The 57,671-nt window shown below is 45.5% G+C and carries 53 protein-coding genes (1 of these 53 running past the window's edge); 22 read left to right on the top strand and 31 right to left on the bottom strand.

Going from position 1 to position 57,671, the window contains the following annotated elements:
• Positions 1-114 carry the final stretch of a polymer-forming cytoskeletal protein gene (locus M2134_RS12105; RefSeq protein ID WP_280751743.1) on the top strand. The gene continues 291 nt to the left of window position 1, outside the view, so only the last 114 of its 405 coding nucleotides appear in the window; the start codon falls outside the window, past its left edge; it ends in the stop codon at positions 112-114.
• Between the two features lie 75 nt (positions 115-189).
• Positions 190-2,964, top strand: a complete 2,775-nt coding sequence (locus M2134_RS12100; RefSeq protein ID WP_280751744.1) for an ATP-binding protein — start codon at positions 190-192, stop codon at positions 2,962-2,964.
• A gap of 23 nt (positions 2,965-2,987) precedes the next feature.
• Here M2134_RS12100 and M2134_RS12095 read toward each other — a convergent pair whose 3' ends face one another.
• From M2134_RS12095 to M2134_RS12025, 15 genes are all read right to left on the bottom strand, one after another.
• Entirely contained in the window at positions 2,988-3,611 is a 624-nt protein-coding gene (locus M2134_RS12095; protein ID WP_280751745.1) for a hypothetical protein, read from the bottom strand.
• Positions 3,589-4,221, bottom strand: a complete 633-nt coding sequence (locus M2134_RS12090) for an outer membrane lipoprotein carrier protein LolA (protein WP_280751746.1) — start codon at positions 4,219-4,221, stop codon at positions 3,589-3,591. Before M2134_RS12090 ends, M2134_RS12095 begins: the two co-directional genes overlap by 23 nt.
• The gene (locus M2134_RS12085) at positions 4,218-4,910 is read right to left on the bottom strand and encodes a polysaccharide deacetylase family protein (protein WP_280751747.1); all 693 of its coding nucleotides are present in this window, start codon (positions 4,908-4,910) and stop codon (positions 4,218-4,220) included. Before M2134_RS12085 ends, M2134_RS12090 begins: the two co-directional genes overlap by 4 nt.
• A 1-nt stretch (position 4,911) precedes the next feature.
• Complete coding sequence (locus tag M2134_RS12080) at positions 4,912-5,793, bottom strand: beta-ketoacyl synthase chain length factor (protein ID WP_280751748.1); 882 nt, start codon at positions 5,791-5,793, stop codon at positions 4,912-4,914.
• Between the two features lie 3 nt (positions 5,794-5,796).
• Complete coding sequence (locus M2134_RS12075; RefSeq protein WP_280751749.1) at positions 5,797-6,987, bottom strand: beta-ketoacyl-[acyl-carrier-protein] synthase family protein; 1,191 nt, start codon at positions 6,985-6,987, stop codon at positions 5,797-5,799.
• Complete coding sequence (locus M2134_RS12070; protein ID WP_280751750.1) at positions 6,984-7,244, bottom strand: phosphopantetheine-binding protein; 261 nt, start codon at positions 7,242-7,244, stop codon at positions 6,984-6,986. The genes M2134_RS12075 and M2134_RS12070 overlap by 4 nt, the downstream gene beginning before the upstream one ends.
• 9 nt (positions 7,245-7,253) lie before the next feature.
• Positions 7,254-9,005, bottom strand: a complete 1,752-nt coding sequence (locus M2134_RS12065; RefSeq protein WP_280751751.1) for a beta-ketoacyl synthase N-terminal-like domain-containing protein — start codon at positions 9,003-9,005, stop codon at positions 7,254-7,256.
• The gene (locus M2134_RS12060) at positions 8,990-9,433 is read right to left on the bottom strand and encodes an acyl-CoA thioesterase (RefSeq protein WP_280751752.1); all 444 of its coding nucleotides are present in this window, start codon (positions 9,431-9,433) and stop codon (positions 8,990-8,992) included. The genes M2134_RS12065 and M2134_RS12060 overlap by 16 nt, the downstream gene beginning before the upstream one ends.
• 3 nt (positions 9,434-9,436) lie before the next feature.
• Positions 9,437-10,528, bottom strand: coding sequence for a methyltransferase (locus M2134_RS12055; protein ID WP_280751753.1), 1,092 nt, complete (start codon positions 10,526-10,528; stop codon positions 9,437-9,439).
• A gap of 13 nt (positions 10,529-10,541) precedes the next feature.
• Positions 10,542-11,447, bottom strand: a complete 906-nt coding sequence (locus M2134_RS12050; RefSeq protein WP_280751754.1) for an acyltransferase — start codon at positions 11,445-11,447, stop codon at positions 10,542-10,544.
• Positions 11,431-11,685, bottom strand: coding sequence for a phosphopantetheine-binding protein (locus M2134_RS12045; RefSeq protein WP_280751755.1), 255 nt, complete (start codon positions 11,683-11,685; stop codon positions 11,431-11,433). Before M2134_RS12045 ends, M2134_RS12050 begins: the two co-directional genes overlap by 17 nt.
• A gap of 27 nt (positions 11,686-11,712) precedes the next feature.
• Entirely contained in the window at positions 11,713-12,936 is a 1,224-nt protein-coding gene (locus M2134_RS12040) for a beta-ketoacyl-[acyl-carrier-protein] synthase family protein (protein WP_280751756.1), read from the bottom strand.
• 9 nt (positions 12,937-12,945) lie between these two features.
• Entirely contained in the window at positions 12,946-13,674 is a 729-nt protein-coding gene (gene fabG, locus M2134_RS12035; protein WP_280751757.1) for a 3-oxoacyl-ACP reductase FabG, read from the bottom strand.
• Entirely contained in the window at positions 13,671-15,221 is a 1,551-nt protein-coding gene (locus M2134_RS12030) for an aromatic amino acid ammonia-lyase (RefSeq protein ID WP_280751758.1), read from the bottom strand. The genes fabG and M2134_RS12030 overlap by 4 nt, the downstream gene beginning before the upstream one ends.
• Positions 15,222-15,710: 489 nt before the next feature.
• Positions 15,711-16,349, bottom strand: a complete 639-nt coding sequence (locus M2134_RS12025) for a porin family protein (protein WP_280751759.1) — start codon at positions 16,347-16,349, stop codon at positions 15,711-15,713.
• Between the two features lie 205 nt (positions 16,350-16,554).
• On the opposite strand from M2134_RS12025, the gene dnaE reads away from it, so the two are divergent.
• The gene (gene dnaE, locus M2134_RS12020; RefSeq protein ID WP_280751760.1) at positions 16,555-20,106 is read left to right on the top strand and encodes a DNA polymerase III subunit alpha; all 3,552 of its coding nucleotides are present in this window, start codon (positions 16,555-16,557) and stop codon (positions 20,104-20,106) included.
• Between the two features lie 82 nt (positions 20,107-20,188).
• The gene (trxA, locus tag M2134_RS12015) at positions 20,189-20,503 is read left to right on the top strand and encodes a thioredoxin (protein ID WP_280751761.1); all 315 of its coding nucleotides are present in this window, start codon (positions 20,189-20,191) and stop codon (positions 20,501-20,503) included.
• A gap of 141 nt (positions 20,504-20,644) precedes the next feature.
• Here the strand turns inward: trxA and M2134_RS12010 are convergent, their stop codons facing one another.
• The 4 genes from M2134_RS12010 to M2134_RS11995 all read right to left on the bottom strand — a co-directional run bounded on the left by M2134_RS12010 (position 20,645) and on the right by M2134_RS11995 (position 24,862).
• Positions 20,645-22,624, bottom strand: a complete 1,980-nt coding sequence (locus M2134_RS12010; protein WP_280751786.1) for an NAD(P)(+) transhydrogenase (Re/Si-specific) subunit beta — start codon at positions 22,622-22,624, stop codon at positions 20,645-20,647.
• On the bottom strand, positions 22,624-22,935 hold the full coding sequence (locus M2134_RS12005) for an NAD(P) transhydrogenase subunit alpha (protein WP_280751762.1): 312 nt from the start codon (positions 22,933-22,935) through the stop codon (positions 22,624-22,626). The genes M2134_RS12010 and M2134_RS12005 overlap by 1 nt, the downstream gene beginning before the upstream one ends.
• Positions 22,936-22,939: 4 nt before the next feature.
• Entirely contained in the window at positions 22,940-24,100 is a 1,161-nt protein-coding gene (locus M2134_RS12000; RefSeq protein ID WP_280751763.1) for an NAD(P) transhydrogenase subunit alpha, read from the bottom strand.
• A gap of 276 nt (positions 24,101-24,376) precedes the next feature.
• Entirely contained in the window at positions 24,377-24,862 is a 486-nt protein-coding gene (locus tag M2134_RS11995; protein ID WP_280751764.1) for an SPOR domain-containing protein, read from the bottom strand.
• 84 nt (positions 24,863-24,946) lie between these two features.
• On the opposite strand from M2134_RS11995, the gene M2134_RS11990 reads away from it, so the two are divergent.
• The 15 genes from M2134_RS11990 to M2134_RS11920 all read left to right on the top strand — a co-directional run bounded on the left by M2134_RS11990 (position 24,947) and on the right by M2134_RS11920 (position 43,106).
• Positions 24,947-27,031, top strand: coding sequence for a S9 family peptidase (locus tag M2134_RS11990; RefSeq protein WP_280751765.1), 2,085 nt, complete (start codon positions 24,947-24,949; stop codon positions 27,029-27,031).
• Positions 27,032-27,112: 81 nt separating this feature from the next.
• Positions 27,113-27,970 (top strand): SDR family oxidoreductase, encoded by an 858-nt coding sequence (locus tag M2134_RS11985; RefSeq protein ID WP_280751766.1) that lies wholly within the window; start codon positions 27,113-27,115, stop codon positions 27,968-27,970.
• A 107-nt stretch (positions 27,971-28,077) separates the two neighbouring features.
• Complete coding sequence (locus tag M2134_RS11980; RefSeq protein WP_280751767.1) at positions 28,078-28,686, top strand: L-threonylcarbamoyladenylate synthase; 609 nt, start codon at positions 28,078-28,080, stop codon at positions 28,684-28,686.
• A 5-nt stretch (positions 28,687-28,691) separates the two neighbouring features.
• Positions 28,692-30,020: a deoxyguanosinetriphosphate triphosphohydrolase gene (locus M2134_RS11975; RefSeq protein ID WP_280751768.1), complete on the top strand. Its 1,329-nt coding sequence runs from the start codon at positions 28,692-28,694 to the stop codon at positions 30,018-30,020.
• A gap of 213 nt (positions 30,021-30,233) precedes the next feature.
• Positions 30,234-31,259 (top strand): WYL domain-containing protein, encoded by a 1,026-nt coding sequence (locus M2134_RS11970; RefSeq protein ID WP_280751769.1) that lies wholly within the window; start codon positions 30,234-30,236, stop codon positions 31,257-31,259.
• A 37-nt stretch (positions 31,260-31,296) separates the two neighbouring features.
• Positions 31,297-34,257 (top strand): N-6 DNA methylase, encoded by a 2,961-nt coding sequence (locus M2134_RS11965; protein WP_280751770.1) that lies wholly within the window; start codon positions 31,297-31,299, stop codon positions 34,255-34,257.
• 11 nt (positions 34,258-34,268) lie between these two features.
• On the top strand, positions 34,269-35,393 hold the full coding sequence (locus M2134_RS11960; RefSeq protein ID WP_280751771.1) for a hypothetical protein: 1,125 nt from the start codon (positions 34,269-34,271) through the stop codon (positions 35,391-35,393).
• 70 nt (positions 35,394-35,463) lie between these two features.
• Positions 35,464-36,168: a helix-hairpin-helix domain-containing protein gene (locus tag M2134_RS11955; RefSeq protein ID WP_280751772.1), complete on the top strand. Its 705-nt coding sequence runs from the start codon at positions 35,464-35,466 to the stop codon at positions 36,166-36,168.
• A 66-nt stretch (positions 36,169-36,234) separates the two neighbouring features.
• The gene (rfbA, locus tag M2134_RS11950; protein WP_280751773.1) at positions 36,235-37,107 is read left to right on the top strand and encodes a glucose-1-phosphate thymidylyltransferase RfbA; all 873 of its coding nucleotides are present in this window, start codon (positions 36,235-36,237) and stop codon (positions 37,105-37,107) included.
• Positions 37,108-37,432: 325 nt separating this feature from the next.
• Positions 37,433-38,572 (top strand): OmpA family protein, encoded by a 1,140-nt coding sequence (locus M2134_RS11945; protein ID WP_280751774.1) that lies wholly within the window; start codon positions 37,433-37,435, stop codon positions 38,570-38,572.
• 105 nt (positions 38,573-38,677) lie between these two features.
• Positions 38,678-40,075: an undecaprenyl-phosphate glucose phosphotransferase gene (locus tag M2134_RS11940; RefSeq protein ID WP_280751775.1), complete on the top strand. Its 1,398-nt coding sequence runs from the start codon at positions 38,678-38,680 to the stop codon at positions 40,073-40,075.
• Between the two features lie 126 nt (positions 40,076-40,201).
• Positions 40,202-40,615, top strand: a complete 414-nt coding sequence (ruvX, locus tag M2134_RS11935; RefSeq protein WP_280751776.1) for a Holliday junction resolvase RuvX — start codon at positions 40,202-40,204, stop codon at positions 40,613-40,615.
• Positions 40,616-40,629: 14 nt separating this feature from the next.
• Positions 40,630-41,187 (top strand): peptide deformylase, encoded by a 558-nt coding sequence (gene def, locus M2134_RS11930; protein WP_280751777.1) that lies wholly within the window; start codon positions 40,630-40,632, stop codon positions 41,185-41,187.
• A gap of 18 nt (positions 41,188-41,205) precedes the next feature.
• Positions 41,206-42,753 (top strand): acyl-CoA carboxylase subunit beta, encoded by a 1,548-nt coding sequence (locus M2134_RS11925; protein WP_280758207.1) that lies wholly within the window; start codon positions 41,206-41,208, stop codon positions 42,751-42,753.
• 20 nt (positions 42,754-42,773) lie between these two features.
• Complete coding sequence (locus M2134_RS11920) at positions 42,774-43,106, top strand: acetyl-CoA carboxylase biotin carboxyl carrier protein subunit (protein ID WP_280758206.1); 333 nt, start codon at positions 42,774-42,776, stop codon at positions 43,104-43,106.
• A 76-nt stretch (positions 43,107-43,182) separates the two neighbouring features.
• Here M2134_RS11920 and M2134_RS11915 read toward each other — a convergent pair whose 3' ends face one another.
• The 5 genes from M2134_RS11915 to M2134_RS11895 form a co-directional block, all read right to left on the bottom strand.
• Positions 43,183-44,286 carry a hypothetical protein gene (locus M2134_RS11915; protein WP_280758205.1) on the bottom strand — a complete coding sequence of 368 codons (1,104 nt, stop codon included), beginning with the start codon at positions 44,284-44,286 and terminating at the stop codon, positions 43,183-43,185.
• Between the two features lie 193 nt (positions 44,287-44,479).
• Entirely contained in the window at positions 44,480-44,815 is a 336-nt protein-coding gene (locus tag M2134_RS11910; RefSeq protein WP_280758204.1) for a hypothetical protein, read from the bottom strand.
• A gap of 68 nt (positions 44,816-44,883) precedes the next feature.
• Complete coding sequence (locus tag M2134_RS11905) at positions 44,884-45,558, bottom strand: hypothetical protein (protein WP_280758203.1); 675 nt, start codon at positions 45,556-45,558, stop codon at positions 44,884-44,886.
• Positions 45,555-46,337, bottom strand: a complete 783-nt coding sequence (locus M2134_RS11900; RefSeq protein WP_280758202.1) for a class I SAM-dependent methyltransferase — start codon at positions 46,335-46,337, stop codon at positions 45,555-45,557. The genes M2134_RS11905 and M2134_RS11900 overlap by 4 nt, the downstream gene beginning before the upstream one ends.
• A gap of 36 nt (positions 46,338-46,373) precedes the next feature.
• Positions 46,374-47,192 (bottom strand): DUF3658 domain-containing protein, encoded by an 819-nt coding sequence (locus M2134_RS11895; RefSeq protein ID WP_280758201.1) that lies wholly within the window; start codon positions 47,190-47,192, stop codon positions 46,374-46,376.
• A 351-nt stretch (positions 47,193-47,543) separates the two neighbouring features.
• On the opposite strand from M2134_RS11895, the gene M2134_RS11890 reads away from it, so the two are divergent.
• Genes M2134_RS11890 through M2134_RS11880 form a run of 3 tightly spaced genes read left to right on the top strand, consistent with a single transcriptional unit; the run spans position 47,544 to position 50,785 of the window.
• Positions 47,544-48,596, top strand: a complete 1,053-nt coding sequence (locus M2134_RS11890) for a hypothetical protein (RefSeq protein ID WP_280758200.1) — start codon at positions 47,544-47,546, stop codon at positions 48,594-48,596.
• Between the two features lie 12 nt (positions 48,597-48,608).
• Complete coding sequence (locus tag M2134_RS11885) at positions 48,609-49,499, top strand: radical SAM protein (protein WP_280758199.1); 891 nt, start codon at positions 48,609-48,611, stop codon at positions 49,497-49,499.
• A 2-nt stretch (positions 49,500-49,501) separates the two neighbouring features.
• Positions 49,502-50,785 carry a radical SAM protein gene (locus M2134_RS11880; protein ID WP_280758198.1) on the top strand — a complete coding sequence of 428 codons (1,284 nt, stop codon included), beginning with the start codon at positions 49,502-49,504 and terminating at the stop codon, positions 50,783-50,785.
• On the opposite strand, the gene M2134_RS11875 is transcribed toward M2134_RS11880, so the two are convergent.
• The 7 genes from M2134_RS11875 to M2134_RS11845 form a co-directional block, all read right to left on the bottom strand.
• Positions 50,752-52,266, bottom strand: a complete 1,515-nt coding sequence (locus M2134_RS11875; protein ID WP_280758197.1) for a PAS domain-containing sensor histidine kinase — start codon at positions 52,264-52,266, stop codon at positions 50,752-50,754. The two genes, M2134_RS11880 and M2134_RS11875, sit on opposite strands and share 34 nt — an antisense overlap.
• A 97-nt stretch (positions 52,267-52,363) precedes the next feature.
• Entirely contained in the window at positions 52,364-52,780 is a 417-nt protein-coding gene (locus M2134_RS11870) for a hypothetical protein (RefSeq protein ID WP_280758196.1), read from the bottom strand.
• 22 nt (positions 52,781-52,802) lie between these two features.
• Complete coding sequence (locus tag M2134_RS11865) at positions 52,803-53,531, bottom strand: hypothetical protein (protein ID WP_280752506.1); 729 nt, start codon at positions 53,529-53,531, stop codon at positions 52,803-52,805.
• Positions 53,532-53,572: 41 nt separating this feature from the next.
• A complete protein-coding gene (locus M2134_RS11860; protein WP_280752507.1) occupies positions 53,573-54,046 on the bottom strand; it encodes a PH domain-containing protein in 474 nt (157 codons plus the stop codon).
• A gap of 258 nt (positions 54,047-54,304) precedes the next feature.
• A complete protein-coding gene (locus M2134_RS11855; protein ID WP_280752508.1) occupies positions 54,305-55,696 on the bottom strand; it encodes a DUF4932 domain-containing protein in 1,392 nt (463 codons plus the stop codon).
• 110 nt (positions 55,697-55,806) lie between these two features.
• The gene (locus M2134_RS11850) at positions 55,807-56,238 is read right to left on the bottom strand and encodes a DUF3276 family protein (protein ID WP_280752509.1); all 432 of its coding nucleotides are present in this window, start codon (positions 56,236-56,238) and stop codon (positions 55,807-55,809) included.
• A 394-nt stretch (positions 56,239-56,632) separates the two neighbouring features.
• Positions 56,633-57,493, bottom strand: coding sequence for a GIY-YIG nuclease family protein (locus tag M2134_RS11845; protein ID WP_280752510.1), 861 nt, complete (start codon positions 57,491-57,493; stop codon positions 56,633-56,635).
• Positions 57,494-57,671: the final 178 nt, after the last annotated feature.

Raw genomic sequence — 57,671 nt, 5'->3', positions numbered from 1 at the left:
GGAGACATTTCAGCCCAGTCGTTGGAAATGGAACCGGATGCTTTGTTTGATGGTACATGCAGCATGTTGAAAAAGAAAAATGCTGACAGACCGTCCTATTTCTTATCAGAGTAAATTAGTAGCGTTTGTTTTTCTTCCGATAGGATTCTTTGTGGTTATCTTTAGCGCTTTTATGTAAGGAGAAAGAATATGAAAGAAGAGCAGAACCGTGTACTGCCGATAGATTGGCAGACCGAGAGTGACAGGTATTTAGAAGTCTCAACACTCTTCGACTTGGGTTGGTGGGAGTTGGATATACAAAAAAGCCAACTGACCTGTTCTGCCTCCGTGGCCAATCTCTTAGGCCTGGGTATTACCACCATAGACGCGCCGCTTTTTTTTAAGATGATTCGCGAGGATTATCGATCCCGAATCGTAGAGGCTATTCTTGCTGCTTCCGGCACGCATACGCACCAATATTTCTTTCCGATCTATATCTCCGACAAGGTGGAATGGATCACTATTCGTTTCAAAAAAACGGGAGAGCATAGGTTGCTGGGCGTGATGATCACGTTTGACGAACCGGAAGAAAAAATCACACAGGAGACAGCCCGTGAAACGGTGAAGAACCTGATACACCAATTGAATGGTATCACTAAGTCTTTATTCTCTTTCCTGCAACGGGAGAATTTCGATGATATGGTGAACCATATTCTTTCCACCTTAGTGACACATTTCAGTGCCGAGCGAGCCTATATCTTCGAGTATAACTGGAAAGATATGAACCAAAGCTGCACCTATGAAGCTGTCAGCCGCCCCGGCCTGGAAGAGATAGAGAATCTGACTGAGATGTTCTTTGAACCCGATACCTGGTGGAACCAGCAGATATTGACTCAACAACCCATTATCCTTTCATCTTTAGACGATCTGCCTACATGGGATCTCGTGGATCGCGATGTCCTGGAATCGCAGAACATAAAATCATTGATGGTCGTGCCTTTCGTGTCGAAGGATAATCAGATCTGGGGCTATGCCGGTATCGATGTCGTAGACAAGCAGCGTAATTGGTCGGAAGAAGATTTCCAATGGTTCTCTTCTCTGATGCATATTATCAATATCTGCGTGGAGTTACAGAAGTCGAAGGGACAGATCCTGGACGACAAAGAATACCTGCAGAAACTCTACAAACGCATGCCGATCGGTTATTTGGCGGTACGGATACTTTATGACGAGGATCAACCGGTCGACTTCACCTATACGGAGGCAAATGACGAGCTGGGACGTATCATCGATATCGCCCCGGAGAATATCATAGGCATGAAAGGGTCGGATCTTTTCATGATAGACGATTTGTCATCTATGCTCGAGGTGGTCAATACGGATAAGCATGTTGAGTTTGATTTCCCCCTGCCTTCACTTGACAGGCATTGCCGGGTAATCCGCTTTTCTCTGCATAAAGACGAAGTGATCTCGTTGGTGTTGGATGTGACCGATGTACACAATGCCCATAAGGCTGTAGCCGAGAGCGAGAAGCTATTGCGTACCATTTATGAAAACCTGCCGGTAGGGCTTGAGCTCTACGATGAGAAGGGAGGATTATTGTACCGGAACGATAAGAACCTGGAGATATTGGAACTCGATGCGGAGGATAATGTGATCGGGTTAAACCTGTTCGATCACCCTTGTCTGCCCCAAGAGGTGAAAAAGAAGATCCGGAAAGGCGAAAAGGCTGACTTTAATCTTATTTATGACTTCAGTCTGGTAGGCGATTATTATAAGAAGGAGTTTCCGCCTATGGAGGTGAAAAACCTCACGATTAAAATAGTCCCCATCTTCGATGAAAACAGGAAAATACAGAATTACCTGTTCATCAATATAAACAATACGGAGACTACCAATGCCTATCAGCGGATTCAAGAGTTTGAAGCCTACTTCTCGATGATTGCCAACCTGGCGAAAGTGGGCTATTTCAAATGGAACCTGACCACGAAGGAGGGCTTTGGCATCAGCCAGTGGTTTACCAGCTTGGGCAAACCGGCAAATAGTCTGATGACCGATGACCTGGCGGATATGTATAGCCAGCTGCATCCGGAGGATTTTGAAGCTATCAAACATTTCTACGACAAGGCAGCGTCGGGTCGCACCCAAAGCTTTGAAAAGGAGATACGGGTGATAGAGAAAAACAAGGTGAGATGGCTCCGTTGCACCTTGACCTCTAAGAAAGATCCGGTCAATGGCCATATCGAACTCATCGGAGTGAGTTATGATATTACCGAATTGAAAGAGATGATCCTCGCCAAGGATAAAGCGGAGGCATTAGACCGGCTTAAGTCGGCCTTCCTGGCCAATATGAGTCATGAGATTCGCACACCGCTCAATTCTATTATCGGTTTTTCCGACCTATTAGTTGAAACACAAGACGAAGATGAGAAGCGGGAATATATCTCTATTATCCGCCATAACAATGATTTGCTTCTCAAAATTGTTTCAGACGTATTGGATCTTTCTAATATAGAGTCGGGAACGATGGTGTTTGAGAAACGCGAAGTATCTGTCCGCAAGCTGTGTGGAGAGGTGGTACGACTGTTCAATGCCAAAGAGATTCCACCGGGTATTGAGATGAAGATGGAACCTTTGTATGAGGATCATGTGATCTATACGGATGCGGACAGGGTGAAGCAGGTATTGGAAAACTTTGTCACCAATTCGCTTAAGTTCACGAAACGTGGTTCTATCACCTTAGGCTGCGAGCATCAGGAGGATGACACCCTGTTGTTCTACGTGAAAGATACCGGTATCGGTATTTCACCGGAGGATATCGACAGTATCTTTGAGCGTTTTGTAAAAATCGATTCGTTTGCTCAGGGTACAGGCGTAGGCCTTTCCATCTGCAAAAGCCTGATCGAAGGCATGGGCGGAACCATCGGTGTCGACTCCGAACCGGGCAAAGGCTCCTGCTTTTGGTTTACACTTCCTATTGCTTGATTTCTTTATAAACCTTGAAGTCCTTAAAGTCTTATCTCTTCCAATCGTATCTGTAAGTTGGGAAAACGATGACAAATCACAACCGTTCCGGGCGTAGCACACAGGGTGCGTTTCGTGATGCCGCGGCCTGTTTGAATCTTTTCAAAAGGGGTGGAGGGCGAAAGGGTACGGTAATACCCTTTGGAAGGCTTTTGGGTGAGGCGGTAGACCTGCGTGGAGTCCGTAGGCGACCGGTAAAGAATGGCAGGGTTCACTTCTTCAAAATGCAAACCCAAAAGAAGGGCGAAGTCATTATATAGGAGATCCAGTAATTGTTGCTTGTTCAGGGGCTCCATACAATGGTGGACCGTTAGTTCTTCTTCGCTGATTTCAAAATCGAATACCGTGAGTCCGAAATGGGTGGTGAAGAGGGTTCGATGGCGCTCTTCCCCCGTCTTTTTGATCAGGAATATACCGCTGAAGTGATGTTTCCCCAGGTCGAAGGTCATGTGATAGCGTTGCAATTGCCCGTTGGTCTGCAGAGGGGGGATCAACTCTTCCCTTTCGATCATGCGATCTCCTTCCTTATGCAATCCCCGAATGATGGAGGGTGCACAGGAGGTAGCCAATAATAACAGGCAAAGGCTAAGGTATCGCAAACAATTCATCCGAGTTGATCGTGTTATACCGGCGGTTGGTAAAATGATATTCCGTATAATCCTCTCCCGCCTCTGCCAGGCGCAGGGTGGTGACCGACATATCCGTTTTACTGAATGTGATCGTAATCTCCCGGATATATTGGCGGGTGGTGGCCGATTTGGGTTCGATCCGCGCAATGTAAGAGGAGGCATTTTCCGAAAAATGGGTCGTATAACCGGCGGATAGGCTGCCCAGGTCACCGATCATACTGGCGGCAATCAGGGTTTTCATCTCTTGCATCATGGGGTTGGTGCCTAAAGAGACGATATTCGTTTTGCCATCCGACAGGATTTTCAGCTGGCTACCGTTGATCACCATCAGGTAGGCGAGGGGATCGGTGTATTCCAGCCGGATCTTATCCTCTTTGCGGTAGGCGAAGCGGCCTTTGGAAACAATCGTTTCGGCAAAGACATCGAGGTATTTATCCTGACGGAAGTCGGCTTCAATGGATTGAATCTTGCCGGATGCCTCTTTCAGACGCTCCTGAAAAGCCTCTAAGGAGACGAGGGGTGTAGCCGCTTCCTGCGCGAAGGCTTGCCCGGTAAAAAGGAAGAAAAGTACTATACAGAATTGTTTCATAAGGCGTAATTATTTATTAGTTCATCAACACGTTTCACCTTGTATTCGTTAGCCTGAAGGTATTCAAACAGTGCCGTCAACAGTTCGACACTATCCGGCAGGCGGTCGTGTAAGAGTATAACGGCGCCCGGACGGATTTGTTTTGTGATTCGTTTCATGATTCGGTCGACCGGCTCTCCCCGGGTGTCGAGCGAACGGACGCTCCAGCCGATGGTGGTATACCCCAATGTGCGGACGGCTTTTCCAACGGTTGGATTGGTCACCCCGAAGGGCGGGCGGAAAAAAGTGACGGGTGCTTCGATGATTCCCTCCAATATCTCTTGGGTTTGCGTGAGATCAGCAAGCATCTCCCGGTAGGGTGTGAGGGGGAAACTGTTTTTATGTTGCAGCGAATGGTTGCCGACCAGGTGGCCTTCGCGGTACATCCGCCGGACAATTTCCGGATATTGCGCGGCTTTTTCCCCGATGCAGAAGAAGGAAGCCTTGGCCTGATAGCGTGAAAGCAGATCAAGTACAAAGGGTGACTGTATGGGATCAGGCCCGTCGTCGAAGGTCAATGCCACTACTTTTTCCCGGGTATTTGCCCGGCAAAAGGCTTTCAGGTAAACACCTGAAGCGATACTGTAGGAGGCGTAGAACAGGAAAGATCCTATTGCCAGGATACATACTATGAGTAGTCCCCACACCATATTATGCCTGTTTTAGGAGGATCAATGAATGATTGTCCAGAAATGAATTACAGAGCAGGATGGCCGGTAGGCCTTTCTCTTTCATCTGATGGCAGGCATACCAGAGCCCGAAGCCCATAGCTGTAGGGTATTCGCCACTATATTGTTTGTACTCCTCCGGATAGAGGATGGTTGCCTCTTCCGCGTGATATCGTTTCAGAAACGCATGGAGATACGCCTCTCCGGGTTTTTCCGGAGAAGAGATCATATCGATCGCCTGTAGTTGAACCGCCGAAGCGGCGGAGGGTTGATCGGAAAGTAGGAAGAATGCGGCTCCCTCGCCGGCCATGGCGTTTTTCCAACAGCCGAAACGTGCCAGGATAGCGTATAAGGTGTCGGTCAGTTCGTCGATCGATCCGGCCAATACCCGGCTGGCCTTGCCTTCTGCCAATAAAAGTGCTGCATCCAAGAGGGCGCTTTCCAACGAGAAGCCCCGGTGCACGTAGGTATTGTTGTAGCCATGATTCCCCAACAACAGGGCGATTTGCCCGCCAATGGTGTTGAAGGTCGACTGGATAAAGGCCGTAGGGGCGAGCAATCCTTCATCGTTATCCAGGAAGCTATTCATAAACTTCTCCGTATCTTCCAGGCAGCCCAGCCCGGTAGCCGTCAGGATGGCATCGGGTTGCCATGCCTCTCCGGCCTCTTGCAGGCAGCGCGTAGCGGCAGCGACACCCATCCGGATGATGCGACTCATGCGGCGACGCGCACCGGCGTTCGGAATCAACTGCTTGTAGTCGGGCTCTTCGGCTTTCAGTCGTGTGCCGGGGATCCGGTCTGCCGGTTCCGATACAGGCGGGTGTATGGAGGCGATGGAGTTGATATAGACAGCCTTTTCAAACATAATTTATCGGTTTATCTGACGAAAGACTAAAGAGGTATTGTTGCCTCCGAACCCAAACGAGTTGGACACCACCGTGCGGATGGGGTTCTGTTCGCTATAGGAGGTTACAGGCATCAGGCCGGTCTCTTCGATAGGGGTGGTGAAGTTCAGGTTGGGGTAGTAGATGCCCCGCTGAATAGCCAATACACTAAACACCGCTTCCAATCCACCGGCAGCGCCTAAGGTATGGCCGGTGAAAGCTTTGGTGGAGCTAAACGGAGGGATCCTGTCTCCAAAAAGACGATAGATCGCCTGGCTTTCCGACGCGTCGTTGTTGGGCGTGCCTGTGCCGTGGGCATTGATATAGTCCACCTCTTCCGGGCTGATCCCGGCGATCTCCAAGGCGTTCTTCATCGCCAGCCAGGCACCCGTTCCATCCGGTGAGGAGGCGGTTTGATGGTAAGCATCGTTGCTGTTGGCAAAACCGCATAACTCCGCGTAGGGCGACTTGTGTAGACTCTTTTCGGATTGCAATACCACATATCCGGCGCCCTCCCCCAGGTTCAGACCCGCCCGTGAGGCATCAAACGGACGACAGGGCTCCCGGTCGACAATCATCAGGGAGGAAAACCCATTCAGGGTGAATTTACAAAGGGCATCCGTGCCACCGGCAATCACCACGTCCAATAGGCCCTGTCGGATCATGCGCGCCCCCAACATCAAGGCGTTGGCGGCCGACGAACAGGCGGTACTGATGGTGGTGCGAAAACCGGTCAAGCCTAAGTAGGATGCAATCCGTTCGGTGCTGTCTGCGGCATCGTGCGAAGCAACATGATGCAGCCTTCCCCGGCTGTTGTCTTCCCGAAAAAGGGGATAAAACTGCTCGGAGAGATCCATTCCTCCGGTGGAGTTGGCTGAAATAAGCCCGACGCGCAGGCCGTTTGTCGTGGCAATTGCTGCATCCTGCCAGGCCTCCTGGGCGGCAGTGATGCCTAAAAGAGCCGTTCTCGACAGGGTTTGTTGCCGTGGTATACCTAACCGCTCCTTTAGGTTGTCGTTTGTTGCTTTTACCTCAGAAACAGGTACATCATGGCGTGTCGGGAAAAGAGTGATCTTTCCCAGGCCATGCTGTCCGGAACGAAAGGAGGCGAGATGCTCTTCACCCCCTTGTCCAATGCCGGAAATAGCTCCTATTCCTGTGATAAAGACTTTCATTTCGTGCGGTTAGCCGTGATGAATTGAGCCAGGGTGTCGACCGAATAGAAGATTTCTTTACCTTCCGATGGCTTTTCGATACGGATTCCGTAGTTGCGCTCCAGGATCAGAATGATCTCCAGGGCGTCGATGGAGTCGAGTCCTAACCCCTCGTCTCCGAATAGTGGCGCAGCATTATCGATCTCCTCCGGAGTCATATCCTCCAGGTTCAATGTTTCGATCAATGCTTCTTTGAGTTCTTGTTTTAATTGTTCCATATGTTTTACTTATTTACGTTCTATCCATTCAAAGCGGGCTTCGTAGGCTGAGCCCAATAGTTCGCACCATCCTACAACGCAAGCCCGCATCTGTTGGCTTTGCATTGCCAGGCTCGCGTAGTGGCGCAGGAAGGCTTCCGGGTCGTTCCCGGATACAAAGAAAGTGTTTTCTCCCTTTATTTTATAACGAATAGCCAATTCTCCCATGACAACGTTTGGCAGGGTGTACACAAAAATGGCCGGGCTGGCTCCCAGATCTCCTTTCGTGTCGATCTCCTGTTGATGCTTCAGGTCGGTATCTAACGAGGCAGCTTTGTTCGATAAGATAAGGCCAATCTCTTCCGGTTGGTACTGGTCGGACAGCTCTTTGCCTTCCAGTAAGTAGGCAGTAGCTATATATCCCAGCTTGCAGAGGTCATCCATTTTGTAGAATTTCCGATCGTCCAGTGCTAAGTCTTTGTAGGCTTTGCGGATAAATGCAGGGAAATCATCGCCCTCATCTGCCGAAAAGCGCAATTGGTTGTCCACCCAAATCTCCCCTTGACGGATAAGACAGTGTTTAACCACCTCTGTCTCTGCCGGGACAAGGCCGTCGGTATCTTCTATTTCTTCGGCGACAGACAATACAAGCGCCGCGTTGGATCCTCCGAATCCGGAGGCTGTTTTCAGGCAATGCCTCATCGGAGCGACTGCCTGGTGTTGGGCGCTGACTTGCAAAGGGTAGGAAACATTGGTCGATTCGTACCCCAACGTGCTGTACACTTCCCCTTCGCGCAACTGATACATACAGGCAATAGTCTCCAACAGCCCCGATGCACCCAAGGTATGTCCCCAATAGGGTTTCAGGCTGTTCAGGGGAGTGTGGTCGAGATGGCTGAGGTGAATCGCCTTCGACTCCATCTCGTCATTATAGGGTGTTGCCGTGCCATGGGCATTTACGAAAGAGATCTCTTCCGCTTCCAGATGGCTTTCACGCAACGCCTGCTCCATAGCCAGGTGGAGTCCGTCGCCGGTGCGCGAAGGTCCGGAGATATGATTGGCATCATTGCTGATGCCGCCTCCTGTTAATAGGATGGGTATAGTTTCTTTTACGCGGGAACGATCGGAGGTAACCAACAATGCCGCACAGGCTTCTCCGAGCGAGAGTCCGTCGCGCCGCTCGTCGTAAGGGAGGCAAACAGCCGGACTTACCGACTTAAACGACTGGAAACCCGTTGTGACAAAGCGGGTCAATAGATCGCCACCGGCTACGATAATATGTTTGTAGTCGCCACTTCGGATCAGGCGCGAAGCCACAATCAGCGAGGATACGCCCGATATACAAGCGGTAGATAGAACCAACGGGGTATGCGTCATGCGGAAATAATTACCAATCCGCTCCGCCATCACCGATAGATAGGCTTCTTCCGCCAGCCCTTCCGCTTCGAGACAATCGATATTCCCTTTCGTTGTCGAGAGGATCAATAGGCAGTTCGGATCCGCCGGGTCTATATCGCTTTGGCGTATCACATCGGAGATGGCAAGGATAAACAATTGTTCGAGCGTAGTATATTGCTCTAATCCGGCTTCTTCGATTTGCTCTTGCAGGCGTTTCCGGTCTATTCTTGCTCCGATAAACGGCTGGTCGTATATCGTCGTGTCGTTGATCAGCCCAAGTCCTGTCCGGTAGGTACGCACGGCTTCCAGGTTTTCCTCCGTAGAAAAACCCAAAGCACTCAGGATGGTATCTGCCGTGAGGTATGTCTTTACCCGATGTTCCATTTCTCTTTCCAGGCCTTATAAAAAGCCGGGGTATTCAGTTCCAGTTGATTGGTTTCGCGAGAGACAAACACCTGGGTGCTGCTTCCCGTAGCGGCAATCGTCTCGCCGTCTTCCTTATAGATGATATATTCAAAGAGGATCTTTGCCGCGGAGCTTGGGATATAACGCGTCTCGATGGTGATCGTCTCCCCGTATAATACGGAATGTTTGTATTGCACGTTCAGGTCGACGATCGGAACCACATAGCCCTCTTTCATAATATCGAAGTAACCGATCGCGTACTCCCTGCCGAAGGCTTCCCGCCCATCTTCCAGGTAGCGCACATACGAACCATGCCAGACTACGTTCATCGCGTCCACTTCGCTGAAGCGTACGCGTGTCGTCGTGCGATGGATCAATGCCGGTTCCTGTTTTTTATGTCGTTTCATATCTTAACTTCTCTTCTTTTTACATTGCATAATCGTATGCCCCAAGCCCAGTCCGTCGTGCATTTGTTCGACCTCCAGTCCGGCTTCGGCTACCAACCGCTCCATATCGGCGGAGTAATACATCTTGCTGTTGCCGTTTGCCAATGCTGTGAAGTAGAGACTGGTCTGCGCCAGGCAATAGGAGGCCGTTTCGAACTTCTGTCTGTCCCAGAACGTCTCCATAATATAAAGACGACTATCGGCTTCCATCGAAACGGCCGCCCGGGAAAGAATACTCAATACCTCTTCTTCAGCGAAGCAATCGAGGAACTGGCTCATCCAGATAGCATCAAAGCCTTTGGGAAACACCTGCGCCGGATCCAATAGATTGGCCGGGAATCCTCCGACACGGTCTGCCCCTTCCTGTTCTTTGGTCGCTTCACGCATCATCTCCAACTGCTGCGGAAGATCCATAATGGTCACCTTCACATTGGGTGAATAGGCCACACATTGCATTGCCCATCGTCCGGTATTGCCACCGACATCGAGCAAGGTGCGCGTCGGACGCGAGAAGACAATCTCCAATGCTTGCTGGAACGAGTTGTCCGAATAGAAATGATCGAAAGCAAACCAGCTCTTTTGTACCTGTTCGGGCAGGCGCGACAGTCCTTCATAGATTGTCGGCCATTCGCCGAATACCTGTAGTCCCGCCGGTTTTCCTTCCTTCAACGCCTCCTCCAGATGGAAGAGTCCGAGGTAATTGACATCCTGATTGAAGTCCATATTCACGCGTGCCATCTCATCGGTCAACAGAAACCAACCGGCTTTGCCCAAATAGAAACGCTCCTCTTTCAATAGGATCGTTCCGATGGTCAGCGAGGATTCCAATAATACCTGCACGGCATAACGCGAAAGTTGGGTCTTTTCCGTAATCTCCTCCAGGCTTAATCCGTCGGAGGCATTCCGCAACATCTCGAAGATGCCGAAAGAACGCATCAGGCGCGATACCTGAAAGACAACCGGGCCGAAGGCAATCTCCTGCGCAAGCCGTTGCGCTTCGGCTGCCGTGAACCGGTCTTTACTATATATTTCCTTTTGAGGAGACGATAGTTTCATATGTTTTCTTTGTTTATACTTTCCAGAAGTCGTAATAATTGAACCATTGCTCGGGATGCTTTTCCAGTATGGTTTCCAATGCTTCGATATATTGTGTTAATAAAGCCGTTTCACGTTCCCCGCGTTTATTTTCGGCAGGCGGCGCATCTGCCAATACAAAGTTAAAGGAATATCTCATTCCCTTTTCACGCAGGGCGAAATAAAAGACCACGGGCACCCGCAGTCGGGAGGCCAATAGGTAAGGCCCGGCCGGGAAAGAGGCGTTTGCGCCCAGGAAAGGAGCCTGCAGGGTTTGCGCCCCTTGCGTGAACCGGTCGCCCTGAAAGCAAACATATTCTTTCCGGTTGAGCGCGTCGCTGATGCGGAACACATGCGTCAGGTTGTCTTCATTGACCGGAATCACTTGGTAACCGCCGCCTTTCATGTTTTGTTCCAGTATCTCTTTGATCTTTTGATACTCCGCATCATACATCACGATATGCATTCGTTTGCCGTAATCGTCGAAGAAGGGGGCGCCGATCTCCCAGTTGCCCACGTGCGCACCGATGAGGATGACTCCCTGCTCGCTGTTCAATAGTTGCAGGAACTCCTCATAATGTGTACCGAAATCGAAGTGATAATCATCTGTCTTTCCGGAGCGGATCGCTACCTTGTCGATCAATGTCTGTCCGAACCGGTAGTAATTGCGAAAAAGAAAACCGATGGAACGTAGACGGTTATAATGTAAGCGGCGGCGCGCATATTGCCAACTTGCCTTCGTTGCTTTGGGTGCGAACGGTATGAAGTAGACGACCACCAGACAGAGAAATGCATAGGCGGCTCGTATCCCCAGCCCTTTGATCAAGAGAATAAAAAAGCGATACCCGAAGGATCCTCCCCGGGTTTTCCCTTTCCATTCGCTTTCATTCGTTTGCGCCATTCAGTCTCGCGTCGATAAAATCGTAAAAATCCTGGAATGTTTGTATGCCAACGAAGTCCTGTGCCTTCAATACCAATCCGAAGTCCTGCTCCACCAGCACCACCATATCGACCAGATCCAGGCTGTCGAGCTCCAGGGTCTGCATCATAGGTGCGTCGGGTTGCATTCGTTCGATATCGACCTCAAATTCGTCGGCCAGTCTCTCGTTTATTTTTGCAATTAATTCTGCGTTTGCCATTTTTGTATAGCGTATATATAAATGTTTTTATTCAGTAAATTTCCGGACAATCAGTGTCGAATTGGTTCCTCCGAAGCCAAATGAATTCGATAGGAACGCATCAAACTCCGTCTCCACCCTTTCTGTTGGGATCAGCAGTTTGGAAGATACCTCGTCGGGTTCTTCCAGATTCAGATGCGGAGCGATGAAACCGTTTTGCATCATCAACATGGAATAAACCACTTCACTGGCTCCCGCCATCCACATCTCATGTCCCGTTTGCGACTTGGTGGAGGTGACATATGGGCGATAATCGCCCAGGAGTTCCAGGATCGCTTTCGCTTCGTTCTGGTCGCCTACCGGGGTAGAGGTCGCGTGTGCATTGATATATGGTATGTCCTGTATGGATAACCGGGCGCTTTCCAACGCTCTCTTTAAGGAGCGTGCCGGCCCTTCCACATTGGGCACGGAGAGATGGTCGCCATTCGAAGAGAAGCCATAACCGGCCACTTCCGCCAGGATCGTTGCCCCGCGGCGCATTGCCGATTCGTAGCTTTCGAGAATAAGGGTGGCTGCTCCTCCGCTGGGTACCAATCCGTCCCGGTTCTTGTCGAATGGGCGCGAGGCTTTCGTTGGCTCCTCTTCCCTGCGGGAGAAGGCTTCGAGTCCGTCGAAGCTGCCTACCGAATAGATATTCATCTCCTGGGCTCCTCCGCAAACGATACACTCCTGCATGCCGGTACGGATCAGGGTGTGTGCCATGCCAATGGCGTGTGACCCGCTGGCGCAGGCACCGGAGATCGTAAAGTTGATTCCTTTGAGTTTGAATATCACCGCCAGGTTCATCGTTACGGTCGAGTTCATACTCTGAAAAACCGATCCCGATCCTACCAGTGTTGTATTATGTTTTTCGCGGATGATATCGATCGCCTGGATCACCGGCTCCGCGCTGCTGTCGTTGCCATACAGGATGCCTACCTCGTTGTTTTGCAGGTAGTCCTCGTCGATGCCTGCTTGGCGGAGCGCTTCCAAAGTTGCCACATAGGCATATTGTCCCTGTTCGCAAAGTCCATTGCGTTTCTTTCTGTCCAATATGCCTTTCAGGTCAGGGCGTTCCAGTATCCCGGTCAGGGCTGAGCGGTAGCCATATTCCTTGCGTGCCGGATCGATGCCGATGCCGGAAACCCCGTTGTATAAGGAATGCAATACCTCTTCTTGGTTCTTCCCTATACAGGAATAAATACCCATGCCTGTGATAACAACTCTGTTCATCGCACTTTTTTATGTATATAAACCTCCGTTAATGGAGATAACTTCTCCTGTAATATAAGCCGCCGCCGGCGAAACCAGGAAGCCTACCAACGCAGCCACCTCTTCGGGCGTGCCAAAACGGCCTGCCGGCACCTGTTTTTTCAGTTCGTTTTCGTCCAGATCCTGTGTCATGTCCGTGCGGATAAAACCGGGGGCTACGGCGTTTACCGTCACATTCTTTTTGGCTGTTTCCTGCGCCAATGCCTTGGTCGCCGCAATCATGCCGCCTTTAGCAGCCGAATAGTTCACCTGCCCCGGCATGCCTTTGAGGCCGGAAAGCGAAACCATATTGACGATACGCCCCAGCTTCTTGACCAACATATTTTTCAGTAATGGTTGGGTCACGTTATAGAACCCGTTCAGGCTGATATCGATCACACGATTCCATTCGTCGCCGCCCATCCACAACATCAGGTTGTCCTTGCGGATGCCGGCATTGTTGATCAATACTTCGATGTATTCACCCGGATGTGCTTCCATCCATTTGTTCAGGACAGATTCCGCCTCTTCCCGGTTGGTTACGTCGAAGGGCATCAATTCGCCATCGGAACCCTTCTCGCGCACCAAGCGCAAGGTCTCCAAGGCTTCCGCTTGATTGCTCTGGTAATTAACCAATACATAATAACCCATCTCGGCCAGTTGCACACTGACTGCCCGTCCGATACCGCGGCTTCCGCCTGTAACCAATGCGTATTTCATATTTCTTTCTCTATGCGTTTTTCTTTCAGGTAGGCCATAACAGCCTCTATCTCTTTGTATTTTGGCGTGTCTTCCACAAAAACAGGGAAGATAGCCCGTACTTCATCATATATGTTCCGCGTGCGCGGCGATAGTTTTTCTTTCATCTCCAGGCAGTCGACCGCCTGCACGATGGCCATGAAATGAATGGACATCACCTGGAAAGCGTTTTCCACAACGGTTTTAGCGATCAGAGCCGAATTGGTTCCCATGCTGACAATATCCTGATTGTCGTTGTTGTTGGGAATGCTATGCACATACATCGGGTTCGACAGGGTCTGACATTCAGCCGTTGTCGAAGTAGCCGTAAACTGCGAAGCCTGCAATCCGTAATTCAATCCCAATACACCCATATTCACAAACGGCGGCAATATCTCGTTGATACGGTCATGACAAAGATAGTTTAATTGTCGTTCCGCCAGCATGGTCAATTTGGTCAGGGCGATTTTTAACTTATCCATCTCGAACGAAACATAGTCGCCGTGGAAGTTTCCGCCATGATATACATATTGTGATTCGGGGTCGACAATCGGGTTGTCGTTGGCCGAATTGATTTCGTTAAGTAGTACCTTCTCGGCATTATCCAGTTCATCCCACACCGGCCCCAACACCTGCGGAACGCAGCGGAGGGAGTAGTAGGGCTGCACCTTGTGGTTGAATATCTTTTCATCGTTCTGCCCGAAGAGTTCATGCTCCCGCTTGCGCATCGACTGGCTTCCTTCGATCCAGCGACGCATGGCGGCAGCCGTTTTCTGCTGTCCTTCGTGTGCTTTTACGCCGTTGAGTATTGGCGACATAAAATCATCGTACGAGGAGGCGATCTCGTTCACCATAACCGATGCCACGATGCCCCAATGCAATAGGCGACGCGCATAGATGAGGTTGACCAGGCCGATGCCGGTCATCACCGCCGTGCCGTTGGTCACCGAAAGCCCTTCCCGAATATGCACTTCGATAGGCTGTAGTCCGGTCTCTTTTAATACCTCCGCGGTAGGGCGCAAGGCTCCTTCGTAGAAAACTTCCCCTTCGCCGATCAGTGTCAGGGCGATATGCGCCAGTTGCACCAGGTCGCCGCTGGCACCAACGCTTCCATGTTCGGGAATAAAGGGGTAGATGCCCCGGTTGATATATTGGCGCAATAGTTCGACCAGTTCGGTATGCACGCCCGAATAGCCCTGCAGGAAGGTCGCCAGGCGGGCGATCATCGCCGCTTTCACATAGACCGGTGGCAACGGACGGCCTGCTCCGGTGGCATGACTGCGGATGATATTATATTGTAATTGGCGAAGTACATCATCTTCCACCCGGTATTGAGCCATCGGGCCAAATCCGGTGTTAATGCCGTAGATCACCTTTTCTTTCGCAAAAGTCTGTAGGAAAGAGTAACATGTTTCCACTTTAGCCAACGCTTCCGTGGCAATTTCCAATTCCTTGTCTTCAAATAATAGTGCTTCTATCTGGCCGATCGTGAATTTCTCGTCCGGCTGATAGATGGTAGTTCCCTTCATTCTCAATTTTTTCAAATGGTGCAAAATTACTTTTTTTGGTCTACATAGCCAAAAATGTGCTGAGAAAAGGGGGTAGAGAGGGTTTCAAAGTCTATCAAATTCCTTAAAATCCTCAAATGACAAAATGTAAGCAAAATCGCCGTTTTGCTTTACAATATGATACGTTAAAAAGTGTTACTCCTGCGGGTAGTTTAAAATACCCCTACGTTTTTGGAAATTTTCTCAGGCGTTTTTGACAATTTGTAAAATTGTCTGAACCGGGATTACGTTTTAGAAAGCGTCGAAGACGCTTGACGTTGATAAACCCCATGTGTAGCGTAGCGGAGCATGGGGTGCCAGCTATAGGTGTCTTCCTCAGCCTCGAAGAGGTGGTACATGTATTCCTTTGCGCCCGACCTCTTCGAGGCCGAAGGAGGATGAGGTGATCTCGGCCCCATGTTCCGCTACGCTGCACATGGGGTTTATCAACGTCAAGCGTCTTCGACGCTATCAGTTACATTCGAAATAATACCCCAAGGAGAAGGTGATATTATTTTGGTAGACGGGTGACTCGCCTTGGCGACGGGTAGCGCGGCGGTCGAGGGTGCCGGCGTTGAGGTTGACGGCGAGGAAGTAGGCGTGGTAGGCGACGGAGAAACCGGTGTTGACGCCCAGGTCGAAAGGCTTCAGGTCTTTTTCGTCCGTATGCCCGAAATGTAAATGTTGGTTTTCCTTCCGGCTGGTCATATCTCCAAAGAGAGAGAAGTCGAAGGAGGGACCGGCATAGAGGCTGATCCGCATGTCATAAAAGGGGAAGGTCCAAGCGAGGTTGACCGGAATATGGAGTGAGTTATATCGACATCGGTTGTAGAAAGCCATGCCGTCGAGGTCTTGTCCGGAGTACCAGGCACCGCCCTGGTTCATCAGTCCTAATTCGGTTCGTATAGAGAGCCGTTTATAGATAGCGTTTAGCGGGATATTCGCCAGGGCTGCTACGCTGAATCCCATGCGGGAGCCTGCCTCGTTTTTGTCGCCAATCTTTTGCACCAGCGCGGAGTAGGAACCTCCGGCACGCACGCCCCAGGTGACTTGTCCCCAAACGGGAAAAGCCAATACAAATAGTAGGGCGACTATGGCTGCTTTCTTCATTGTTTCTCCTTTGTTCCGGACTTGAAGACAAAGATAAACACATCCGTAGATTTCGTGTCATTCTTTCGTTATAAAATGCAAGATTGCCTTCCGGCATGATAATCAGGCATGACGCATATTTTAACACAAAGTTATCAACAATAGGCGGGGTCGCCTATCTTCTTTTTGTAACTTTGAGGGAATTTTTCAGGAAAAAAAGATAGATATGGAACCTTTTGTTCATTTACACGTACATACGCAATACTCCATGCTTGACGGGCAGGCATCGATCGATGCCCTTTTGGATAAAGCGCAAAATGACGGCATGCGGGCGATTGCGATTACCGATCATGGTAATATGTTTGGTGTCAAAGAATTTTTTAATAAGGTAAACAAACGAAACGCCAAGTATAAAGGGAAACCGGAGGACGAGGATAAGCTATTTAAGCCGATCCTTGGCTGTGAGTGTTACTGTGCCCGAAACGGACGACACAATAAGAACGGGAAGGAGGACCTGGGTGGTTGGCACTTGATTGTATTGGCCAAGACGCTGAAAGGCTATAAGAACTTGATTAAGATGGTTTCTTATGCCTGGACGGAGGGTTCTTACGGGCGTCCGCGTATCGACAAGGAATTGTTGGAGAAATACCACGAAGACCTGATCGTCACCTCGGCCTGTCTGGGGGGGGAGATTCCTCAACAGATCAAGAACAGGAATATAGACAAAGCGGAAGAGGCTGTTCTCTGGTTCAAAAATCTTTTTGGAGAAGATTTCTATATCGAATTGCAACGGCATCCGACAAACGATCCGAATGCTAATTGCGAAACCTATCCATTACAAAAGGAGGTCAACAAGGTGCTTATCGAACTGGCGCGCAAGCATGATGTCAAATTGATTGCCTCCAACGATGTGCATTTTGTGAACGCGGAAGATGCCGAAGCGCACGACCGTCTGATCTGTCTCAGCACGGGGAAAGACCTGGACGATCCCTCCCGTATGCGTTATAGCAAGCAGGAATGGATGAAAACGACCGCGGAGATGAACGCCTTGTTCCAGGATGTGCCGGAGGCCTTACGCAATACGCTCGAGATTGCCGAGAAGGTCGAGTTCTATTCGATCGACAGTGGGCCGTTGATGCCCGACTTCCCGATCCCTCCTGAGTTTAACAATGACGACGAATACCTGCGCCACCTGACCTATCTGGGGGCGGAAAAGAAATATGGCGATCAGCTTAACGATGAAATACGGGAACGCATCGACTTTGAGTTGGATACAATCAAAGGCATGGGATTCCCGGGATACTTCTTGATTGTGCAGGATTTTATCGCGGCGGCGCGTGCGATGGGCGTGGCTGTCGGGCCGGGACGTGGTTCGGCGGCAGGTTCCGCTGTGGCCTATTGTCTGGGGATTACCGATATCGACCCGGTCAAATATGACTTGCTGTTCGAGCGTTTCCTGAATCCCGACCGTATCTCGATGCCTGATATCGATGTCGATTTCGACGATGACGGCCGTGGTAGGGTATTGGAATGGGTGACTGATAAGTATGGCAAAGAGAAGGTGGCTCATATCATCACCTACGGTACCATGGCGACCAAGTCGGCTATCAAGGATGTGGCGCGTGTGCAAAAACTGCCGCTGGCGGATTCCAACCGACTGGCGAAGCTGGTGCCGGATAAATTGCCCGATGGGAAAAAGGTGAACCTTCGAACAGCGATCGAGCATGTGCCTGAACTCAGGGAGGCGGCTGCTTCGCCGGATCCGGTGATGCGCGATACGCTGAAGTATGCGCAGATGCTTGAAGGAAATGTGCGCAACACGGGCGTGCATGCCTGCGGGGTGATCATCGGGAAGACTGATATCTCGGATGTGGTGCCCGTCAGTACGGCTAAAGACAAAGAGACGGGCGAAGAGATGCTGGTGACTCAGTATGAAGGATCGGTCATTGAAGATACGGGACTGATCAAGATGGACTTCCTGGGACTGAAGACCCTGTCGATTATCAAGGAGGCGATCGAAAATATTGAGCAGACCACCGGTGTAAAGATCGACATCGACAAGATCGATATTGAGGATGCGAAAACCTATGAATTATATAGCGCGGGAAAGACCACCGGTACGTTCCAGTTTGAATCGGCCGGGATGCAGAAGTACCTGCGCGAATTGCAGCCGACGAAGTTCGAGGACCTGATCGCGATGAATGCCCTCTACCGGCCGGGGCCGATGGAGTATATCCCGCAGTTTATTGCCCGTAAACATGGCAGGGAAGAGATCGCGTATGATATCCCCATCATGGAACGCTACCTGAAAGATACCTATGGCATCACGGTGTATCAGGAACAGGTCATGCTTCTGTCGCGCTTATTGGCCAACTTCACCCGGGGACAGTCGGATGAGTTGCGTAAAGCGATGGGGAAAAAGCTTATCGATAAGATGAACGCGCTGAAGGAGAAATTCCTCAGTGGCGGGAAAGCGAACGGACATGAAGAGAAGACCCTATTAAAAATATGGGGCGACTGGGAGAAGTTTGCCTCCTACGCCTTCAATAAGAGCCATGCCACCTGCTATTCCTGGGTGTCATATCAGACGGCATACCTGAAAGCGCACTATCCCTCCGAATACATGGCAGCGGTGTTGAGCCGGAATATATCGAATATTACGGAAATTACCAAGTTTATGGACGAGTGCAAGGCGATGGATATCCAGGTGCTTGGACCGGATGTCAATGAGTCGAGCCTGAAATTCTCCGTCAACAAAAAAGGGGATATCCGCTTCGGACTGGGCGCGGTGAAAGGAGTAGGGGAGAGTGCTGTGCGCAATATCATCGAGGAGCGCAAGAAAGAGCCTTTCAAGAGCGTGTTCGATTTTGTGGAACGTGTTTCGCTTACTACGTGTAATAAGAAGAATATAGAATCCCTGGCATTGGCAGGTGCTTTCGATAATTTCGGTATCCGTCGCGAGCAGTTCTTTGCTGCCGGCGAAAAGGATGGGGAGATGTTTTTGGATACGCTTATTCGCTACGGTAATAAATTCCAGATCGATAAGGCGTCGGCCGCCAATTCCCTGTTCGGTATGGACAATGTGGTGGAGATATCGAAACCGGCGATTCCGACCTGTGAGTCGTGGAGCGATCTGGAACGGTTGAACCGCGAGAAAGAGTTGGTGGGTATCTACCTGTCGGCGCATCCGCTTGACGAATACCAGGTGATCCTTACCTACGCTTGTAATACCGGTGTGGCTGAGTTGAATGATAAAGATCTGTTGAAAGGCCGGGATATCATGCTGGGAGGGATTGTGACCGACTTCCGCGAGGGGACCACCAAAACGGGTAATCAGTATGGTATTCTGAAGATAGAAGACTTTACGGGAAGTGCTGAGATTCCGCTGTTTGGGAAAGATTATATTGAATATGGAAAATATGGACGTCCGGGCATGTATCTGTTGATTCGTGGCAAAATGGAACCTCGTCGTTGGCGCGAAGAAGAGGTGGAGTTTAAGATCGGAACAATCGGATTATTACAGGATGTGAAAGAGTCGCTGATTGAAACATTAAGGATCACACTCCCGATACATTGTCTAAACGACAAAATAATAAATGAACTCTCTGTGTTGATCAAGAACAATCCGGGAAACAGTTTGTTATACTTCAAAATGATCGATAAGGAGTATAATGTGATGCTCGATTTTACTTCCAAAACGATTAAGTTGGAAGTAACCCTTGAACTGATCAATTTTCTGAAAAACAATGAGGAAATCGAGTTTAAAATAAACGGATAGCTATTGTCTGGGGGCAAAAGAATGACTACTTTTGGCCTCGCAAAACGCATGATCAACTTACAAAATTTAAATATAAACAAGTATGGCACTACAAATTACAGATGCGAATTTCGAAGAATTAGTAAACTCAGGCAAGCCGATGGTGCTTGACTTCTGGGCAGAATGGTGTGGCCCCTGCCGCATGGTGGCTCCTATTATTGATGAACTGGCAGAAGCCTATGAAGGACGTGTGACGATAGGTAAAATGGATGTGGATGAGAACAATGACGTAGTAGGTCAGTTCGGTATTCGCAATATCCCTACCGTATTGTTTTTCAAAGATGGTAAAATGGTCGACAAACTGGTTGGCGCTACGACGAAAGATAAATTTGTTGAGAAGATTGAAGCACTGCTGTAAGAAGCGGATTTATGATAAAAAGAAAGAGGCTGTCTGTGATATCAGACAGCCTCTTTTCTTTTTTTGGCGCAGATTACGCAGATTACACAGTTTTATGCAACACAAGACCGTGAAATCTGTGTAATCTGTGCCAAAAATATGTCAGGAATTATGCAACATACTCAATAGTTGGGATAATGACTCTTTGGCATCCCCCAGCATCATGGTGACTTTCTCCTCCATATCATACAGCGGGTTCGGCACGCCGGCATAACCCGGTTTGCGGTCGAAGTTGCAGATGATGATATGTTTTGCCTGCTCTACATTTAATACGGGCATCCCGTAAATAGGGGTGTCTTTCGCATCATGAGCGGCCGGGTTCAATACATCGTTGGCTCCGATCACCACGACCAGATCCGTATCCTTGAAGTCATCGTTGATATTATCCATTTCATACAGTTGGTCGTAGGCCACATCGGCTTCCGCCAGCAGCACATTCATATGTCCCGGCATACGTCCCGCCACCGGATGAATGGCGTATCTGACCTCTGTGCCCTGCATTTCCAACGCGTTGGCAAGCTGGCGAACCTGATGTTGCGCCTGTGCCAGTGCCATGCCGTAGCCCGGAACGATAATCGCTCGTTTGGCCGATTTCAGTACCTCTCCGGTGTTGGCGCCTGTCGTTTGCTGTGGCTCGGCAGCGGGGGCATCGCTCTTCTGCGTGTTCATCTCCCGCATCACCTGTGCCAATGACTCTTTGGCATCACCCAGCATCAAGGCCACCTTCTCCATTTCATACAGCGGATTGGGAACGCCGGCATAGCCCGGTTTGCGGTCGAAGTTGCAGATGATGATGTATTTGGCCTCGTCAACATTCAATACCGGCATGCCATAGATCGGAGTCCCTTCGGCGTCGCGGGCCGCCGGGTTCAGTACATCATTGGCTCCGATCACCACGACAACATCTGTCTCTTTGAAGTCGTCGTTGATATTATCCATCTCATACAGTTGGTCGTAGGCCACATCGGCTTCCGCCAGTAACACATTCATGTGACCCGGCATACGTCCGGCCACCGGATGGATGGCGTATCTGACCTCTGTACCCTGTGCTTCCAGGGCATCGGCCAACTGGCGAACCTGGTGTTGCGCCTGTGCCAAGGCCATACCATAACCCGGAACAATGATCACCCGCTTAGCAGATCTCAGTCGTTCGCCGGGCGAGTTCTCTTGAGGTTGTGGCTTCGGCATTTCCTTTTCGGCTACCGGTTCAATAGGCTTCTCGCTGTTTCCGGGAGCAGGATCTACCGATGTTTTCCCCATCAGGATAACCGCCAGGCTCCGGTTCATGGCCCGGCACATGATCTGTGTCAGGAGCAGTCCCGATGAACCGACGATACCTCCGATAGAAACAACCAATAGGTCACCGATCGCCATACCGGCAATCGCGGCTGCTATCCCGGCAAGGGATGTCAACAGGGAGATGGTGATCGGCATATCAGCGCCACCTACCCGGATGGCAAATGCCAGTCCGAAAAACGAACCGAACACCACAGCTGCCGCCATGATGAAATAGATATTCGACAGGATGCCCATGTCTTTGCCGATGAAGAAGGCAAAAACAACCGAAGCGATGGAACCGATCATCAACAGAATGGTGATCAACTGATGGTTTTTCCAGATAATAGGCTTCTGGGAAAGCAACCGGTGCAATTTACCCGCCGCCACCATACTGCCGACAAAGGTTACCATGCCGACCACAATAGCCAGGGTGGCTGTTACGTTGACAAACAACGGATAGTCGGAAGGTTTTACGCCAATGTTGATAAGCGTCAAAGCGCCCACCACAGCACCGGCCAGTCCGCCCAATCCGTTCAGCATGGCCACGGTCTGTGGCATCTGTATCATCTGCACCTTATAGGCCAGGACAGCCCCGATAAGGCTACCGATCAGTATAAACGCGTAGATTGTCCCGACTTCGAAGATCTGGTAATACCACAGGGTCACCACCGTTCCCGCCAACAGACAGAACGATAATAACAGGTTACCACGAACCGAAGAGGAGACTTTGCTCATCATGGATATCCCGAGCAATGAGAGGAGCGAGAGAACTACACAAACAATATAATAGAATGTTTCCGTCATCATTTGTCAGTCGTTTTTTTCTTGGGATTAAACATCTTGAGCATACGATGGGTCACACCAAAGCCGGCTACCACATTCACGGTTGCCAGAACAACCGCTATTCCACCGAAGATCTGCCCGATCACGAGCCCTGTTCCTCCCGCCTGATACGAATATCCGACAGTGATCACCGCGCCCAACAGGCAGACACCGGCCAGCGCATTCATCCCTGTCATCAGGGGTGTATGTAGTAAGCTCGGCACATTCTTGATAATGAAATAACCAACGATGGAGGATACCAAAAATATCAGTACCAGAAATATCGGATTCATTGTCTTACTTTTTATTCATGGCTTCCAAAGCCCCTGTATGTACTACTTTACCGTCGATAGTCACTAAGATAGAGTCTACGATTTCGTCTGATCTGTCTAATTCGATCTTTCCGTCTTTTACCAGGTATTTCACCAGATTGTACACATTGTTGGAGAACATCCAGGTTGAGCTGGTCGGCAGCATACCCGGTATATTCTTAATACCTATCAGTGTGACACCGTGTTTTACTTCTGTTTTTCCCGCGGGTGTGATGTCGCAGTTACCGCCCTGGTCGATCGAGATATCGACAATCACCGAACCGTTTGGCATCTCTTTGACCATCTCTTCCGTGATCAGTACAGGAGCGATCTTGCCCGGAACCAATGCGCTTAAGAACACCACGTCCATATCTTTCAGAACTTCACGCAGTTTTGCACGCTCTTTTTCCAGCCATTCTTCGGGCAGATCCTTGGCGTAACCACCTTCAGCAATCGCCATCTCGGCAGGTATGCCCATGTCAACCACCTTAGCGCCCAGGCTCTGTGCCTGTTCGATAGCTGCCGGACGAATATCCGTCGCGTAGGTAACGGCACCCAGTCGTTTGGCCGTAGCCAAAGCCTGCAAACCGCCTACACCCACACCAATCACCAATACCTTGGCGGGTTGAATGGAACCTACGGCTGTGAACATGGGGGGCATAAACTTAGGCATCGCATTGGCAGCCAAAAGCATACCTTTGTATCCGGCGCAGGTACTCATCGATGTCAGGGCATCCATATTCTGAGCGCGTGAGATACGTGGGATGCCGTCCAGGGTCATACTGATAATACCTCTTTCGGCTAATTGGCGCACCATCTCATGGTTGACAGGAGAGGCCGGGTGTATAAATGTGATAAGGTATTGTCCCGGATGCATCAGGTCCACTTCGTGCTTGTTGAACTCGTTGTTGAAGAGCGGTTCTTTTACTTTCAGGATCAGGTCTGCTTTGTTGAAAAGCTCTTCGGCAGAAGCGATGATCTCCGCACCGGCGGCTGTATAGGCTTCGTCGAAGTAGAAAGAACCTTCTCCGGCTTTGTGCTCAACCAGAACTGTTGCGCCATCGGCGATAAACTTTTTTACTGTCTCCGGGCTGGCGGCTACGCGGGCTTCGCCAGGCATGATCTCTTTTGGAATACCAATAATCATAATGATAGTGTTTTTGAATGATTTTTATGTGATTTAAGACGTTTTCGGGCCAATACGGCGTACTCTTACGCGGTGTTGGTTACAAAATGTTTTCAAATGTAGTAATAAAAGCAAATTGGTATTCCAATTTTAGCATTTTTTTTGAGCGGAAAAAAAATTCTCACCCGCATGAGAAAAAATTCTCACCCGCGTGAGAATTTTTTTACTCCCGCATGAGGATAAAAAAAGGAAGGGGGACTCCCTTCCTTTCTTACGTGTATATCTGTTGTTTTTTAATCAATACGTTCTTTCCAGCAACCAGGAGTCCTGGAAGTTGGGCGCATATTTGCGTTTGAAAGCATCGCGGCTGGCGGCGGCCTGTGTCTTGTCGTCGAAGCTGGATACGATCACGCGTAGCATACCTTCGTCGTTTTCTCCTAATACCACATAGTAGCCATCGTTTTCCATCCGTTCTTTTAAGGAATAGGCATTTGTTTTATTGCGGAAGCTACCAATCACCACACTGAAGCGTTTCAAACGGTTCGGATCTTCTCCCTGTGCGGGTTTGATCTTTTCCGTACGGGTTGTTTCCGCTACTTTCGGTTTTGAAACAGGGGCAACATCGACCACATCATCGTTAACGACCACCACATCTGTCGGCGCGTCCATCTCTCTCTCTTTGGCCTGCTCATACGCAGCCTTATAAGCACTCTGTTTGGGCTTACATGAACCCAGGGATACAATCATACAAATCGCGGCTCCAAATAACCAAATCTTTTTCATATTGTCAGATATTTAATTACTTGCGCAAAGATATGAATAAATTTAGCTATTTTCGCATGCATAACTTAATATATCATAACGCAAATGAATAAATCTATCGTAACAATGGCCATGTCAGCAACCGTGTTATTAGGGGCATGCGCACAGGAATCTACACAAAAAACGCCCGAGGCGCCCCTGATCGGACGCACGGAAATGACTATCCCGAACGGACGGCTCACTCCCGAAGTATTATACTCCATGGCGCGCGTGAGCGGTGGCCAGGTTTCTCCCGATGGGAAGAGGGTATTGTATGGCGTGAGTTTTCAAAGTATTGAACAGAACAAGGGGAATCGTGAACTCTTTGTTGTCGATATCGACGGCAAAAACAAACAGCAGATTACCCATACGCCTCAAAGCGAAAACAACGAGGTGTGGATAAACGGAGGCAAGCAGATCGCTTTCCTTACAGGCGGACAGATCTGGGTGATGGATGCCGATGGCTCCAACCGCCGACAGATTAGTCAATACGACGGAGGCATCGATGGCTTCCTGCTTTCGCCGGATGAGACAAAGGTGGCCTTTATCAGTCAGATCCCCTATGGCATCGATACGCATAAAACCTTTCCCGACCTGCCGAAGGCAACCGGGCGCATGGTGGATGACCTGATGTATAAACATTGGGACGAATGGGTAGAGACTGTTCCGCATACCTATTGGGCACCGATCGACTGGAACGGGACATTGGGCGCGGTGACCGATATCGTGGAGGGTGAGCCTTACGATGTGCCGATGAAACCCTTCGCAGGTGTGGAAGAATTGTCGTGGACGCCCGACGGAACCCAATTGGCCTATGCGGCACGGAAGAAAACAGGGGTGGCTAAATCTTTGTCGACCAACTCGGATATTTATCTGTATGACCTGGCGAAGAAAGAGACCCGTAACCTGACGGAAGGCATGATGGGTTACGATACCAACCCGGTGTTCTCGCCCGACGGCAGCAAATTGGCCTGGGTCAGCCAGGAGCGCGATGGCTATGAATCGGACAAACACCGCCTCTTTGTGATGGATATGGTTACCGGCAAAAAGACCTACCTGACTGAAGATTTCGACTACAATGCCGATTCGCCTATCTGGCATCCTGATGGCAATATGCTTGCTTTCCTTGGCGCGAAAGAGGGATTGGTGCATATCTGGGGCATTACGCTGGATAAGCAGATCGGACAGGTAACTACCGGACAATATAATTACCTCTCGATTCATTCGGCTGCCGGACAGATCGTTGCACAACGTCAGTCGCACGAGCAACCGACCGAGCTCTATCGCATCGACCCGATGAGCGGTGCTGCTATGGAGATCAGCTTTGAGAATAAACCGTTGCTCGATCAACTGACGATGGGCAAGAGCGAACCTCGCTGGGTAAAGACCACCGACAACAAAGAGATGCTTGTCTGGGTGATTTATCCCCCGCATTTCGATCCGAATAAGAAATATCCGGCACTTCTCTATTGCCAGGGTGGCCCGCAAAATATGGTGAGCCAGTATTGGAGCTTCCGTTGGAACTTCCAGATTATGGCGGCCAACGATTATATTATTGTAGCGCCTAACCGACGGGGACTGCCCGGCTTCGGACAGGAGTGGCTGGAACAGATCAGTGGCGACTATGGCGGCCAGAATATGAAAGACTACCTGGCAGCCATCGACGCGGTGGCTAAGGAACCCTATGTGGATGAAAACCACCTGGGAGCTGTTGGCGCAAGCTATGGCGGATTCTCCGTATACTGGCTGGCAGGCAACCACAACAAGCGCTTCAAAGCCTTTATCGCTCATGCCGGTATGTTCAATATGGAGCATCAATACTTGGAAACAGAAGAGATGTGGTTTGCTAATTGGGATATGGGCGGCCCGTATTGGGATAAGAACAACCCGGTGGCGCAGCGCACGTTTGCCAACTCGCCTCATCGTTTTGTTGACAAATGGGATACACCTATCCTGGTGACGCATGGAGAAATGGACTTCCGCGTGCCTATTTCACAAGGTCTGGCAGCGTTTAATGCTGCTAAGTTGAGAGGCGTTCCGGCCGAGATGCTGGTGTTCCCGGATGAGAACCACTGGATATTGCAGCCACAGAACGGAGTCTTGTTCCAGCGTGTCTTCTTCAACTGGCTGGATAAGTGGCTGAAGGAGTAGGAAGAGGTGCGAATCCGCCGCTGAATTGCGTATCTCCCGTAGATTGTGTACTTTTGCCCCGGTTATTAAATATAAATAGGTATGAGTCATAATTTATTGAAAGGCAAGCGGGGCATCATTTTCGGTGCGCTGAATGAGATGTCGATTGCCTGGAAAGTCGCTGAGAAAGCGGTCGAAGAGGGAGCAATCATTACACTAAGTAATACACCGATGGCCCTGCGTATGGGCGAGTTGGACGAACTGTCTAAAAAGCTAAATGCAGAGGTGATTCCGGCGGATGCCACCAGTGTGGAAGACCTGGACATGGTATTCTCCAAATCGGTGGAGATACTGGGCGGAAAGATCGACTTTGTGCTTCACTCCATCGGTATGAGTCCGAATGTGAGGAAGAAACGTACATACGACGACCTGGATTATAATATGCTGGAGAAGACATTGGATGTGTCGGCGATCTCCTTCCATAAGATGTTGCAGGTGGCTAAGAAGCAGGATGCGATAGCCGAATATGGTTCGGTGGTAGCCCTGAGTTATGTAGCGGCTCAACGCACCTTCTTCGGATACAACGATATGGCGGATGCCAAGAGTCTGTTGGAATCGATCACGCGTAGCTTCGGTTATATCTACGGACGGGAGAAGAATGTGCGTATCAATACGATCTCTCAGTCGCCGACCGCGACAACAGCCGGGAGCGGTGTGAAAGGGATGGAGAGCCTGATGGACTTCTCCGATAAGATGAGTCCGCTGGGTAATGCAACAGCCGAAGAGTGTGCCGACTATTGTGTGACCCTCTTCTCGGATCTGACACGCAAGGTAACCATGCAGAACCTTTTCCACGATGGTGGCTTCTCGAGCATGGGTATGAGTCTCCGCGCGATGAATCAGTACAGCAAAGGACTGGATGAGTACACGGATGAGAATGGAAAGATAATATATGGATAAGCGAGGGAAATTATGAATTATGAATTATGAATTATGAGAAGGATCGTTGTTCTTTTCATAATTCATAATTCATAATTCATAATTTTTCTGCTGTAAGCAGAAACACTATGTTACTTAGGATTTACCCCGATAACCCCAATCCACGGGAGATAAGCCGGGTTGTTTCGGTGTTACGGGACGGCGGCTTGGTTATTTATCCGACAGATACGGTCTACGCTATCGGATGTAACGCCCTGAATGTACGGGCGGTGGAGAAAATATGCCAGATGAAAGGGGTGAATCCGCAAAAAGCAAACCTGTCGATTATCTGTTACGACCTGTCGAATATCAGCGAATATGCCAAAGTAAGTAACGCGGCATTCAAACTGATGAAAAAGAATTTGCCGGGACCTTTCACCTTTATATTGCCGACCAGCGGCGAACTGCCAAAGATATACAAACACCGGAAAGAGGTGGGAATCCGTGTGCCGGACAATACGATCGTGCGCGAACTGGTGCGGGAGTTAGGCAATCCGATTCTGACCATGTCGGTGCATGATGAGGACGAAGTGATAGAGTATTCGACCGATCCGGAACTGATTGATGAAAAATATGCCCACCTGGTGGATCTGGTGATCGATGGCGGCTACGGCACGATGGAGCCCTCTACTGTTGTGGATTGTACAACGGATGATTTCGAAATTATCCGCGAGGGAAAAGGCGAACTAATCTGGTAAAACCTATGAATTGGATCCAACTACTTTCCGACAAACGGTTCGGGATGGAAGACTACAATAACCGGAAGCATGATCGGACGGATTTTCAACGCGATTATGACCGGTTGATCTTTTCATCCGCCTTTCGCCGCTTGCAGAATAAGACACAGGTGTTCCCGCTTCCTGGAAGCATCTTCGTGCACAACCGATTGACACATAGCCTGGAGGTGTCCTGCGTGGGACGTTCGTTGGGCAATAATGTTGCCCGGGCGTTGATGGAAAAGTATCCCGGCATGGATGCCAATTTTTCGGAGATCGGTTCTATTGTTTCTGCTGCCTGCCTGGCGCATGATATGGGTAATCCCCCTTTCGGGCACTCGGGAGAGCGAGCCATATCCGCCTTTTTTACCGAAGGGGGCGAGGGAAAACAATGGGAAGCTCAGGTGAAAGAGGAGGGAGGCCGTTGGGAAGATTTTGTCTATTTCGAAGGAAATGCGAATGCGCTCCGCCTGTTGACCCATCAGTTTACCGGGCGACGAGAAGGTGGATTCGCTTTGACATACAGCACCCTGGCGTCGATTATCAAATATCCGTATTCCTCTGAATTGGCACAGAAGAAGAAAAAGTTTGGTTTCTTCCAGACAGAAGAGGAGACGTTCAATAAGATTGTTGAGGAGTTAGGACTTTGCCGTGATCCGGAAGAGGAGGGGAAATATGTTCGCTACCCATTGGTTTACCTGGTGGAAGCTGCCGATGATATCTGTTATCAGATCATGGATATAGAGGATGCCTGCAAGTTGCATATCCTTTCGTATGAAGAGGCGATCGAACTATTGTTGGGCTTTTTTGAAGAAGACCGTCGCGAACGCCGTCAGGAGGTGATGCGGATGGTAGACGATAAGAACGAACAACTGGCCTATCTCCGCTCGAGCATTATCGGGTTATTGGTCGATGCCTGCTCACAGGTCTTTATTGAACACGAAGAGGATATCCTGTCGGGGCATTATAAGGGTCCGTTGATCGAGCGAATCAACGATCCGGCTAAAAAGGCGTATGCCGCTTGTTCTAAGGTGGCCTGTGAGAAGATCTACAAGGCCAAAGAGGTGGTCGATGTGGAACTGGCCGGGCATCACATCTTTAGCCGGTTGATTAGTATCTTTACAAACGCGTTGATAAACAAGGATCAGCCTTATAGTCAGCTGTTGCTGCAACGCATCCCCAGCCAATACGATACGAATGTGCCTACGACTTACGGAAAAATACAATGCGTGCTCGATTATATTTCAGGCATGACCGATGTCTACGCACTCGATCTCTACCGAAAAATCACCGGCATGAGCTTGCCGGCTGTTTGATGTTCTATCTATTGGAGTGGAAAAATATTCTTTCTACTGTTTTCTTTATCCTTTGCACAAGTAGAGTAAGTCGATATTTTGCTATCTTGCGCTATGTTGTTTTGTCCAAAATAAATTGTTGACATAGGACAGAAACAGCAAAAAGCTATTTTTTTATGAAAATGTAGTTGTTTACTAAAGAAATGACTTAATTAGTAGTATTGAAGTATATTCATGGCAACAAATAAGAATGCTCGTCTTCGTTACGAGGCACTTGATAAGTGTTTTAGTAATTTCTCGCGTAAATTCTATATTGAGGATTTGCAAAAAGCTGTTTGTGATTATTTGAAAACTCAATTAAGCGAATACAAAACGATAAGCAGACGACAAATCTATTCAGATATAGAAGAGATGCGTACCTCTCCCAATATGCAGGCGCCAATAGAAGCCTATTGGGATGGTCAACGTAAATATTATCGATACGATCGAGAGGGCTTTTCGATTGTTGACCTTACAGACGAAGAGCTGACAGAGTTGGAAACGACTGTGAATATGCTTGCTTCATTTCGCGGAATGCCACAATTTGAATGGATGCTTGATATTATAAACAAGCTGAAAAAGAAATATAAAGTGAAAGGGATCGATAAGACCATTTTTTCTTTTGATTCAAACATCGACTTGCAAGGTATTGAACGATTTAAACAATTATTTGGCTATATTGTAAACGAACAGCCAATAAAGATAACCTATACTCCATTTCATACACCCTCTTTTGAAGCGGTTATCCATCCCTATTTTTTGAAGCAATACAATAATCGATGGTATCTGTTGGGCTTTTATAGTGAATATGAGGATATTTCGATATTACCCTTAGACAGAATAGTAGGAGTAGAGCCTGTCAAACGAACATTTATACCTGATTCTATAATAGAGAATCCTGACGATTACTTCTATGATGTCATCGGTGTCACTATCCCCAAAGGGAGGAAGCCGGAAAGAGTGGTATTGAAATTTAGTGAACATCGTTATCCTTATATTATCGCCAAGCCTATTCACCCAACCCAGCAAAAGGACGATAAGGAGCGCATTGTTACATTAACGTTAATACCTAACCGAGAATTGATAGCTACCATTCTTGGCTTTGGAGATGATGTGGAAGTTGTAGAACCTCAGTCGCTTAGAGGTGAGATTGCGGCGGTTTTAGCAGGGTGTTGCAAGAATTATGGACTTTTGAAGAATGACTGCACAAGTACGCTCTAAATTTGCGGTATCAAAATAAAACAAAAAACGTAAGCTTATGCTCAACACACACACACTTTCCGCTACTCAGTCTTTTGATCTCGCAAACGTTCTTTTCTCTGCTCCTGTAGAGACGGTAAAAACACCTACCCGAGGAAAAGTTTTTGCAGAAGATGATTTTGCGAAAAATTGGGAATCGATTTATCTGCATCCAAATCAACTCAAATCAGGAGAAGTCGTAAAAGGAATGCGTAAACTCACCTCTTCAGCCCTTGTAATATCGTCACATGGTAATTCAATGGTATTTATTCTTGCCTCGATGGAAGAACCGGTTTATATTCCAGGTGCTTTTGAGAAAGGTGAACAAGGCTATTTTATGGCTTTCTATCTTGCTCCTGTACTCAATACTGAATACGTGTATTATATGTGTCAGTTTGGTGCTTGGCGCAGAATTGTCAATAATATTGACGCCTATGAAACAGGGCTGGATTGGAGTAGTGTTGGTATGTTTGCCGGATCTGATGGCCATGGAAAAGCGATGTATATAGATCCGGAAGACATTATTCGGAATGCAGGAAAAATAAGCTTGCCGTCTATTTCTGCCCAAGAAGAGCTTGTCGAAGCTGCTAAAAAGCAAGCTGCTAAAATAGCAGAGCTGTCAACCTCTCAATATAATGTAGCAGATATTGTATCTCGATACACAGACTTTGGGCGTGTTGATGGATTATTTCGGACTAATAATATCCCTCTTCTTGCTGAGTTATACCGCCGTTGCGCTGGTGGCTCTGTAAATCGTCGTGTCTTAGAGGTACTCAAACTGGAGGAATTCAATCGTGAAGTGCTAACAGAAAGCGAATTGTCTTTTTTGGAACAGCATCTTGCAGAGTTATTCACGTTAGTGGTAACTCCCCATGAAATTTCACTTCATTCAACAATCGCTTCCTTGCAACCTAAAGAGGTGATCGAATTCCTTTGTACTCTTGCTGCTTTTCCGGAAGATGTCACTGTTTACAATCCTTTTGCCGGTGTTGCAGCATACACTGTTGCTCTTCCAAATCAGGTTGTAGGAGAGGAAATAGATGAGGTGCTATGGGCGCTTGCCCAGATTCGTCTGTTTGCTAATTCTGTGGCAAAAGGTAGCTGTGTGATGCTCGGTGATTCGTTTGAAAAGATAGCTTCAGATACGGTGTATAAAGCTATCATAACGACTCCCTGCTTTTCGAAAGAAAAAGGGCGTGAGGTCTCTGATATTATCAATCAGCTTTATGCTAAGTTGGATGAAGATGGTAAATTGGTCTGTATCGTACCAGTGAGCTTTCTTTTTTCAAAAAATCGTTCTATCCTTACTGTTCGCAAACAGCTCATAGAGGAACGTGCTGTTAATACCGTGATAAAGTTGCCTTCAAACATCTTTGTAGGCACATCCTTAGAACAGGCAGCGATCATTCTTACTAAAGGCAAGTCAAATGAAGATATTTTGTTTGCGGATGCCTCCGATTATACACGTATCTCTGCGAATGATTATCGTACTTCCTCTTTCGATTCTGAGCTATTTCTCAAGGATCTTGAAAAAGCAGTTGTTTACTTTAATGAGCAGGGTTGTGCTTTCGATGAATCTGCTATTGGAGTATTGGTCGCATATACAGAACTGATTGGTTTGGATCTTACGCCTTCGATCTATCTTACGGAAAAACCCAAAGACGGTATTCTGCTCTCTGAACTTGCGGTCGAACTACCGCTATTGCGTGGGAAAGAGGTGTCTTCTGACTATTTTATCACGGGAGCCTCTATTCCCGAAGCAATGCATCGTAAGCCTTATGTCCCCACAAAACAATACGACGGCAAGAGGGTGCCGGCTAAAAATTATGTGCAGGTGGCGGGTGACGCGGTTCTCATTGCTCTTGTAAATGGTTGTATCCGTACCGCTTATATGGAAAATTTCTTTGATGTAATTGCTTTTCCCAGTGGTTTTGTTAAAGTTCTTCAGCCTCAAAAAGAGGTGAGTGCCAAATATTTATCGGCTCTTCTTTCGACGAAATTAGTTGCTGACCAAATAAAAGCACAAGCTTCCGGGACTATTATCCCCCGACTCAGCACAATCGATCTATCTTTGGTGTCTGTGCCGCGCCACGAGAATATAGAAGAGCGAGAGCGCGTTGTTACTGAGGTGCTATTATCGGAGATGAGTGACCTTGAAGATGAGCTTCAAGAGGCGCTTGATAAGCAGAAACGCGAAATAGGAAGTACTCGTCATGCTATGATTCAGACTCTTTCTGCGCTCTCGTCCAATTGGGAGCAGTTGAATCTGTTTGCGCAAAAGAAAGGAGGAAGCCTGAGTCTGTTGGATACAGTTGGACGTATCAATCCTATTTCTGTTAAAGATCTGATGGGAAGTATAGATTATGCTATTTCTACTCTTCAACGTCAGGTAGAATCTCTTCGGTTTGAGAAAGCGGATTGGGGTGAAGAGGTGGCTATAAATCCTTATGAATTTATTAATACTTACGTCGCTACACACGCTACTCCGACTGTGAGAATGTTGAATGTTGGTAATGATAATCAGACGGATTATCCTTGCTGGGATGATGAGACAGGTGAATTGAGTGTTGAACATACAGATGCGGCATTTGTCTTTTATGCACCGAAAAGGCTATTAGAGCGCATCTTCAATAACATCGTAACCAATGCCATGGCGCATGGTTTCTCTGCAGAGAAGTCGGATAACGAAATCAAATTTGACTGGAAGGCTGAAGATGGTAATATCGTGATAACGATAGCCAATAATGGTTTACCTTTTAAGAGTGGTGTTTCGGGCGAAGATGTTCTTATGAGCGGTTTTACAACAGCTCTCCATGAGAACGCTGCTGATGGTACTCTGCATTCTGGTCAAGGCGGGTTCGAAATAAAAGCATTAATGGAAGGTCTCGGCTCGGTGGAAGTGATTTCACAACCTGATGCGGAGTTCCCGGTGATTTATAAGCTTGTTTTTGAGAAAACAAATACTTTGTTTACCCTTTAATATTAAAAGATATGCGCAAATATGAAAATATTCAGGTTCTCTGGGTTGAAGATGATCCGAAAATAACCGAAGCTTATCCTCGTGAAGCAGAGATGTTCGAAGAACTCGAACTTCATCCTTTCCCTTGTTGGGAGGATGCGGAAGCTGAGCTGGAAAGAGATTATGATCGTTGGGATGCTATTCTTTTGGATGCCAAATGTCGTTATCGCAAAAATGATGCAGACAAGGCCGAAAAGTTTCTCAGCCACGTATTCCCGAGAATTCAATCTCTTGCAAACCGTAAAGGTCGTGTTCTGCCGTGGTATGTTCTTTCTGGTCAAGGCGAAGATGATATTCGAGATCTTATCCCGGATGTGAATGATTGGGATGCTGATTGGGAAAAGCTTGTTAATCGCCGTTTCTATTCTAAAAATGGAAAGGTTATATTGGGAAATAAGGAGGAACACGAACGCCGTTTCTTATTTCACCGAATTAGAACGCAAGTGATACGTTATGACCACGATCTTCAAATAGAGAAAAACTTGTATGCCGATGTGTTTAAATCTTTGGATAATCTTGAATTAGCGACATTAACGACAGAGGTAGGAGGTAGTCTGATGCTCTTGCTTGAACCCATCCACTTTCAAGGTACGTCCAATGACGATTATAATCGCAGATATGTAGAGTTACGCAAGGCACTTGAGCATATATTCCGTCTTTTGGTTTCTAAAGGAGTATTGCCTCCAAATATTGTTGCAAAAAACAAGAAAGATTCCGTTAATCTGTCTTGGAGCAGCCTCTTTCTTGGATCTAAACAACCGGAAAATCTTGAGAAAGTGGAAGGAGGTGAGCGTAGCTTTTGGGGAGAAGTGAAGCGTAATACGAATTCACCCTTATTGCCGCGACAGCTTGCCGGTTGGTTACAGGCAGCGGTGTTTCAAACCGGAGGAGCCGTTCATACTTCAACAAAAAAGGGGGAAGATAGTATTAGTCTTGAAAAGTATTTGCCTCAAGTAGGCAATTCACCCTATATGCTCCGCTCATTGTCCTTGGGACTCTGTGATTTTATTCTCTGGTGTGATAACTTCTTGAAAGAGAATCCTAATGAGGAGACCAATGCTCGCAACTTCTGGACTTTAACAAGGGAGAAATTCTAATTATAGATAGTCTGATTCCATTCGTAGTAAAGGTTTTTTGTTATATTTGTGAAAACCAATACCTACGACTATGAGCTGGAAAGACTTTTTCTATTTCTCAAAGGGGGAACGGCTGGCTATTGGCCTGTTGTTATTTATCATCTCCCTCTCCCTCTTGATTCAATTGATTCGCGGACGTGATAGGGGCGGAAGGGAAACGGCCTTTTATCCGATTACCATCTATTCGCCCAACGCTCCGCAACTCCCGCCATACGAAACGACGATTCCTCCCGCAAAGGAGCTGCCGACGGAACGTGCTGAAAAGACCTCTTCACGCTCCGCTCCGGAGAGGAAGATGCCGGAAAACACTTATCGGACAAATAAATATCCGGTGGGTACGGTGGTTGAACTGAATACGGCCGATACGACCATTCTGAAGCGGGTGCCGGGAATTGGGAGTGTGTTTGCTAATCGTATCGTTCGTTATCGCAATCTGTTGGGTGGTTTTTATAGTGTAGACCAGCTGGGTGAGGTCTACGGGATAGACGCGGAACGGTATGAAGCGTTGAAAGACTGGTTTTGCGTGAATCCGGAGAGAGTGCGGAAACTGCCTGTTAATGTCCTGCCGCTGGATTCGCTGTTGCGCCATCCCTATATTGATTACCCGCAGGCACGGGTGATCAATCAATTGGTTCACCGGAAAGGGCGACTGACCGGGTGGAATAACCTGGAACTATTGGAAGAGTTTACGGAAAACGATCGGAAACGTATGGAACCTTATCTATCTTTTGAATAAAAAGAGGAGGATCGGTAATTTTATCTATATTTGCCCCATATAGAAGAAACCTAAACAAATAGAATAATGAAAGGTATTGTTTTAGCCGGTGGATCGGGTACCCGTTTATATCCAATTACTAAAGGTGTATCGAAGCAGTTGTTGCCTATCTATGATAAGCCAATGATCTATTATCCGTTGTCGGTCTTGATGCTGGCGGGCATACGGGATATCCTTATTATCTCCACGCCGCAGGATTTGCCCGGGTTCCAACGCCTTTTGGGAGATGGCTCCGATTTCGGCGTTTGTTTTCAGTATGCTGAACAACCCTCTCCGGATGGACTGGCGCAGGCGTTTATTATCGGTGCTGATTTTATAGGGACTGATAGTGTCTGCCTGGTGTTGGGTGATAATATCTTTTATGGGCAGCGTTTTACGGGGATGTTGCGGGAAGCTGTCCGCGCTGCGGAAGAAAACGACAAAGCAACCGTGTTCGGCTATTATGTGAATGATCCGGAGCGCTATGGAGTAGCGGAGTTTGACGAGGCAGGGAATGTCTTGAGCCTGGAAGAGAAGCCGAAAGAACCAAAATCGAATTATGCCGTGGTGGGTCTGTACTTTTATCCGAACTCGGTGGTAGAAGTGGCCAAGCAGATCAAACCCTCCGAACGAGGCGAGCTGGAGATCACGACCGTGAATCAGCTCTATCTCGCTGAAAAGAAATTGGGTGTACAGCTTTTAGGGCGTGGTTTCACCTGGTTGGATACCGGAACTCATGATTCTTTGTCGGAAGCCGCCACCTTTGTAGAGGTAGTAGAAAAGCGACAGGGATTGAAAATTGCTTGTTTGGAAGAAATTGCTTTTAACCAAGGCTGGATAGATGCCGCTCGCTTGAAAAAGATGGGACGTATGCTCCAGAAAAACCAATACGGGCAATATTTATTACAATTGTTAAAATGAAGTTAAACAACAGGATAAGATCATAAATCGACAAGAAAAAGAGCGAATCATAGCAACTGTTTCAACCTTGCGTGAACTTTTGAGCCGCGAATCTGGTTATTATTGAAAGACTTGATAGAGCAAGGTGTAAACGGAGAGCGTTAAAATAACTAAAAAACAATCTCTTTTTGTGCGATCTGGGGAATAAATCCCCGAACTATTTGAAACAAATCGGGAGTAGACCTTGTTATAAAATCAAAAAGCGTTAATTTTGTTGCGCAATTCAGATGTTTTGTTTAGAGATGTAAAGATAAAAAATGATTGTTTAATTTAAAAGTTGATTAATATGAAGACTAAAGTTTTACTTTTAGCATTGTTGTCAGTATTTGTTATCTCAGCGACGGCTCAGGAATACAAACCTCAGGTAGGTTTTAGCAATGAGGCTGGATACAAGACTAATTTTAAAAAGAATAAAGCAGGTGACAACTGGTTTATTTCTGTTGGTGGTGGTGCAAGCATCCTGATCGCTGACGAAACGAAAAACGCTGATTTTGCAGATCGTCCAAGTCTGGCACTTCAGTTAGGTGTAGGTAAATGGTTTAGCCCGATCTTGGGAGCTCGCGTACAGGTGAATGGTGGCGCGATCCACGGATTTATCGGCCAGAACGGTGAGTTTATGCAACACAACAGATATGTTGGTGCTCACGCAGACATTATGTGGGATGTAACCAATCTTTGGGCTCCTTATAACGAAGCGAAAGTGTTCCGTTTGATCCCTTGGTTAGGTATGGGTTATGCACAGCGTTTCAAAAACCAGGGATTCCCTCGTTCTGAAACTCCTACATTGAATGCTGGTATCTTGACAGCTTTCCGTTTGAGCAAACGTGTTGATTTGAACGTGGAAGTACAAGGTTCTTTGATGAATGAATATTTCAACCGTCAGTTTATGGGACACCTTTCTGATGGAATCGTTACAGCTACTGCTGGTCTGACATTCAAATTGGGTAAAACTGATTTCGAAGTGATCGAACCGATGGATTACGCTCTGTTGAACGACCTGAACAACCAGATCAACTCGTTGCGTGCTGCTAATGACGAATTGAGCAAACGTCCGGTTTCTTGCCCGGATTGCCCGGAACCAGTAGCTACCGTTGTTAAAAACAATACAATTGACAATGTAGTATTCTTCCGTCTTGACAGCTATGTGATCGACAAGAACCAGGAGATCAACATCTTCAATACTGCTGAATTCATGAAAGAAAACAATACACCTATTAAGGTGATCGGTTACGCTGACGTGAAGACAGGTTCTTCTAACTACAACAAACAGTTGTCAGAAAAACGTGCAAGAGCGGTTGCAAAACAATTGGTTGACAAATATGGTATTTCTTCTAACCAGATCTCTATCGAATGGAGAGGTTCAGACGAACAACCGTATGACATTAACAACTGGAACCGTGTTGTTATTATGCGTGCTAACGACTAATAAAACAGCTTTTATATTTCAAAAAAAGAGCCGTCCTTCGGGATGGCTCTTTTTCTTTTTGGTGGGTTGAAATATTTCCTTATTTTTGTACGTTTTTAAAACGCAATGGAGTCTAACAAGAAAAGGGGTAATCTTATTCAATGGTTCATTGGTATTGGTGACCTGTTGGTTGTCAATATCTTGTTTTTTGCCGTCTATTACCTGATGGGAGAAGGCTATACGCATGCCCTTAATCTTCATTTGCGCGAAGCGGTCTTACTCCTTAATTTCTGCTACTTCTTCTCGGTCTATTTTGTGCCGATTCAGCTTCATGCTTCGGTGATCTTCCTTGAGAAGATCGTGCAGCGGGCTTTTTTGTTGGTTACCTTTTTTATTATTCTTTTTGCTACCTGTCTTATGTTCTTGAATATAGGAGATCAGCTCGCGACATTTTTGCTGCTCTACTATATCTGCCTGGTTGTCTTTTTCTCGTTTTGGCGTGTCATTGTTCGTATCTCATTGAAGATATATCGTCGTAAGGGGTATAATTTTAAAGCGGTTGTGATCGTGGGCGCGGGAAAGAACGGAATGGAGTTATACCGGGTGATGAAGGACGATCTGTCCTATGGGTTCCATGTGTTGGGCTTTTTTGATGACAACCTGGCATTGAAAGATGTGTTGCCCAATTACCTGGGTATGACGCATGAGGTGGAGAGCTATTGTCAGCAGCATAGTGTGGATGAGATTTATTGTACGCTCCCCGGAACGCAGGATCAGAAGATGCTTCGGATGCTGAATTTCGCGGAAAAGAATATGATCCGTTTCTATATCGTTCCCGAATTCTACCGGATCGTGAAGAAGAGCCTATTGATGGAGATGATGGATACGGTGCCTTTGTTGACCATTCGTCGCGAGCCGTTGCAGTCGGCCTATAACCGCTTGCTTAAGCGAGCTTTTGATATTGCCTTTTCTTTGGGGGTGTTGATAACGGTATTCCCTCTTATGTATCTTGTGATTGGGATACTGATTAAATTGAGTTCGCCCGGTCCTATTCTGTTCAGACAAAAGCGAACGGGCATTTATGGTGAAGAATTTTTCTGCTATAAGTTTCGCACCATGCGGGTGAATGAGGAGGCCGATACCCAGCAGGCACAGAAAGATGATCCGCGAAAGACGAAGATCGGGGATTTCCTTCGGCGAACCAATATCGATGAGTTCCCACAGTTTATGAACGTATTGGCCGGGCATATGTCGGTCGTGGGACCGCGTCCTCACATGCTCAAGCATACGGAGCAATATTCCGCTATTATCGATAAATACATGGTGCGCCATTTGGTGAAACCCGGTGTGACGGGATGGGCACAGGTGACTGGTTACCGAGGAGAGACCCGGACCTTAGAACAGATGGAAGGCCGTGTGAAACGTGATGTTTGGTATATCGAAAACTGGTCCTTCTTCCTCGATCTTAAGATTATTGTCGTGACTATTGTCAATATGTTTACAGGTGAAAAGAATGCCTATTAATGCCACTATCCTTCCGGCAAATGCCCTCATTTACATTCCATATACTTTACATGAACCAGCAAAGGGATTGCACACATTTTGCGAATATGTGTAATATTTAATCTTTTTGTTTTATCTTTGCAGGCGATGGGAAGGATTGTAGCGATTGACTATGGAAGGAAACGCACCGGATTGGCTGCTACGGATACGCTCCAATTGGTTGCAAATGGTTTGGCTACCGTTCCAAGTGGTGAACTGGCCGATTGGCTCTGTAACTATGTAGCGCGCGAGCCTGTCGATCTTTTCGTGGTGGGATATCCTCTGCAGATGTCGGGCGAGGAATCCGAGAATATGAAATATGTGAAAGCGTTTGTGACCCATCTACAACGCAGGATGCCGGATATCCCGGTCGTTTATTACGATGAACGGTTTACTTCGGTCATGGCTCAGCAAAGCATGCGCGATGGCGGGCTAAAGAAAAAAAAGCGTCAGGATAAAGCATTGGTCGATGAGATTAGTGCTGTTATTATCCTTCAGGCTTATATGGAGAGTAGAAAGTAAAACAAAACAGAACAATGATATTACCTATCTATTTGTACGGGCAACCGGTTTTGCGCGAGGAAGCAGAAGATGTTTCCCGTGATTATCCCAATTTGAAAGAGTTAGTTGAGAATATGTTTGAGACTATGTACAACGCGGATGGAGTAGGTTTAGCCGCTCCGCAGATTGGCTTGTCTCTTCGACTGTTTGTGATCGATGCGGATGTGGTAAGCGATGACTGCCCCGAATGCAAAGATTTTAAGAAAGTAATGATCAACCCCGATATCTATGAAGAGAGCGACGATGAGATCGTATTGGAGGAGGGGTGTCTCAGCTTTCCCGGTATCCACGAGAAGGTATCCCGGGCAAAAGTGATACGTGTGCGCTATTTCGATGAGAACTGGCAGGAGCATGACGAGGAGATCGTAGGTTTTGCTGCGCGTGTGGTGCAGCATGAATACGAACACCTGGGAGGTCATGTGTTTATCGATAATATCTCGGGCATACGTCGTCAGATGAATAAAGGAAAACTAAATGGTATAGTAAAAGGGACAGCCCGTGCGTCGTATCGTACGAAGGCTGTTGGTAAGTAAAAACAAATACAAAACAGTATGGCAGATTTAACGAAAAGCATTCTTACACTGCGTGAGAAGAAGGCTATAGTGGAAAAAGGTGGTGGCGAAGCCGCGATCGAAAAACAAGTAGCCATGGGCAAATTAACAGCCCGCGAACGGATCCAGGCTATTCTGGATAAGAATTCGTTTCATGAAACCGATATGTTTGTTAAACACGATGGCCGCGACTTCGGTATGGACAAAAAGGAGTTCGCAGCCGACGGTGTGGTAACAGGTACAGGAACTATAGGGGGTGCGCCGGTATGTATTTATGCACAGGACTTTACTGTTGCCGGAGGATCTTTGGGACTTCAACATGCTCGTAAGATCACGAAAGTGATGGATATCGCGCTGAAGATGAAATGTCCGGTGATTGGTATCAACGACTCGGGAGGTGCCCGTATTCAGGAAGGCGTAAGTGCCTTGGCGGGATATGGTGAGATCTTCTACCGGAACACGATTGCTTCGGGTGTGATTCCGCAGCTTTCACTTATCTTAGGTCCTTGCGCCGGTGGAGCTGTTTACTCGCCTGCCTTGACCGACTTCGTGTTTGTGGTGGAAGGCATTTCTAAAATGTTTATCACCGGCCCGAACGTAATCAAAACGGTTCTGGGCGAAGATATCTCGATGGAGGATCTGGGTGGTGCCCGTGTACATGCGGAGATTACAGGGAATGCACATTTCTATGCCTTGAACGAAGAGGAATGTTTCGAGCAGGTGAAGAACCTGTTGAAGTTTATCCCCTGGAACAATCAGCAGAAGGCTCCTGCCGTGAAAGCCAAAGAGCCTAAGACCAAATTGAATATCGAAGAAATCGTTCCTTCCGATCCGAAGCAACCTTACGATGTGCGTGATGTGATCCGTTGCATTGTGGATGACTCCGACTTCCTGGAAATTCAGGAGCTCTGGGCTGCCAATATCGTGATTGGTTTCGGACGTATGGGCGGAGAAACCGTTGGTTTCGTGGCCAACCAGCCGATGGTGCTGGCCGGTGTATTGGACTGCGACAGCGCCGACAAAGCGGCTCGCTTTATCCGTTTCTGTGACTCCTTTAATATTCCTATTGTTACGTTGGAAGATATGCCGGGTTATCTGCCGGGTGTCGACCAGGAGCATGCCGGGGTGATCCGTCATGGTGCGAAGGTATTGTATGCCTATTCCGAAGCGACGGTGCCTAAGGTAACGGTTATTTTGCGTAAAGCATACGGAGGTGGTTATATCGCCATGAACTCGCGCCACCTGGGTGCTGACTTCATGTTCGCCTGGCCAACGGCTGAAATCGCCGTAATGGGTCCCGACGGAGCAGCCAATATCATCTTCCGCAAAGAGATTATGGAAGCAGAAGACCAGGAGGCTATGCGCCAGGAAAAGGTAAACGAATACATCGAGAAGTTTGCCAATCCGTATGTGGCTGCCTCAAAAGGCTTTGTTGATACGGTGATCGAACCGAAAGAGACACGCACACAGATCTTGCATGCGTTGAAGCTTTCTGCTTTGAAAGAAGAGTGTCGTCCGGAGAGAAAACATGGCTTGCCTCCATTTTGATGTGTTATTAATTGAAAGTAATGGAAAAGATAGATAAAAAGTATGTTGATTTCTCTGTGATGGCAGGTACCTATAAGACCCGCTTGACGAAGAAATTCAGCAATCGCCCTCAGTGGAATAAGCCGGAGCCCGGCGACGTATTGTCGAATCTTCCCGGTACGATCATTCAGATCAAGGTGAAGGTGGGCGAAAAGGTAGAAGCCGGTCAGTTGCTCCTTATCCATGAAGCGATGAAAATGTTGAATCGTGTAGTGGCGCCTGTCAGCGGTATTGTAACGGATATCAATGTCAATGTAGGCGATAAGATTGGAAAGAATCATTTGATGATCAAGATCGTAGAGAACGAGAAGTAACCATCGCGTGTTACGGATATATAAAGAAGGCGTCTCCTGACAAAGGGGACGCCTTCTTGTTGCTTATAAAGTTGGCTTATTGAAACCGTATCATATTCCCAAACCCGCAAAATCCTACTGTTAAGTTGATGGAATACCCCTTGAGGTTTGGGTCAAAATTAGCTCGCGTCACATAAAGCCTTGCCCGGATGGATGTTTCTACTTTCTCTTTGATGCCCGAGAAGGAACCGTAGGCAAGATTGATTCTTTTGCGCAGTTTGTAGTCGGCGTTTAAGCCAAAAATGACATTATAATCGACCATCCGGAGGTTCTTGTCTTTGTCTTTATCATTCCCCGACGATAATTCGGTGATTCCAAAGCCAGCGAATGGTGCCAATTTGAATTTACTGTTGTCAATAAACGCGTAGCCATAAGAGATATCCATAACGGCTAATCCTACCGACCGATTCTTCTCCCAGTAATCGTTGTAAGTATATGTTTCGGTTACTTTGCCCCTTGCTAATGTCGCATTCAAATAGAAGATAGATCGTTTGTATGCGAAGTCGAAGCCGAACATAAAGTTAAAAGTAGGACTGAAATGGTCCGCAATGGAACCACTAAAGGTTCCTGCTCCGAGACCCGCATGCATGCCATACCCAAAGCTTCTGTTCTTGAATTCAGGTATTGACTTTTCGGTATACCGGTTCAATTCATTCGACACGATTTGTTCCCAAAATTCGATCGCCTCCAGGTTAAAGCCATCAGCCGATTCTACCTGGAACTGCTCTATCTCTTTCGTACAATAGGCATACGTGGCGTACAGTTTGCTTTCGGCATCGAAGACAGAGGCGGCCTGGTCTAACTCGAGCTGTAACCTTCGTTTGTAGATCTCAACAATATCGAAAATAACCTGATTGTATCTTAGGTACTGCTCGGTCTTATATGCAGGATTTATCCAGGAGGATTCCCGGTCGATATAGGCTTCCGCTATATTTCTTACAACGGTCGTGTCGGCAAACTTCTGCTTCCCCGTTTGATAGGCAAGGAAATACTTTAAATCAGAAACGCCCTGGCTATTTTCTCTTTCAATAAAGTCCTCCCAGGTCAATCTCCCTTCCGCCCAATTCTTCTTATACTCCTGAGCAACCAACTCGCACGAGGCGGTTAGTGCAATTAAAATGATGAATAATATTTTTTTCATTTTTGAAAATTAAAAATGCATACATAAATATGTGGGCACAAAGGTATAATTTCCTCACAATATATGTGAAATCCGAGACAGAAGCATTATGGTTTGATTTCAATGCGTGTTCCAATATAGTAAAAAGGGCTAAGCACGCAGTTTTCTTTCTTTTTGCCATAATCTTACATTTAGAAGAGTCAAAGCCGGTGCTTCATTCTCCCTTCTTCTTCATTATTTTTTCTATCGCAAACCCAAGCAATCCGCCTAAAAGGATGGTCATAATAGTGATTGGGATTAATGAAATAGGTTCTTGCCAGCCAATCAGAATGGCACTTGGTATTAATGCTAAGAAAGCTATAAGTATTCCTTTCGCTATCGGATTGATATGTAAATCGATCGTAGCGATTAAAAATCCAACCACCACCCACATCGTAAATGCCGAAAGGTTAGCGTCCCAGGTTAGATTTTGTACAATCATCGGGATTACGTCTAAAATCCCAGCAGCCATACCTAATAGTATTCCGATTTTAATTCTCTTTGTTTTCATGTGATTGCTTGATGAGATGTGAGAATGCTTTTGAAACTTTTGTGCAGAATGCCCTCAAATATGTGTATCTATTTTGCATATTTCAGTTTGTTGTTTCTAAGGTCAAGAGCAACCTTGAAATTATTGAAAAAGTCAAAACCGATAATACCGTCTGTCCCATTCAGCATCAATGCCTTCTGCAGTAGTGTCGGTAAGTTCCCATATTTCACGACGAATTCTTTTTCTCCAAAAACTGTTGGAATTTCAAAGCATTCAGTTTGAAATTTACCTACTCCTGGATAAAAGTCTTCATCAGTTCCAATACTTTTATAGCTATTAGTCAAGGTGTTCGATAAATATGACAGTTTCGCTCCTGTGTCCAAAAAGAATTTAAGACGTTGGTTGTCAATTGTCATTTCAATAATTGGTATTCCCATAAAAGTTGAAATGCTGGATAGACTTCCGTTAATCTCAATTTCCTGTTTGCTAAACCCGATTGCTAGATTTTGATAGTCTAAAAGGATTTTGTAGTTTGATAACACATCGACTCCAAGCAAAGTTGTTATTTCTGTTCCAAGCATATCAGAAATGTTTGAAATACTCAAACCCATATAGTTTGTTAAACAGTTGAAGCTTTCTGAACAAAAAGTTAAACTGTTTGAAGTGTGAATAGTAGAGGATGCTCCCGTGTCAATTAGTATTCTATTCTCACCGTCATCTATAATCGGGTGTCCATTGAATAGCTGCATTTGAAATTGCTTCATTGTTTTTTGTATAGTTTGTATGTTGAACCTGTTGAGTTGAATTGTGGGAACGATATCAAGGTGTCATTCAGCCCATTTTCTTTTAGTAGTTTGTCGAGCGTGTTAACTTCCCAATATCTTATTTTGAACTTGTCTTCGTAGCTGAATTCTTGTCCGTTGAAAATACCACTACATTGTTCCCTGTATGTATAGACGTTGTTTTCGTTGTTACTTGTTAATTCTACAATTCTTTTAAAAGTTTTTGTCTCAATATTCGTCAATCGACCCGTGTTAAAAAAAACAGTATTGGGCAAATCAAAAAAGAAATATCCGTTTGTGTTGATGTGCTTGCAAATATTTTCTATGTTTTTAGAAAGCTCTTCTTCTGTGATTGAGTAACTTATAACGGTGAAAAGTGCGATTGCCAAATCTGCTTTCCCATTCTTGTATTCCGAAATTGAACAGTTGTGAATTTCTATTTCAGAATTTTGTCTGTATAGTTTCCCTTTGAAATTATTTGTCATTCCAATACTTTTTTCAACCGCAATTAATTTATAACCTTGTTCTGCTAAAGGAAGCGAAAGCCTGCCCGTTCCTGCTCCAAAGTCAAGGATTGTCCCTTTAGGTAAAATTTGATTAATTACGTTCAGGGTTTCTAAAGTCAGGTTACTGTAAAAACTTCCAAAAGTCTGTTCGTAAACAAAGTCGTAATATGTTCCCCAATTGTCGTGTGGTTGTTGCATTATTGTCTGTCTTTTAGGGTGAGGCATAACCTCTGGTACTTTTGCTTTTTTAATCACTCAAATATAAGAAAAGTATTCTTCTCTGCCAAATAGCTATTCTTTATTGAGTTTTACCTCATAATCTCGCATTTCTTTCAATTCTCCGCGTATTTGCAATTTTCCCGTTAAAACCAATTGTTTCATTCTGTATGCCAAATAGGCATCTCCTACATTGAAATCAGTATCACATAACGTATGCCCAATAACTCGAGCCGGTTTTTGATATTCGTCTGTGCAATGTGATAACAGAAATGAATCAAAATAAGTCTCGTCTTTCGCAATAAGCTGTTTGTTCTCGTCTAAAATCCACAACAAGGAGTTGCTAAACTTTACTTTTTCCCATATCTTTCTGTATCCGGACAATTCCTCTTCTGTTGATTGGTAAAAATGTTTATCCAAATCATCAACTCGTGACAAATCCGTAGCCCCCAAACAGCTTGGATATACAACCTCCCCAAATGCATTTCTCATGGAGAAATTGTGGAAATTAAAGACGAAAACGTTGTCGCAGTCCGGTTTTAAATGGTATAATAATCTTGCGGTCTGAATGATTTCTAAAGGAGAAACGCCTGTCCATAAATAGATTTTTTCATTCTTGTAATTCTCAACAAGTGATTTTATCGTTTCGATATCTTTGTTGATAAACAGTAGAGAATCCTCATCGTTTATGTGTGTCGGAGTATCGAATATGTTAGACAGCCAATGTTTTCTCGTTTCCACTTCTTCGAAAGAATCTAAATCACAAATAGGACCGACATTCAAACAATCCTCTAAGCAAATCAAAAGAACGGAATCTAAGTCGAATTTCTCGCTGTGAACAAACATGCCTTTTGCCGATTGTCCAAAAACAATATGTATATCTGTGTGTTTCATGATCGATTGTTTTTACTCTTGTAAAGATAGGATTTTGTGTGATCTCTACCTAAAGGGATTGTTATAATAAAGACGCAGGCTTATTTGCTGGCTGAGCATGGTGAGCCAACTGGTCGACCATGCTCAGCCAGTTGGTCGAGCATGGTCAGCCAATTGGCCGACTATGCTCGGCCAGCAAATAGTCCGGTAGGCGTTGACTGACTTATCCTGAAATTAGTTGTCACTTTTTACTATAAAAGTTGACACCATACAGCGTAAAAACATGTTGTAAGATTTGGGAGTATAAAAAGTACGCATTATGTTTGTGTCATGTCAATATCATATAGTGTTTAAATATACTTTCGTTAAAAAATGAAAAAATACATATTGCAGATACTAAAGCTAATAAGAGGCGGAGAAGTCCCTCAACTTCCTAACTATTTACAAACGAAGGTGCATGGTCAGACGCGCACCTTGGTCGATATGCTTATCGAATTGAACAAACGAAACCGATATACTTCGCCCGGAGAAGCCTTAAAAGATCTTTGGGGGCACTTAGAGCATCTTCGTACAGATGGAGATGAGGTCGCATTCAATTGTAGTGTGAGAAGCATCAACGCGTTTGCTGATCAATGCTTCCCGAACGGAACTTTAGATGTGAAACTGCTGGAATCTAAACTGCAGCAGCATAATTTCTATGCCGGAATCGATGCGGTTTATAAAGACTATGTGTTCGAAAAGACCATTACGCTTATCGCTTATCTGAATGATTTCCGTCGCTATACAACTCCTGATCAATTAATGAGTGACTTCCTTTACGCCACAGGCGGTGTGAATGCTTGTGGTCCCAATAAAGATAATTACTACTTTTCATTTTCTCATTATGTTGATTATTTTCTTAAACATTATCTTACGAAATTTTGGGATGAATTGACTGTCCATGGAACGCTTGATAACGAGGCGTTTTATGATTTTATGATTGGTCGACATAGTAGAGGAGTAAAGAAATATGGATTGGAAGCCGTTATCAAACGTAATTTTCAACCAAATTCTTGTCATAAAGAAGCGTATGCTCCCTATCGTGGTGGGGCTGCTCCTGTCTATGTAAAGAGTCCTTTCTTTACATCTGTAAATCTGAGTACTTCAAATAGGCGTTTCATAAAGTCATGCGGTGAGGGTATGGGGCCTAACAGTGTAAGAGACTACTTTGAATTCAGTCTTATTCAACGACTGTTGGAGTCTGATGAGAAGTATGTGTTTTGTGATAATAAATATGATTATGATTCTTACATTCCCAAATATGATGATACACTACCTGTTTTTACCTGTGCGGGCTATAGGATAAATTTTGACTCAGAAGAGACTAAGAAGGCCTTTCTCAAAGAAATGCGGGAAAGATGTCGAAGGCGCGGTGTAAGATTCTAAAACTTAATTAGAATGAATAACGCCCCCATCTCTCTATTTGGTAAGCCTATTGCTGTTAAAACCCATGCATGCCATCACGATGATTGCGAAGGAGAACCCATTTCTCCTTGCGTCAACCTCTTCGTGAAAGTGACCAATGGTTGCAATGCGCATTGTGCTTTTTGTTCAAACGCCAATCAGCTGATCACTACCGGGTTTGATATCGATAAACTCTTTCGCGTTATAGATGAAGCCCTGCAAAAAGAGCTTGTCATCAATCGAATAAATATCACCGGAGGCGAGCCCTCTTGCGTGGCAAACAGAGTGGAGCAAATACTCTCTCGTATGGATGAACGCAAGTACCAGGATATACATGTGCACCTGAATACAAATGGGTTACTTGCACAGTCGCAAGAGCTTATGAGGCATCCTCGATGGGACTCTATCTCTGTCTCATTGCATCATTATGATCCGAAAAAGCTTTCGGAGATTTATTCCACTCGCGTTTCATCTCAAGCCCTTTGTTTTGAGGGTATCGACATGATGAAGGTGAATGCCAGTTGTAATCTGATTCAGGGATATATCGATTCTACCGGGGAGGCTCACCGAATGATGGACTTTTGTTTAGAAAAAGGCTTTACACGATTGGGCTTTGTAGGGCTTATGCCGATTAACGAGTATAGTCGTAGTCGCTTTGTTTCTTTAGACGAGTTGAAACTGAATGAAATATCGCATTGCTATTTTACCGAATCGAAAAACAGAGGTGCCGATTGCAAATGTTCCAACTATATGTATAATAAGAATCTTCGGGTGCTTGATATTTATATGCGCCATTACGCTAACCCATTGTATTGTGACTCCTCGTTGATGTTTGATGGGCAGCATTTGCGGCAGGGATTTCATGACGACAGTATAATTATCTAAAAATGGACATTGAAAAACTCTTTTTGCGACGAAAGCATGACGCGCTGTTTAATACATCGTATCCTATTCGTCCTGATGATTGGAAACAATTCAGAGTAGAGGGAGAGCTCGATTACGCGCATTGTGAAGTGCTTTCCTTTTACATTCATATCCCATTTTGTCAGCATCTGTGTCGCTTCTGTGAGTACGCGCGATTTCATGTTCCCAATAGAGAAATACAAAACAGTTACTTGGCAAGTATAGAAGGTGATATAGAGAAGTTCTTAAATGCCTATCCAACGATTAGGTTATCGGGTTTTGATATCGGTGGTGGTACGCCCACCTCTTTGGATGAGGAGAATTTTGAGTATCTTATGCATATATATAAAGGAGTTATCCGTAGGGTAGGGGTGACTGCTGATTTTGAACCCAGCATAGAAGCTACATTTCAGACGGTTACTACGAATAAACTGCGTTTGATTGCTGAAGCCGGCATAAAGCGTATTTCACTTGGGATACAATCCAGCGTGAATCATGTGCAGCAACATAACGACCGTGTCAATCCAGATGTAGAGCGTATGCAAAGCGTTTTAAATGAGATATACGCAGTTGGCGTTCAGAAAGTAAACTTGGATCTGATGTATGGCTTGGAAGGGCAAACCCTACTTGATGTACAGAAAGATATGGAGGTCATTCAACTGCTTTCTCCTGAACAGGTTACACTCTATGAACTACGCTCCAATATGCTCAAAATGGCGGAGAGCTCAAGCAAGGATCGTCTCTTTCAATGCTATGCCACTCTTTACAAGAGTCTTATTGATTTAGGCTATTCGGCACGCTTTGGGCAGAATACTTTCACGAAAAATGAATCTGATTTGGGGCTCTCTTCATATTTGCGCCACCGCATGATTGACTTTATGCCTTACAAGGGATTTGGTTTGTCTGCTCAGAGTATGTCGCCTTTAGGCGTGAGTTATAATGTTGGAAAACAAGGGGGAGATAAAAAAGAGCTCCTTGCATATAATAGCTATCCTTCAAAAGATACTTATCAGCTACCCAAGCAAGAATTACTATCAAAGTATATTGCAGTATCTGCTTATTACGGACAGTTTAGGCTTGCTGTGGCCGATCGTGTTTTTGGTCAATGCTTTCTCCGTTGTTTCAATGAAGAGGTCGACTTCTGTTTGGCGCATGGTTATACTACACTTGATGATACAAGTATTACGATAACGCCTAAGGGGTTTCGGTATTATGGCGCTGTATTCTCCCTGTTTTACCGTTTAGCGGGCAAGGTAAACCAAAACTGACTACCTTTGCCCTCTTCAGAATGGAAACCTATATGGCCACCCAGTGCCTGAACCAGCTTTTGGGAGATGTGCAGACCTAATCCGGTTCCTTTTTGAAAGGCATCTTTCTGATAGAATGGGTTGAATAGATGCGGGTAATCCTGTTCGGAAATGCCTATGCCAGTATCGGAAACGATCACTTTCAATAGATCACCTTCGACATCAAACGTGAGATCGATCATCCCTTCTTCCGTGAATTTCAAAGCATTATCTAAGAGTAGCGAGATGACCTGTTTGATCCGTTTCGCATCCGAACAGAAGGTGGCAAAAGGGAGGTTGTTATGGTGTGTCAAGGTGATGTCGTGAGACTTCTTTTGCCGGTAGGTATGCCATAAGTCTTCGCCAAGAGCTTTGATGTTGAAGTCTTTGTATTCATACTCTACCTCGTTGGCGTCGAGTTTGGACAGGTCGAGTAGATTGGTGACTAAATTCAATAGCGCTTCGTTGTTTTCGTTGATCAGTCGGATGAACTCCTCATTCTCTTCACTTGGGTTGGATTCAGCCAAAATGGTGGAGAAGCCGACAATGGCATTCAGGGGTGTACGAATCTCATGACTCAGGTTCTCCATAAACGCGGTTTTAAGCCGATCGGCTTCCTTCATCTTGATCAACTCGATCTCCGTGTTGTGGTGCTCGGTCACAATCATGGTGTAGCAAAATACCTTGGAGGGCTTATTACTGCCTTCGTTCTTCATGCTTCGGAAGTTACTGGTGAGCCATTCTAACTTCCCATTCATATACTGGCGATAGGTGATTGTCTCTTGGTCGGTCTCTCCATGCATGATAGGCATCACCGCTTTGTAGAATCGATCCGTATCGTCGGGATGTATGCCTTGCATTTGTCCTTCGGCTGTGAACATCGATGTGTTATCGTCATGCATAGATACCCAGGAGCTAATATCTCCCGAAATGGTCTCATCGTATGATAACTTATTTGTTTCAATATCATATTCCCATATAAGAGCCTTTCCGGTGTCGAGCGCCATCCGTAGCTTAGTCAGGTTATATTTGAGTTGCTTTTTTTGTGAATGGTCTTCCGATATATCATAAACCAAAAAGATATAACCGAATATGTTCTCGAATGAATCCTTCAGTGGTATGATCGTGCAAATCATTCTTTTGCACAAATCGGTATGTTCGCTTTTGTAATACTGTTTCTCCGCGACCACCCGGAAGTCGTAATCCATCTCGAACTCCACTTCAATGCCTTTGCGTATCAATTCTTTCTTCTCCTGCGGGATGATAGGGCTGGCAAACAGATCTAAAATGCCTATGACATTTTCTTGTTGCATGCCGAATAATTTCAGGCCGGCTTTATTGATTTGTGACAGTATACCATGCTCATCATAGAGTTCTACGGCAATAGGCAGCTTCTGAAAGATGAGATCGAGTAATAATTCGTTTTTTATCGATTTTAAGGCGGATACTTCTCTCTTTGTCATTTTAGTCAACTTTTCGTTTGCATCAACAGTTATAAAACCCACAAAGATATTTATTTTTTGCTTATGAATCCTCTTTTTTGTGCTCTTCTCTTAATGGTCAACGTATTACCTGTTTTAAAGCATTCACCTCCTCATAATATTGTTCCTTGTTGAACTCAAACTTCAATGTGGAATAATCTACGGGCTTTCTTCGTTTAGCGGAATGCTTAAAATTCTCCCATAAGACTGTTGTTTCTGTTTCACGTACATCAACCATGAGGGGACAACAATCTTTCACCCCACAAGTACAGCCAAGAACAGTAGGGTTCTTATATGTGTCAAGTTCTTCTATCAGTTCGTAGATGTAGATGTTGCCGTAATCCGCCATCAGGTCTTTATCTCCTTTGGCTGCCTCAAATTCGATATCACGAATCATTTTCACCAGATTAACGCCATTAATCAGAATAGTCACTCGTTCCTTTGTTACGAGCACATTTTTCCTTCGGTCATATATATCAAATTTGATAGTATCCATAGCTTATTTCAGGATTGTTATTTTACACACTCTTTACTTTATTTACCGTAAGTTCAAGGAAATACCAATCTTTTCCATCTTTGTTGATCTTCTCCCATTCAAAGTTATAACTATTGTTCAAAATGATATTCTCTTTAGTGATTCTCCGGATGTTTTTCCATTCAGGGACTTTAAGCTCCTCTTTTACTGTTTTATGTCCGTTGCGCATGGTAAATTCGTCTTTTGTGTCAGTGTCTGCCGGGTTGGGGTAAAGTTTACTGTCCGTAATCATGTAAAACTTACCCATGTCATATTTCTCTTTTGTGACTTTTTCAAGTGTTTCTAAGTCTTTGTAGGCCTGTATTCGTCCAAGGGGTATTGCACCTTGGCTCTGCGTTTTAAATTTTAATTCGATAGCGCAATTTCGGGTCTTTTCATCGAATGAGTTTTTGAAAAAACCACAAGTAATGTCTATATACTTAGAACGTTTGACACTTTCTTCTTCATAAAGAACTTCTAAGTCAATTTTAAACAAATCATTTCTTTTTAGTGAGTATAAATCGCCAACACTCCTTATGATTTGAGCAAAATGATGCTGAAATTGGGCTTCGTTCGTAATGGTATTCCGATTGTTAACGAATTGTGATTTAAATATCTTCCATGATTCGCTGAGAACCTGAGATAAACGTTTCTCATATTCAACGGCTACCAATCCAAACTCAACATATTCTTCATGCTCTGCATTTGTCTCAGTAAACATGTTATTTTTCATATTGGATTGATTTTATTTATTCTGTTTTACGTCTTCTATAATTATATGTCCCAGTCTTGAATTCGCCATCTTCCTTTTTTGTCAGGAATGTGAATGTAAATATCAGGATTGACTGCTATTAATTCTTCAATAAACTCTTTTTCTCTAACAGGCGAAATCAGCATATACGGTTGTTTTGCTCCGTTCCAAAATCTAATATGCAACCTTTTGAGCGAAGCGGCTGGCGATGAAAGAGGATTATATGAACGTTCCGTTGAGATAATATCCGATATGTTCACACTACCCATGGGAATCATCCATAATTTTATATACAGTTTATTATCTGATATAATGTAACGCATTCCGCTAAACAGAAAGGATATAAAAATGACCGTAACAGCCAAGATCCACAGTCCTGGGATTATTTTATGTGTAATCATCGGTATGATGCAAGGTGCCAATGCTGCCAATATGAAAACGAGTAGCAACACACTAATGCGTGACCGGAATACTTTTTTTGTTTTACTCTTTGCCACATTCTAACTCATAATTCTGTGTAGCATCCAGCATCATTTCTACAACACCATCAACATCTCGATTAGAGTAAACCATTCCTGCATACTCTATTCCCAGTTGCGGTAAATATACGGGTTATTCTCCGCAAAGTTACAAAATGGGCTTGTTAAATCTGTAATCCTTTCTAAACCTTCTGCACAAAGGTGTTCTATAATACTGGTCCTTGTTGAACTCAAACTTCAATATGGAGTAGTCGTTTCCATCGTGCATAAATTCAGCTATTCCTTCGTCTTGAAATTTACTTCATACGTTTTTAACGGAAATCCTTCCGGAGTCTTGAAGTTTTTGCCTGTTAAGATAAATTGATATTCTTTGCCGGGTTCCAATTGTACATTCATGACAATAGACTCATTGTCTATTGAATAATTGATTGCTTCGATTTGAGGAAAGGCTCCTTTTCCCTTTGTTCCCAAATGGATAGAATATCCGGCACCTTTTAATGGCCTGTCGAAATGTATCGTGATTGTTTTTATGTCCGCATCCACCTCTGTGTCATTGTTTTCAAACTCTTTGATAGAGCTTACCTTTGGCCTTTTTGAATCATATTGCCCAACAATATCGGCATACATATGATAGGCTTCTGCCAGTTTTGGCATATAACTTTCTAATGTCGGATAAGCTGTTCTATTCAAATCATATTTTTCTAATTCGGCGACAAGTTCTCTTATCCATAAAAACCCATATTGCAGCTCTGTTTTGTATAGATTTTCTATCGTTGCCTGGTCGGCATGATGATCTTTGTAGTATTTGATTACAGAGGCTCTGACTAAGGCTTCATTCAATACGGTTTCCCAGTTTCCATAAGCCTGAGCGTTCATTTCCTGTTTCATCGCTTCAAAAATCTTCTCACCATTTTTCTGGAAGATATCCTTGTTTTTCTCTAATAAGGGATTGACGAATGAGTGATTAAACTCGTGGATGAGTATGGAAAGATAGGTGTCTACATCAAATATGGGCATTCCTTGATCATCCATATCCCAAACGCCCATGACCGCATAAACCTCTTTGTGTCCATTGGGGTCGACAATTGAAGGACCGTAACAGCTTCCGCCATTACCTAATGCAATTACCACCTTAAACTTTTCGGTAGGCTCATTGCCATAGAACTTGGTGTACCAGTTTAAATCCAAATGCTCGTAAACGGAAGTGAATCGGGAGACTGTTTCGTCATATAGTGCTTGGTTATCATTGAAAAATGAGTCACAATCAGCTTCTATATAAAACCTCTTCAATAGCTTAACAAATTCGATGGCATCCTCTTTCTTCCATCTATCCAATGAGTTGTCGGTTAACTCTTTCAAGGGATCCAGGTTGTCATCTAAAAAGATAGCCAACGACATGGGGGCGTCGAAAGAAATACTGCTTTCGTTTCGCATTTTTCTGGCAAATTGGATTAATTCATGATTCTTGTAGGGAGTAAAGTGCTGCGTTATCTTGCCGGTATATGGTTTTATCTCTTCTGCACTGTATTCTTCATTGCCGGCCAACCGAAAGACAATGCTTATGAGCTCAACTCTTTTATCTACTTTCGGACTCTCAATCAACTGACTGTTTTGCCCAAAGACATTCAACGAAAGCATAAGGGAAATTAGAATGATCAAATTTTTCATATTGGATTGATAAAGTTGCTTTGTTTTAGGCTTGTGTGTCTTGTCTGATTCCAGACTCGTATATGTGCACATCCACAAATATAATATTGTAAACCGAAATGGTGATGTGATTACATACTGTATTTTTCTTCAAGCTTAAGTTTTTTTATCCGTGCCTTAATGGCTCCTTCGTTACGTTCAAAAATTAAAGCGAGCTCTTCTATCTTTTTACCTTGGCAAAATAGCAATTCTAACCTATTGTCATCCTCTTTTGTCCAGGGATGATAAGCTTGTTTGTATGTTTCTCTTATTTTTTCTACAGAATAGGTTTTGTTGTTTTGGGGTTTTTTATGCTTCTCAAACTTTTGTAGTGATTTCTTTAATGTCTCAATAAAATCGTTTAAGTCTTCGTCGAAAACCATAATCCGATGATGTTCAAAACCGTTTTCCGTTTTCTTTTTTTCTGAAATGTTTAGATATAGGTCACCTTTCCTACTTTTCTTTATGTCGAAAAAGTATGTTCGTAAGCCTTTGGTTATTTTATCGCTATCGATTTCGTTCATGTCTTAGATCTAGTAAAAGCGGAATCAGCTGGCTTTGGTTCCGCTGAAACGCATTCTGTATTCCTCAAATATAGGAAAAATAATAGAAAATAAAAAGCGTTAAGCCTCTTTTTTAGCGACTTAGAAGTTGTTTTGAACTTTATTGGAGCTTATTTAGTCTTGTTGTGGTTGCATTTTGCAAATTTTGCTCAAAAGTAAAAACCGCCAAATATCTGTTTTATTGATGCTTAGCGGTTTGTTGTTGAGGTTCTGGCGGATTTGTGTCAGTTGTTCTTTTGTGTTGAATATCAGAAAGATATGATTTTCTAAAATTACAATTCGGTCAACTTTCGGTCAATTCCCTTGTTAATAAGGGCAAATATAGTCATAATTCGTTTGTATTACTTGGCTAAGTTTATATTTTCGCCTTATCACTGGACTCAAATTCTTTCAATGTTTTTCCCTCTTTATTTTTCCATTCTGTTAGACCATTTGCATTCCGCCCCATTATTATTGCCGCAGCAGTTGATGGGCTACTAAAAATATAATCGTCAGAAAATTCAAAGTAATCCCCCTTATTAATAAGAACTTCTTCGTTAACTAGCCGTTGTCTGAGATTAATAAAATTAGAGGTGATTGAGTTTACAGTTGAAGCAGCAGCTTTAGAACCTTTTAATACCACAAATCCATCTGAAGTTGGTTCACCTTGCCCATTTGCTCCACGAGCAGCTTTGATAAAAAAGGTTGCTTGCTTTTGTTTAGGCTTAAATTCTCTCTTTTCTTCAAAAACCTTATGACCTAACGTATTCACAAGCATTTTAATGTACTCTATAAATTCCTCCATTTCTGCTTTATCTGATTCTGAAATTGAGGATTGTGTCGGAATAACAGAATTATCTACAATATAACGATTTGTTAATTTTGCGATCTCATGAAGCCTATTCTCCAAATATTTTATATGGGCCTTGTTTAGGTTATCATCTTTACTAATAAAGACAATTGCTTCATTCCAAAAGTCTTTCTGAGTTAATTGCTGATTTAGGCGTTTCAAAATCGTTTCTGCTTCCCCTACGTATACTTGATCTTTTCCGTCATCATTTTTCCCGAATAAGAGATAGACACCTGTGTTTGTCAAATCATCTCGATCTATACAGTCTTTAATTTTTATTCTAGGAATTTTATAGGCCTTTCCAGACCAGTTGGACAGTTCACAACTCATTCGACCATTTGGATCGCCATCGATTAGAAATATTTTTATTGTTTTACCGAATCTCATAATATATTTTATTTCAGGTTGATCTTATAATGATGAAGAATGACACTGTATTGTATCTTTGATGCTTAATCCATTCTTTTCAATCACTACTAACCGACTAAAATTTTGAGTAAAGGGGCTTCCTCCTTTCGGATTCGCCCCTAATGTCGTAGATTTGTTGTACCACCAATAAATAAAC

It is taken from the genome of Parabacteroides sp. PM6-13, assembly GCF_029892605.1.
Lineage (GTDB): Bacteria > Bacteroidota > Bacteroidia > Bacteroidales > Tannerellaceae > QVMG01.
This window is presented reverse-complemented; position numbering and strand designations above follow the sequence as displayed.

What these genes read in the sequence shown, in the direction of transcription:
- M2134_RS12100 (WP_280751744.1), top strand. Translation starts at nt 190, where the DNA reads ATGAAAGAAGAGCAGAACCGTGTACTGCCGATAGATTGGCAGACCGAG.
- M2134_RS12095 (WP_280751745.1), bottom strand. Translation starts at nt 3,611, where the DNA reads ATGAATTGTTTGCGATACCTTAGCCTTTGCCTGTTATTATTGGCTACC.
- M2134_RS12090 (WP_280751746.1), bottom strand. Translation starts at nt 4,221, where the DNA reads ATGAAACAATTCTGTATAGTACTTTTCTTCCTTTTTACCGGGCAAGCC.
- M2134_RS12085 (WP_280751747.1), bottom strand. Translation starts at nt 4,910, where the DNA reads ATGGTGTGGGGACTACTCATAGTATGTATCCTGGCAATAGGATCTTTC.
- M2134_RS12080 (WP_280751748.1), bottom strand. Translation starts at nt 5,793, where the DNA reads ATGTTTGAAAAGGCTGTCTATATCAACTCCATCGCCTCCATACACCCG.
- M2134_RS12075 (WP_280751749.1), bottom strand. Translation starts at nt 6,987, where the DNA reads ATGAAAGTCTTTATCACAGGAATAGGAGCTATTTCCGGCATTGGACAA.
- M2134_RS12070 (WP_280751750.1), bottom strand. Translation starts at nt 7,244, where the DNA reads ATGGAACAATTAAAACAAGAACTCAAAGAAGCATTGATCGAAACATTG.
- M2134_RS12065 (WP_280751751.1), bottom strand. Translation starts at nt 9,005, where the DNA reads ATGGAACATCGGGTAAAGACATACCTCACGGCAGATACCATCCTGAGT.
- M2134_RS12060 (WP_280751752.1), bottom strand. Translation starts at nt 9,433, where the DNA reads ATGAAACGACATAAAAAACAGGAACCGGCATTGATCCATCGCACGACG.
- M2134_RS12055 (WP_280751753.1), bottom strand. Translation starts at nt 10,528, where the DNA reads ATGAAACTATCGTCTCCTCAAAAGGAAATATATAGTAAAGACCGGTTC.
- M2134_RS12050 (WP_280751754.1), bottom strand. Translation starts at nt 11,447, where the DNA reads ATGGCGCAAACGAATGAAAGCGAATGGAAAGGGAAAACCCGGGGAGGA.
- M2134_RS12045 (WP_280751755.1), bottom strand. Translation starts at nt 11,685, where the DNA reads ATGGCAAACGCAGAATTAATTGCAAAAATAAACGAGAGACTGGCCGAC.
- M2134_RS12040 (WP_280751756.1), bottom strand. Translation starts at nt 12,936, where the DNA reads ATGAACAGAGTTGTTATCACAGGCATGGGTATTTATTCCTGTATAGGG.
- fabG (WP_280751757.1), bottom strand. Translation starts at nt 13,674, where the DNA reads ATGAAATACGCATTGGTTACAGGCGGAAGCCGCGGTATCGGACGGGCA.
- M2134_RS12030 (WP_280751758.1), bottom strand. Translation starts at nt 15,221, where the DNA reads ATGAAGGGAACTACCATCTATCAGCCGGACGAGAAATTCACGATCGGC.
- M2134_RS12025 (WP_280751759.1), bottom strand. Translation starts at nt 16,349, where the DNA reads ATGAAGAAAGCAGCCATAGTCGCCCTACTATTTGTATTGGCTTTTCCC.
- dnaE (WP_280751760.1), top strand. Translation starts at nt 16,555, where the DNA reads ATGGAACCTTTTGTTCATTTACACGTACATACGCAATACTCCATGCTT.
- trxA (WP_280751761.1), top strand. Translation starts at nt 20,189, where the DNA reads ATGGCACTACAAATTACAGATGCGAATTTCGAAGAATTAGTAAACTCA.
- M2134_RS12010 (WP_280751786.1), bottom strand. Translation starts at nt 22,624, where the DNA reads ATGACGGAAACATTCTATTATATTGTTTGTGTAGTTCTCTCGCTCCTC.
- M2134_RS12005 (WP_280751762.1), bottom strand. Translation starts at nt 22,935, where the DNA reads ATGAATCCGATATTTCTGGTACTGATATTTTTGGTATCCTCCATCGTT.
- M2134_RS12000 (WP_280751763.1), bottom strand. Translation starts at nt 24,100, where the DNA reads ATGATTATTGGTATTCCAAAAGAGATCATGCCTGGCGAAGCCCGCGTA.
- M2134_RS11995 (WP_280751764.1), bottom strand. Translation starts at nt 24,862, where the DNA reads ATGAAAAAGATTTGGTTATTTGGAGCCGCGATTTGTATGATTGTATCC.
- M2134_RS11990 (WP_280751765.1), top strand. Translation starts at nt 24,947, where the DNA reads ATGAATAAATCTATCGTAACAATGGCCATGTCAGCAACCGTGTTATTA.
- M2134_RS11985 (WP_280751766.1), top strand. Translation starts at nt 27,113, where the DNA reads ATGAGTCATAATTTATTGAAAGGCAAGCGGGGCATCATTTTCGGTGCG.
- M2134_RS11980 (WP_280751767.1), top strand. Translation starts at nt 28,078, where the DNA reads ATGTTACTTAGGATTTACCCCGATAACCCCAATCCACGGGAGATAAGC.
- M2134_RS11975 (WP_280751768.1), top strand. Translation starts at nt 28,692, where the DNA reads ATGAATTGGATCCAACTACTTTCCGACAAACGGTTCGGGATGGAAGAC.
- M2134_RS11970 (WP_280751769.1), top strand. Translation starts at nt 30,234, where the DNA reads ATGGCAACAAATAAGAATGCTCGTCTTCGTTACGAGGCACTTGATAAG.
- M2134_RS11965 (WP_280751770.1), top strand. Translation starts at nt 31,297, where the DNA reads ATGCTCAACACACACACACTTTCCGCTACTCAGTCTTTTGATCTCGCA.
- M2134_RS11960 (WP_280751771.1), top strand. Translation starts at nt 34,269, where the DNA reads ATGCGCAAATATGAAAATATTCAGGTTCTCTGGGTTGAAGATGATCCG.
- M2134_RS11955 (WP_280751772.1), top strand. Translation starts at nt 35,464, where the DNA reads ATGAGCTGGAAAGACTTTTTCTATTTCTCAAAGGGGGAACGGCTGGCT.
- rfbA (WP_280751773.1), top strand. Translation starts at nt 36,235, where the DNA reads ATGAAAGGTATTGTTTTAGCCGGTGGATCGGGTACCCGTTTATATCCA.
- M2134_RS11945 (WP_280751774.1), top strand. Translation starts at nt 37,433, where the DNA reads ATGAAGACTAAAGTTTTACTTTTAGCATTGTTGTCAGTATTTGTTATC.
- M2134_RS11940 (WP_280751775.1), top strand. Translation starts at nt 38,678, where the DNA reads ATGGAGTCTAACAAGAAAAGGGGTAATCTTATTCAATGGTTCATTGGT.
- ruvX (WP_280751776.1), top strand. Translation starts at nt 40,202, where the DNA reads ATGGGAAGGATTGTAGCGATTGACTATGGAAGGAAACGCACCGGATTG.
- def (WP_280751777.1), top strand. Translation starts at nt 40,630, where the DNA reads ATGATATTACCTATCTATTTGTACGGGCAACCGGTTTTGCGCGAGGAA.
- M2134_RS11925 (WP_280758207.1), top strand. Translation starts at nt 41,206, where the DNA reads ATGGCAGATTTAACGAAAAGCATTCTTACACTGCGTGAGAAGAAGGCT.
- M2134_RS11920 (WP_280758206.1), top strand. Translation starts at nt 42,774, where the DNA reads ATGGAAAAGATAGATAAAAAGTATGTTGATTTCTCTGTGATGGCAGGT.
- M2134_RS11915 (WP_280758205.1), bottom strand. Translation starts at nt 44,286, where the DNA reads ATGAAAAAAATATTATTCATCATTTTAATTGCACTAACCGCCTCGTGC.
- M2134_RS11910 (WP_280758204.1), bottom strand. Translation starts at nt 44,815, where the DNA reads ATGAAAACAAAGAGAATTAAAATCGGAATACTATTAGGTATGGCTGCT.
- M2134_RS11905 (WP_280758203.1), bottom strand. Translation starts at nt 45,558, where the DNA reads ATGAAGCAATTTCAAATGCAGCTATTCAATGGACACCCGATTATAGAT.
- M2134_RS11895 (WP_280758201.1), bottom strand. Translation starts at nt 47,192, where the DNA reads ATGAAACACACAGATATACATATTGTTTTTGGACAATCGGCAAAAGGC.
- M2134_RS11890 (WP_280758200.1), top strand. Translation starts at nt 47,544, where the DNA reads ATGAAAAAATACATATTGCAGATACTAAAGCTAATAAGAGGCGGAGAA.
- M2134_RS11885 (WP_280758199.1), top strand. Translation starts at nt 48,609, where the DNA reads ATGAATAACGCCCCCATCTCTCTATTTGGTAAGCCTATTGCTGTTAAA.
- M2134_RS11880 (WP_280758198.1), top strand. Translation starts at nt 49,502, where the DNA reads ATGGACATTGAAAAACTCTTTTTGCGACGAAAGCATGACGCGCTGTTT.
- M2134_RS11875 (WP_280758197.1), bottom strand. Translation starts at nt 52,266, where the DNA reads ATGACAAAGAGAGAAGTATCCGCCTTAAAATCGATAAAAAACGAATTA.
- M2134_RS11870 (WP_280758196.1), bottom strand. Translation starts at nt 52,780, where the DNA reads ATGGATACTATCAAATTTGATATATATGACCGAAGGAAAAATGTGCTC.
- M2134_RS11865 (WP_280752506.1), bottom strand. Translation starts at nt 53,531, where the DNA reads ATGAAAAATAACATGTTTACTGAGACAAATGCAGAGCATGAAGAATAT.
- M2134_RS11855 (WP_280752508.1), bottom strand. Translation starts at nt 55,696, where the DNA reads ATGAAAAATTTGATCATTCTAATTTCCCTTATGCTTTCGTTGAATGTC.
- M2134_RS11850 (WP_280752509.1), bottom strand. Translation starts at nt 56,238, where the DNA reads ATGAACGAAATCGATAGCGATAAAATAACCAAAGGCTTACGAACATAC.
- M2134_RS11845 (WP_280752510.1), bottom strand. Translation starts at nt 57,493, where the DNA reads ATGAGATTCGGTAAAACAATAAAAATATTTCTAATCGATGGCGATCCA.